Origin of the sequence: Sphingopyxis sp. UBA6723, assembly GCF_002454115.1 — a bacterium.
In the GTDB taxonomy this organism is placed as follows: Bacteria; Pseudomonadota; Alphaproteobacteria; order Sphingomonadales; family Sphingomonadaceae; genus Sphingopyxis.
In genome coordinates this window covers 382820-440490 of record NZ_DKIH01000009.1, presented here as the reverse complement: position 1 = coordinate 440490, position 57671 = coordinate 382820, and the positions used below count along the sequence as shown (strand labels likewise).

Below are 57671 nucleotides of genomic sequence, written 5' to 3'. Positions count from 1 at the left end.
CTCCGGCTGAAATATGGGCGACGAACCGGCCACGCGCGATTGATGGCGCGGCTGATGGCGCGGCAATTGGCGGCGCTTGGCAGCGCCGACGATATTCTGCTGGTGCCGGTGCCGCTGCACCGCTGGCGGCTGTGGTCGCGCGGTTTCAACCAGGCCGCGCTGGTTGCCGACGAATTGTCGCGGATTGGCGGCGCGACGCGCGACCATCATCTGCTGCTGCGCATCAAATCGACCGCCTCGCTCCGCGGCAAAGGGCGGCGCGAGCGTGAAAAGATTGTCGCCGGGGCGTTCGCGCTGGCGGATGATGCGAAAATCCGCGCGGCGGGGCGCCATATCGTGCTGATCGACGATGTTCACGCGAGCGGCGCGACGTTGCGCGCAGCGGCGAAAGTGCTGCGGCGCAGCGGCGCGGCGCGAGTCTCTGCCCTCTCTTGGGCGCGGGTCGTGCCCGACGCCCTGATGACGAGCAACATATTTGACTTTGCTTCGTTGGATTCCGATATGACGGATCAGATGATGACAGGATAGGCTATGGCCAAGATCGAAGTTTTTACAAAATTCCTTTGTCCCTATTGCTCGCGCGCAAAGGCGTTGCTCGATCGCAAGGGTGCGGAATATCAGGAAATCGATGTCACGATGGACCGTGCCGGATTCGACGCGATGGTCGCGCGCGCGGGCGGCGCGCGCACCGTCCCGCAGATTTTCATCGACGGGCAGCATATCGGGGGCAGCGACGACATGGCAGCGCTCGACGCGCGCGGCGGGCTCGACCCGCTGCTGGGGATCGCCTGACCTTGATCGTTTTCGACCTTTGCTGTGCCGCCGGGGATCACCGGTTTGAAGCCTGGTTCGCGAGCAGTGACAGTTTTGCCGATCAACAGGCGCGCGGCCTGATCAATTGCCCGGTGTGCGGCGACAGCGATGTCAAAAAGGCGGTGATGGCGCCGCGCATCGGCGCAAAGTCGAACCAGATGACGATCGTGAGCCATGCCAAGCCGGATAATGTTGCCGACCATGGCGCGATATCGCCCGAACTGGTCCGCAAGGTGATCGCTGAAATTGCGACAAAGCAGGCCGAAATGCTGCCCCAGTCGCGCTGGGTCGGACGTGACTTTGCCGACGCGGCGCGCGCGATGCACGAAGGCCGTGCGCCCGAAGATTTGATCCACGGCCAAGCCTCGCCACAGGAGGCGCAGGCGCTACGCGACGACGGGATTGCCGCGATGCCGCTGTTGGTGCCGATTGCGCCGCCCGACGCCGTAAATTGACCCCGACCAATTGACGCTGCGCGCCGCGCCCCGCTACAGGAAAGGCGGCGCATCCGTAGCTCAGCAGGATAGAGCATCAGATTCCTAATCTGGGGGCCGTGGGTTCGAATCCCGCCGGGTGCACCATTTCCGTTCAGCTTTGGGCACCAAGTGCGGCGGAGTGCCGATTGCAGCTCGCGACAGAGCGGCTTTCGATCCGGAGATACGGATTTCCCTATGTCCGACTTCGACGCGATCAACGAGCAGACGGATATAATCCCTTCGCGCTGCTGAGGCCTGGCCGCGCAGCTTATTCCGCATCAAGGAACCGAATTTTTCCACAATCTCCGGCGTGATTCGACGCTCGCCATCAGCAATCTGCCGTTCCAACGCGTCAATATCGCCTGCGATCGCGCGCTTCTGGGCCGCGATGTTGGCAATTTCCGCGGCGATTTGCGGATCGTCGGGGGCGTAAAGGCCGGAGCGAACCAGCTTGATCACGTTGGCGCTTTCGCCATCTAGCAGTGTCAGGCGAGTACGAAGCTGCTTCAGGCCTTCACGGCGACCGACCTGAACCTCTTCGCTGCGATCGATCCAAGCGGATAACAGCGCTTTGAGCCGCTCGGGGCCGAGAATATGTTCAGAAACGGCGTTGACCACCAGATCGTCGAGCGCATCCATTCGAATGCGCCGACCGGGACATTGAGTTGCGCCCCTCGCTGCTCGGCGATGACAAGCATAGTAGCGGTATCGTCCACTCTTGCCAGTCGACGTCGTCATGCCGCCCCCGCAGCCGTCTCCCCCGCACCCGCAGACGACAGAGCCTGTTAGGAGGTTGCCGTTGGTCTTGACCGCAGCGACGCCCATCTTTGGATCGCGCGCGGCCATTTGCGCCTTGGCAGCATAGAACAGCTCTTCGCTGATGAGCGGAGGAACGGGGATTGGCACCCATTCGTTCTCGGGGCGCGCTTCTCCCGTGCGGGAGTCGCGCTGATTATAGAATGCGACACCAATATAAGCGGTGTTAGTCAGAATGGCGTGGACGTTGGACACGCTAAACGGCTTGCCCCGGAGACGTTCACCCCATTCATTCAAGAGCTGGGCGAGATTCGTGATACCAATCGGTCGGCCCCTATATCCATGCACGTAGGTTTCAAAGGCGAGGGGAGGGATATGTTGGGTCTCGGGATCAATCACGAGCTTTCTGCGGTCTTTTCCCTTGGCTTGAGGGACAGCAACAGTTTTGTAGCCGATTGGCGGCGTCTGCCCATTCCAAAAGCCCTTCGCAGCGTTGGCCAGCATCGTGCGCTTCACGTGCTTAGCGTTTTCTGCGCTATGATATTCATCGACTAGGGAAATCATGCCGAAGGAAAAATCCGCAGCGGGATCATCGCCGAAGGCCTGGGTGATGGAAATGATCCGCACTTTGTGTCGCCGAAGCTTCTCTTTGTATTGCATGAAGTGAAGCGCGTTACGGAACAGCCGCGATAAGGAGTGAACAAGGATGATATCGACGGGTCTGTCGTCGCCCATCGCGAGGGCTATCATCGCCTGAAACTCGGTTCGCCCATCCTTGGTGGCGCTTGCGCCCGCGTCGATGAAGGTTGCGGCTTTGCAGGCATCATGTTCGGCGATCCAGCGTTCGGCCCAATCGATCTGATCTGAGATCGACAGCTCATTGTCCGCCTGCTTGCGCGTGGAAACACGGGCATAGATGGCCACCCGCTTTCCTTGATGATCTTTACTCATGCGGGCTTACTCCAAACAGCTCTGCGATCGCGATGCCGAACCATCGATCAATGAGTTCGGCCTCGGCCGGAATCGACGACCATGAATCATCGAAGTGGTAACTGACAAGAGGAATGACCGCGTCGTTCGTCTTGAGGGATTGTCGCGTTGTGGGACGCGTTCGAGATGGGTTTTTCTTCATCTCGAGTTTTTGGCATCGCTAAAAAAGCGGCAAGCGGAGGGTCACTTTCGAAACGCGCCCAACTCGCAAGGGCATCGGGGTCAGCGACCTCCCGCAGGCCAGATATTGGGATTGAAGTGCGCAGCGATTTCGGGAGTGTCCTCTGTCTGTGAGCTCGGCGGAACAACTTATTTGCAGAGCAATTTGCTGCTTTAACTGACGACAATATCGAGCCCGGGGCTCGCTATTCCGAAGAGATGTATCTCGCCGTGAGCGCAAGCGAGGTAGCAAGACGGTGGATCGGTCCTGCAACCGATTTTGCGCATCGCTTCGCAGCGACGAAACACCTTACTGTTGGGCCGTTTTTGCGATAAAGTGGCCAAAATGATGGTGACGCATCGGAGTTAAGACGATGGAGCCGAATTTAGAGGATGTTTGGGAACAGGCGCTCGCGGCGGAACGGCTTTACGGCGATGATGCGATCGAGATGATCACCATCCGTATGATCGCGAGCTTAAAGCTCAGGGATTATATTGCAGCAGGATTTTGGTCTGCGGTTGCAAATCGCTTAAGCGATGTTCACGCGATCAAAACGAAAATTTCGCCAATACCCTTCTCTCAGACAAATAGCGCGACCGAGGGCGCCGATGGCGGCGATCTGCGCGTGACAGATACTGAAGTTGGCCTTTGGGCTAACCGACAGAGAAATCCGGGGCATCTTTAATAGCAGGTCTTGCAGACAGTAAATGCCTACCCGTCGCCTGGATATCATAGCGAGAGCGATACAGAATTTTCTCTGCGACGCCGGAGTGCCGGCGGAAGACAACGACACGTTGTCGAGAGCTGCTGCATTGACTCTCGAGCCCAAAACCATATCGTTTTGCCCGTAAGCCCAGTCTGCTACCCGGTTGATTGGCGAGTCTTCTCTTGCGTAGCCATACCAAGAGGGCGGAAAGGCCTCGCTGGAAAGCGAGGCCTTTCTTGCGGGCACCAGCGCATCGTTCAGCACCGTACTTTTTTGCCAAACGGACAGTGTGAACAGTCGCCAGACTAACTTTTCACTGCGGATGTACGGGTGCTTTGCACCGCGCCGTGATCAGAAGCGTCATCGCGATCGATGGACGCGATAGGCCGTGACAGGAACTCATGCATCGGATCGGTAGGGTGGGCGGTGATCATCATGGCGTGGTCGCGGCTACAATAGGCTGCTTCAATGTCCAGTGTCATGGAGCATCCTTGTTGCTGACGACCGGGGCTGAACTTCGGGCGCCCGGAGAAATGGGGCGCCCATGGGCCGCGCCCGATTACGCTAGCCGAAGATCCGAGAGGAAATCCCCTGCTCCCGCTTTGGAGCCCCAGATTCTCGGCAACCGCCTGCAGCTGAAGTTTGCGATAATGACCGAGGTCATCACCGTCGTCCCTAAACCATAAATGGGGATGCCCCTGGGCCGAGAAACCGCCCCGCCCGGACCTTAGCCTCTTGTTGGCCTTTTCCTGTCCAATTTTGCAAGCGCGCCTCCCGAACTCCTTTAGCCTGCATATATCGTCCAGCGTTTCGAAATCCTCGCAGGACGCCTTGCCGCTCCGTTTCCGAAAACCCGTTTTTAGCTCTCCGGTGCTTGGATCGGCTGCTGCAGGCCGTGCGTCAACGAGCCAGATCAAAGTCACAGTTTTGATAAGGTTGGCGAGATCCTTTTTCGACGTTCTGTAGGAGGAAGTATTTCGGTCGCCGGACGGCGGAAGAGACGCAGCGTCACAGAAACGGCTTATTTCGATGAGATTGACAGCCACATTCTGTCGTCGGTCGAGTGACCAGAGCGTCACGGCAGGTCGGTTCTGTGACCATGCGGCCTGGCCGCCATGCTTTTCGAACCACGCCGCTGGATGGGCTCGCAGATTATCTTGTGTCAGTCGGGCTTCGAATTCACTCGTCCCCCGAAGTATATCGGGCAGCTCATCGCCACATTCGAGGAGGATTTGAGGCAGGTGCGACGCCGCGGCGAGCGACCAGGCCCCGCCCATGAGGGAATCTCGCTCTGCGAAGACGCAAGTCGGCGGAAGCAGGATCGTTGTCTGTAGAGGCATCATTTCCAGCAATCGGTCAATCTGAAGCTGGTTTGTGGTGACGGCCTCGGAACTTGGTCCCGCCGTGATGCTGTCGATGCCCTGACGCATGGTCATGAAAATGCCGTCGTCGCGATAGGCCATCGCGCACATCCCCCTGTCATTCATCGCGAGTCGGGCGAATTCCGCATGCGCGCATAAGGCGTCGGCTGGTGCGAGAATACGGCGGATGTCGCGGTTCCGCCAAAAGCGGGTGACTTCGTCGGGCCACCCTTCTCGGGTGCGCAATTCTGGCGCTAAGGCGAAGGCAGCGCGAAAATCCTTGGCGAGCAGGAATTTGCCAACGCGTCGGTGATCGCGATTATAAACGTGGAGGAGCCTCGCCAGATCTCGCGGCGTGTGACCGATGAGAGCCTGGAAGATCCATTCCCTGTCAGGCTCATAATGAGGACAGTTCGCGACGGCATAGTCAGTCGATGATGGAATTGACCCCGCCTTAGGCTCGTCCGGCATGATCCTGCATTGGCGATATAGACCGGACTCGATTTCCGAGATGCTCATGTCCATGTGGAGCAGCGGCGATCGGGGATACGCTTCGCGAGACAGTCCGGCGAGGATGCCGAGGTGCGGGGCGCGAAACATGCCCCACTCGTCGAATGCGCCGGCCACTTCGGATGAATAATCCCATCCCTCGCGAAGCAGAGCAACTATGCGCCGCTCGCTCACGGACTCACCGGCACAGATAGTCTTGTAAATTTGGCGGTGGCGGGCTACCCACTCAATAGACGATAACATTGGCATTCTAAAAGACTCCTTTGACAAAAGTCTCCTATTCTAGGATTTGCACCTATAGGTCGGCAAGCATTCGGGATATTTTTTCCAAATCTTCCGTTAGTCTGTGATCGTCGGTATCGATCCATAACTGCATTCCCTCGATAACCCGGCCGAGATATTCCGCCGTCTTTTCGAGTTGCTGCCATAAAGTTATGTTGCGTGGATCGTGCTGTAACTGGGACTCGCGCGTTCGCATTTCGCCAGTCAGCTGCGCCGCATAATCCTCAAGTTCGCGATAAGAGCCGAACACGCGCTCGTCCGAGCCGAGCGTCAGCTTGACACTGCGTTGACCGCTCATAATCCTTCGACCCCGTCTGGACGAAGCCGGAGATTGGCATCGTGCACATTCAGCCAATCGTGTGCTGCGCCGCGCGTAATCTTTCCGGTCGGTTCCGCGACATTCAGAAACTCGGCAGTGCGCGCGATCAGGAAATATTGTCCGCGGGTCATCGGTTTGGCGCGCCAGCTTTGCGTCGGTTGCGAGGCCTCGCGATCGGCCCATCGTGCACATTCCTCGGCATAACCGCGGCGTTCACGATCAAGAATGATCGCTTCGCCTTTGCGGTGCCATTGATCGAAGTTCGCGCGAACCGCGGCAACCTCGACCGAGAGATTGTCGGCGTCACTTGATCCCGTGGCATATTGCGCGAGAATTGCTGCGTATCTGTCCACCGGAAGACTGCGCAGATATAGGCGGGCCGACGCCATCTCGCCTGTATAACCAGCGCGGCGGTCCGCTGCGGCGAGAGTTCTGGCGTGCCAATTTTCATGGCGCGTTATTTGGTCAATGCCGCTTCGGGCGGAACGCTTTGCCTTTTGAATGGCCGCGAGTTCCTCGCGGAGTTTCGCTTCCCTGGCTTTGGCGTCCGCGAGTTTGCGGCGCCGGCTCACTTCGTCTTTGTCGAACATTGTCTGCCTCCTTCAGCGGGGCAGCCCAATTAGCGTGGCAGCGCGCGTACCGTGCGGAGGGTCACTTCGACAGGCGAGTGGCAGATCGGTGACCCTCCGCGTTTGAGGGTGAGCGAAGTTGTAAGCTTCGATCCGAAGCAAAATCCCAAACTGATAGGTAGAAGGGGAAGAGGGGGGTGGGAGTGCGAAAGAAACGTTGACCGGGGTCAACAGGCCCATGGCTTTCGTCCCACCCCCCTCTTTCAAGTGAGCAAAATGGCGCAAAGCATGCAGTTGATCGGCGAAGATGGCGTAATGGCGCAGGCCGATGCGCGGGCCTTCGCAATTCTCATGGCGACAGACCGCACCGCGCGCCGATTGAGGGCAGCGGACCGGACGATCGCAGGCGCGATCAATCGCGTTGCCACGATGCGCCGCAGGCGCGAGGCCGGGGCCGAAAGAGCTTACGCCATCGCTGACCGAGCGTTGCAGCGCGAGCTTGCCGAAAGCATTGCACCGGGATGGGGGCGCACGTTTCGGGTAAAGATGCAAAGCCCGCCATTCAGACCGGCATCCGACCGTAAAATCAGCAGATCGAAAATGGCGCCTTCCGCTGCTCGCCCGCTACGTCGATATCGGACCCCGCTGATCGATGCTCGCGGCCGTGTCGCGCTTTATATGAACGTCACCTACAAGGGTTTCAACTCGAAGGGTTGGCGTTCCGGCCTTGCCGCAGCCCACGTTGAGTATATTTTTCGCGATGGTTCGCTCGAAGAGGGCGATGTTCAACTGGTCCATCCGATCAGCAATATGGGCGAGAGCGTCGAAGAAATCGAAGCGGCCTGGCGCATGCTGGAGGCCGTCGAGGAAGGCTATCGGGCCAACGCCAAGGTCCAGTATCGTGTGGTGCTGAACTTGCCGCATGAACTGAGTGCCGGGCAGCGCCGTTCGTTCGTATACGAGTTCTGCGAACGGACTTTTGGTCGGCTCGGTTTGCCCTACGCTGCCGCTCTCCATGTGCCGGACGAATTGAGCGATCAGCGCAATGTTCACGCCCATATCGTGTTTTCGACCCGGCCCTGCGAACGCACCGCATCCTATCAGTGGGACGTCGCGGAGGAGAAGGTCAACGGTCTCACCAACAAGGCGGGCCTGTTCCGGCTGCGCGCGCTCTGCGCGGCGCATATGAATCAAGCCTGTCGCCACGCGGGCCTAGCAACACGCTTCACGCATCTTAGCTATCAGGCGCGCGGTTTGAATGCCCAGCGCCAGGAGCGGGTGGGGCCGGAACGCATGGCGGCATTTGACCGCGGCGAAACAGTCGCGGTGATCGAAAACAACGCCCACATCGTGACGCTCAATGAATTGAGTGTCGCGACCGACAGCACCGCCAAAAAACTTGTCCTAGCCGAGCGTGAAACCGCGCTGCTGGCACGTAGTGTGGAGATCGCGGCGAGACGCCGCAATCTTGATGCGCAGCGCGATACGCTCGCCAAACTTACGAGACGTATTCGCGCGGTCACTATTCCCTCGCGTCGCCGCCCCCTACCGGACGTCGCAATCGTCCGCGAAATTGCGTCGCGCGCTGCCAGTGTCCGGAAAGCGATCCAGGCACGGGTCGCCCGTAACGTGCCCATGGGTCGTAGCGCCAACGTGCGGAGCATCGCGGCCACCGTCCGACGGATGATAGCCCAGCGAATACTGTTGGAAGCGCGCCGCACAGGTGTAGATCAGGCGGTGACGCAGCTCGGGGCTATACGCCAGCGGCTGGATCAGAATCGGCTGGCCACTACCACTGCCACTACCACTGCCACCGCCACCGCCGCTGCCGCCAATGAAGTGGGTCGCTCGGTTTTGCTCGGGGCGAAAGTTGCGCCCTACCAGACGGGCAAGCTCGGACTTGAGTTGGATATATCGCGGCTCGATGGCGCTGAGGCCGCGCGTGTGCAGGCTATGGACGAGCATGCGCGCCGCGCCGCTCTCTCTGAGCGTCATCGCAATGATCGCCGAACTGCTGCGGATCTGAAAGCGGCGGCTGAGGAAGGCAAGAGACAGCACCAGGTGGCATGGCAGAATTTGCTCGAGGAACTCCGCACGAAGCGGCGCCACATTGCGACCAAGGACGGAAAGCCAGTGTGGGATCCATCGATGCTTGGTCACCACGGCCTCAAACCCGCTGCAAACCCGCCGACAGAACTCGCGCACGATGTTCAGGAAATTCTACAGCGGCAGCACGCCGAAATCTCGCAGATTGCGGAGTTTTCCAAAACAGCTCCGGGAAGCATCCGAAATGTCGACGGGAAGTGGTCGGCACCGGAGCATGCGCCTGCTGATATTAAGCGTCTTGTCCAAGCGTGGAGTGATGAGCCGCGTATGCAATCGGTCTGGGGGCGCGAGGCTCAGTCCGTCGGCGCGCGCGCATATGTTGCCGGCACCTCCAGATTGGCTGACCCGTCTCCTTCGATTCCAGATGGCAGGCAGACCGCGCCGGTAACGACCGCAAGGGACGCTGAGGTTCCGGCCGCGGGAGATTTGCCGGCGAGCGCAGCGGGACGAAGGCCCGCGGCATCCGAGATGCCGGGCACCCGGTATGAAGAAATGCTCGTTGCGGCAGCCGAAGCGCGCCAACGCCGCGACGCGCGATGGCGCAAGACGCGACGGATCGATACCCATGTCGAGATGTCCGTCACGCCAGAATCAATCAGGAAAGTTCTGGAAGAGAGACCGCCGCACGTGGGCAACCGCCCGTTTCCGAAAGGACCGGGCCTTGGACATTAGGGTCAGCATGCATCGTTCGTTCCAGAAGATGACTGGAGCGAGGGGCACGGCGGACCATCGGTCATGCGGACCGATGCTCGCCCAAATCGAGGAATTCTGATTTTCGCAGTTTGGGCGCACTCGCAGACGAGACGGGCTTTATGCGGCAGCGCTTTCCGCGACTGAATAGGAGTTTCTGCCCTCCCGCTTACAATTGTAGAGCTGTTCATCTGCGCGCCGCAGGATGCAATCTATCTTTTCCGCTCGGCTGCCGATGGCAACGCCGAGGCTAACCGTCATCGGAATTAGATGACTGTCATAGACACAGGGCAATTTTTCGATTGTGCGGCAAATTGAAGCCGCCAGGCTGCGGGCGTCTGCCAAGCTTGTCCAGTCGGTCAGTATCGCAAACTCGTCTCCACCCAGCCGAGCTACCGTTGCTCCTTGAGGGCTAAGCTGCACCAGTATGTTCGCAATATGCCTGATCGCCTCATCGCCCGCATCATGGCCTAAATTATCGTTGATGCTCTTGAAGTGGTCAATGTCGGCCAACAAAAGAAGGACCGGCTGAGCGATGCGGTTGTTACTGGGTTGGTCCCTCATTTTCGCAGCGGCGGTGAGGAGTGCACGTCGATTCAATAAACCGGTCATTTCATCGTGGTCGGCAAGCCATTCTACCTTTCCGTGCAACCTGAAATATCGGTAGTTCAGCAAACCTACCCAGAGTGAAATCGGGGGCGAAATCAACATGGGAATCAACAGCGCGGCCACGATCGAGCGGTGATAGAGATCAGGTGGGAGGTCGCTGCTTATCCAGGAAACGATCGCCACCGAAGCCGTCATCGCAATTATCATGATGATCAGACCTCGGCCTGCGAGATTGAAGATCAATGTTTTGCTGTGAACGGGCATCGCTCTCGGTCTCCCATCTGGCGGGAACCAACGTTACACTGTGTTGCTAGCGAACGGCTTAACAAAATCCGGAAATGTTGCAATCATCATGTGACCGACTGCGCTCTTACCGGGTCACGCCGCCGGTGATGACTTTGTATGTCCTGAGATTCGAAGTCGGGCAATTTCCTGCTCACGGGCATCGCATAATTTAATCGCTGCACTTTTCAGGCTCCAGACGACCTGATGAAGGGCAGAGCAGAAGCACTCCAAATCCTCGCCCGCAACATACCACATGGCGATGGGGCAACTGGTGCACGCGGCATCCGGCTCGTCGACCGAATAGCGAGGTTTTGCGCTGTTCTGGTCGGCCTCGAGAGTTTTTAATGTGGGACTTTCGTAAGCGCCGGAATGCGGCGCAATCGGTGTTTGTTCAAATGCCATGACTATCATCCAACAGGTTGATTCCTGCGGACCTTTATCGGCGGCCTACCTTAAAAGTCGGTTTCTCCATCTGACGGCCTACGCATGTGACCGGGATGGAAAAGCTGCCGCGACCGCGTCTCCTGCAGCCGGGTGAAGAGGGGAGGAAAAGCCTCGCCTCCGCTCGGCGGTAAGCAAACAGGAGCAAATCATGACCATCCATAACGACGCCGCCTCGTTCGAGGCGGCGCTACGTCTCTGCGCGTCGCGCGAGGATGTCCGCATCCTCCGCTGCGTGCGGCCGATTTCCGAACTTGTGAACGACGGACCGCCAATCGGGCCGACACGGCGCATTGCCATCGTCGATACGGAAACAACGTCGGTCGATGTCCAGACCGCCGAGGTCATCGAAATCGCCGCCGCGGTCGTGCTGGTCGACGACGCCGGAGAAATCCGTGCTGTCGAAGAAACTCGTCGCGGCTTGCGCGATCCCGGCATTCCAATCCCGGTCGAGGTGCAGCGACTGACCGGAATATCGGACGACGACGTGGCGGGGAGGGGCCTGAACGTGCCGCGCTGGGAAGCGCTGCTCGGCGGCTCTGACCTGATTGTCGCGCACAATTCTGCCTACGACGCTCCAATTGTTGAACGCCTTTTGCCCGGGATCAAGGGGCATGCCTGGGCCTGTTCGATGCGCGAAATCGAATGGTCGGCGCATGGGTTCGATGGCGCCAAACTCGGTCACCTCCTGATGCAGATTGGCTACTTCACCACCGGGCATCGGGCGGACGCCGATGTGATCAGTCTCGCCCATTTGCTGACCCATCGTCCGGACGGCGTGCGGTCGCTGATGGCGGGGCTGGTTACGCTGGCCGCGCAGCCGTCGTTGCGGATCGAGGCAACGGGCGCGCCGTTCGACAAACGCCATCTCCTCAAGGCGCGCGGCTATCGCTGGGATGCGCGCGAGAAGGTCTGGTGGCGCGAGATCGCCGAATCGGCGCACGAGGCCGAGGCCTTATGGCTCGCGCGCGATGCCGAGCTCCGCGCAACACCGCGCGTGAACCAGCTCAGCTGGAACACACGTTATCGATAGAGCGAGAGGGCCTCGCTGCTCTGGTCGCGCGAGCAGCGAGGCCAGCGAGCGTCGTTATGCCGCGACGCTTCGCGTGAAGGTGAGGTCGCAATCTCTGCCTTCAGAGATCGGCTTAGCCTCCAATTTTCAAGATCCGGTAAATCGACGGCCTCCGGCCATTGAATGGCGCCGGCAGGCGCAAGCCACCGCCGATGCGGCGGAATTGAGCACCGTGAGAGAGCGGAAAAAGGCTCCGGCCAAAGCGGCCGTCACCCAAGAGTAAGGAAGATAGCATGAACGACACGACGATGCAGGCGCTGCAGCACCAGAAACACGCCTGGGCTCTGCGCCACGAAATGGGCTTTCCGGCAGACCACAAGCTTACCCCGTCAATCGAATTCGCCACCGGTGGCGCGATCGACGGCGGCATCGTGCGCGAACTGGTTCTCCGCGCGATGGAGCGGGACCAGGACATCATTTATGAAGGTCAGGCCCACACCGGCATGTCCGGGTCGCGTGAGTATCTGGCAGTTATGCGCAACCAGCATTTGATCCACATCTTTCGATGCCGACCCTGGTCGGGTGACAGCAATGCGCCGGTCATCCTCGTGTCGGAATGCGGGAAAGTTACGATCCGGCTGGGCAGCGAGGGCGCATTCGACTGTCTGGCGGGAGCGCCCTCCGACCTCGCGGGCGGACATTGTCGAGCCCTGGCCCGCATCGAACGCGTCGCCGCCGAGACGCGCACGCGTATCAAGACGCACATGTCTCAGCCGCGCTCCAGCGACAAATAATCGGGGCCGGTGCCGGCACCCATCATTCTCAAAACCACTGAACACCGCGGCAGGCCGAGCCTGCCGCCCATTCCAAAGGAAATATCTATGAAATACGAACCCCGTATCGGCGTTGAACGCCGACCGCGCTCCTATATCGTGCTCGACGTCGAGTCCGCCGTCATCGATGAAAGCGGCCATCGCCGTTACCAGGCCACGGAGCGGTATAGCCCCGGTAACGACAACAACCAGCCCGCGCGCCGCGGTTATACGCGCAGCGAAGATCCGCTGACCTGTCCGCGCTGGGTGTTTCAGACCATTGTCACCGCGTCTATCATGGTGCTGACCGAGCATGCCGACGGTAATCTGGACATCGCGCAGTTCGTGACGTTGAGCCAGCCGGACCATGACGAGCGGGCGATCGTGGCCGGCCTGTTCCAGCTGCTGCAGACCTGGCCAGACGCCGAGCTCGTGACGTGGGCGGGGATGGTGCACGACATTCCATTGATCATGATGGCGGCCTACAAGCACGGCCTGACCCTTCCCCGTGGCTGGCGCTGGCTATCTTTCGGCGGCAACGATCCGGCTCGCCACCTCGACTTCGCTCGCATCGTGACCGGCGGGTTCAAGATGAAGCCGATTCATCTGGCCGAGGTGTTGGCTGCGCTCGATATCCCGGCGAAGATGACCGCACCGGCGTTCGCAGTCACGGGGCTCATCTACGCGGGCGCGTGGGATGCAGTGCAGGAAGCCTGCGAAAGCGATACGATCGGCGTCGCCTGGCTGCTTGCACGCTGGCGGCGGTGCCACGACGGGCGTGCCGATATCGACGTCGCGACGGATCGACTGCTTCGGCGGATAATCGAACTACGCGAGGGGCGGGGCTACATCAATGAACTGCAGGCGCGACGAGAACGGTTTCTGTTGGAAGCGGTCCACCGGGTTTTGGCGGCCTAGGTCAAAGCACCTTCGAGAGGGTCTCGCTCAGGTCTCATGAACCTAAAGGCTTCTCCTGCGGTTGAGGTATTCGGGCTTTGGGGGGTGGCTTTTCGGAGCGTTCAGCATCGCGCCATCGAACGCCGCAAGTTGCTCCCCAAGCACTGAATCGTCGCCGATCTTTTCCCAATTAACTCGCACCACAGAATCATCCTGAATGATCAAATATGAATATTCAAATGCACGATCAGCGAAAACAGAAAAACAAATTCCATTCGAAGGGTCGAGGCGAATTTTATCATCGACACTCCAAGGCACTATATGCGAAGCAATGAGGAACTCTTTTGACGTTATTCCAGTCAGCGCACACTTCCAATGATAATTTTCTTTAACTGCATTTGCAAAAGCTCTCTGTGCGCTTCCCCTTGTCTTTACTGTGGCAGTTGAGTCTGGAACTTCATAGTTTCCATTATTAAGGAGGATCTCAAAAATCGCTACTTCTGTATCGGATTTCTTCAAAGATTCGGCTGTTACATCACTATCGACGATGGAGTTTTGGAGGTAGGAGTCGCCATCTGGAAGTTCGGGTTCGCCTTCAATATGTTTTAGGGCTGTTATCGGCTTATCGTGCCAAGGAGAAATCTTGCTGCTTGTATTGAAATATAAAGCTTGTTCACCGTTTTCAGTGAAAAGCTTCCATGCCAGCGCATTTTGCTCGGAGGTGTCGGCGGCCAATTCTTGAATTGTGACCGGCGCATCCTCCAGGGCTGCCCAAGCGAAGGCAGGTTCCGGGTTTTCGATCAACACACGGAGGTGAAGCACATCACCGTCGCCGCGAACCTTGGTCGCAATAAGAAAGGGTTGGCCGAAACCAGAAGAAAGTAAGCTGTGGAACTCCGCGTCGGCATCGGCTTCATTATTGTGCGACGGATTCCCTCTGATCGTTGCCGCCGAAGATTCACTGGGATTGGGTATCATTCGCCACGGAGCAGGTGCCCGATTAGTTTCCCAAGCCAAGTGGGGCCGATCTGCCGACCTCTCGAGCAGCTTTCCGTCGGCTGAGCCTGACGGCCAGCGGTATGTGAGGTTGAGGGAGCCATTATCGGCAAGAGAAGGAAATGCGGCACTCAGGTCGCCGAAAAAGCTCTGCGTCCTGTAAAGCTGAATATAGTCCTTCGTGTATTTATTGCTACTGCTAAGTCGGCCATAAGTTGCCCTATGTGCAGATTTTCCATAGCGTATGACGAGTATCCATTCAACAGCTTGTGCATTCGTCATTGTTCGCCCCCAACGATTATCGCCTCAGGTGACTTATGTGCCTCAACCTCTCGGCGACTTTGTGCTGCAAGTGCTCTATGAGTAGTAAACCTAATGATTTTGTATCGTGCAAATAATTTACGCACAATAGGAGTGTCGCGGTTCGACATAACCCAATTGACACCTCTATGACTCATTGCTGTGCAGAGTTCTGCTAGTTCAACGAGGTCCGGAAGTTCAAATGTCTTTGCGGTATATTTATTGAACTTTGCTGTTGGTTCTTTCTCGAGCCCCGGCCAGGAAAATATAGGAAGATATGGTGGGTCGAGATAAACGAAATCGCCAGCTTGCGCAGACGTCAGGACGTCGCGAAAATCGCTGTTCGTTATCGTGACACCCTTCAGGATCGCGGATATTTCGGAGAGATCAGAAGCGCTGAACCCTTTGAATTTTCGGTCACCCCAAGGGACATTCATTGCGCCAGTCTTAGAATTTTCCCGCCATAAGTGGTTCCAAGAGACTCCGTTCAAATAGAGAAAACGAGCAGCCTTCTCCACCGCATCCTTCGGATTCTCGGCTCGGACCTTGTAGTAAAAGTCCTTGCTGTCATTTTCGAAAAATCGGTCCAGCAGGGGCCTAAGCTTGTTCGGCTGATCGCGAATAGCGAGCCACGCCGATATCAGGTGGTCATTCAGGTCGGCTAGGTTGGCTTGCCCGCTTATTCTGTGCCGACAGGCGAGAAAGACGGCTCCCCCGCCCAGGAATGGCTCATAGTAATTTTGGATTTCGGCTGGGACGTGCGGAAAAATTTTCGGCAGAAGCCTGGATTTTCCTCCCGCCCACCGGATGAAGGGCTTCTTCACGGCATTGGAAACCTCTTCCGTCGCGGCATCGGTTGTCAGGAAATCGCTAGAGTTTATGCTCATGGGGCTTTAGGCTCATATTCGGTTGATGGCGCGGTCTGTCACTGCGGCGGATGCGCCAAATGTTCAAGCGTGCGCTGTGAGGGCAAGGTTCAAATGTCTGATATTAGGTTGCATTGGGATAACAAGGATCTCACGCTAAGGGCGGCTGGGGCGCTTGCATACACGTGGGTTGGCCCAAACGATGGTGAGCTGAAAAGTGCGGGACTAATGGGGCTTTCTCAGCAGTTGCCTAGCCGCCGCTCAAACACCCTTGTTGTCGGCGACGGAATTGATGCCCTTTTAGCCTTGGACGGAACTTCCGATACGCTCGCCGACAAGGTTCGGCTCGTTTATATTGACCCACCTTTCAATACGAGCGCGGATGTCCATTGCTATAACGATGCCATGGACCGTTCCATGTGGTTGAGTATGCTACGAGACCGCCTAGTTGCGTTGCGGCCTCATCTGTCGGCAGATGCTAGCGTTTGGGTGCATTTGGATGACAGCGAAGTTCATCGTGCCCGCTTGGTTATGGACGAGGTTTTTGGAGAACAAGCGTTTGTTTCCTCTGTCATTTGGCAGAAGAAGGATACTCGCGATTCCAGGGCCGCATTTTCAAATAATCACGATACGATCCTTGTTTATGCGCCCAGCGGCCCACGGAAGTGGAAGGTTTCCCGCAACCTATTGGCGCAAGGCACCGCTCATTTAGACAACAAGGACAATGATCCACGAGGTCCTTGGTCCGACGCCCCGTTTACTGCGCCTGGCTTTAGAGCCGCGCAACAATACCCGATAACAACCCCCTCGGGCAAAGTTTTGAAGCCGCCGAGAGGGCGGTCTTGGTATGCGACTGAAGCGACCTATCTCAATTTGCTTGCGGACGATCGAATCTGGTTTCCGAAGAACGGTAGCGGCTCACCGAGAATAAAATTGTTCAGCGAACAGCTCCGAGGTCTAGTCCCTTTCACAGTTTGGGGCACATCTGAAACAGGTACAAATGACAATGCAAAGCGCCATCTGATGACGCTTTTCCCTGATAAGCAGGTGTTCGACACGCCAAAACCGGAGGAGCTGCTCGAACGTATCATTCACATCGCTAGCAAGCCGGGTGAGTTAATTGTCGACTTGTTCGGAGGGAGCGGAACGACTGCCGCAGTAGCGCACAAGATGCGAAGGCGCTGGTTGCTGGTCGAACGAAATGTCCAAACCGTCTATGATTTTACGCTGCCGAGGCTGCACGCCGTCATAAATGGAGCGGATACAGCCGGCGTCTCGGGCGTGACAAACTGGAAGGGAGGCGGAAGCTTCGAAATTGCATATGCGCCCCCTTCTTTTGGAGAGCCGCTTTCGAAGAAGGAGCTTTCCCGCGTGAAGGCGCTGCACGAACAATTCAATGATTGCGAAGCGCTGCTGGTAGCTAGTTAGGAAGCGTGCGCAAATTCTCCGGTGCTTTCGCGCCGATCTGTCATTGCCATTGCAGCATTCGAGGAGCGTTCGGCGCTGACGTTGGTTATGCGCAGCTTGTGAAGCTCTATGGCGACCAATGCGGCACCCGTTTATCCCCTTGACCCACGTTAGGGCCAAATCGCAATAGTTGCGAATTTGACTTGAGGTCAAGAATCGGGGGGTGTAGGATGGTGACGGCCCGCCGCGAGGTGGTCTCTAGTTATCCATCCCGGGTTCAGCGGGTCGGATAAGACCGGCAGTGAGAGCAAATATGCTCCCACCGACCGAACCGAAAGCGCCAGTAGTCAATGACTGACACGGCTTTCGGCCACACGCACGACTTTCTCATCGCACTTCTCCTGTGGGTCCGGGGTTTAAGCCCCGGGCTCCGGGACACCCCATGCGCCCCGCGCCACAGGCGCCAAGGGGTATTTCAGGAAAAGAACGGCGGACCGTCGCAGGCATACTCGCCGCGCCCGATGAAAAAGTCAACGCGAATTGTGACGCATACGCTCGCAATCATCTTTCACCTTTCATTCACTTGCCATGAAAGGTGAAAGAGCGTAGGGTGCAAATCATGGATCAACTCGCCAGTCTGCGATTCGCGCTCGAAAAGGTGGAAGCCAAGGTTCAGCGCCTGTTCGCACAAGCCGACGCCGCCAAGCGCGAGCGTGACGAAATCGAAACTGCGATCCGCGTGATCGAGCGTTTTTCAAATCAAGCAGGGAAGCCAGTCAGCGGCGGCGGCGCTAGCGACAATGGCCAGCTGATTTACGGCTTCGTAGGCGTAGGCCCTGAAAGGGCCTTGCCGCCCAAGGATATTATAGAGAAATTGCGCGCCGGTGGCCACGATTTGGGCGACGACTTGGTGCGGACGCAACTTTGGCGAATGGCGAAGCGCGGCGAGCTTGAAAACAATGAAGGGCGCTATTGGCGTCCTGTCACTGAAAACGCTGACGTCGATGATATTGATAGTCTGGATAAGGGAGAGGCCCCCAACGCTGATCGCGCGGGAGCCTCTTCTAGAGTTGGGCGGGTAGCTGAACTGGAAGGTCCTGGAAAAACCGAACAGCACCCTTTTCGTAATGGGGAGAATGTGGGTTCGAGTTCCACCCCGCCCGCTTCTGTCGTTGAAGAAGTCCCGTCTCGCGGTTGGGACGACTTCGATGACGATGTTCCCTTCTAGGCGTGAAAGGAGGTTCGTCGTGTGGCACTCGACCAGCTTAATATAGGCTAGAAGCGTGGACCGGCGGTTAATGCCGTCGGTCCATTGCTTCCTAGCAAAATCGACGATTCTCGTCTATAGGGAAGTTCATGGAACGTATTTCCCCAGCGAGCGCGCTTGCGTCCGGCGACTTAGAACCTTTCATTCAGCAAGCTGAAAAGGATGGCATATTCTGAAAAGCAATCCGACATTAACGTCGCCCTGTCTGTCATCTGCGACGGAGAGGACGACGTTTACGACGGCGCATTCTTGCTTTCAGCGGATTCCGATCAAGTGGCGACAGCAAAATTCTTCAAAGCTCGCCTGAAAGAAAAGGGCAAAAGGCTTTTTGCAGCGATCCCACCAGGTCAGACCTATCCGCCTGACTACAAAGGGCTTGGCTTCCCGCGTCGAAACATCTCGCTTCCAATGATCGAAAGATGTGTAATGGGCGCTCAGGTCGACTCCCGAGGATGAACTGCAACCCGACTGGGCGTATCTTATAACTCATGATTTCATGGCCGAGCATAAGATTTCGACAGCGGAGCGTATTTGCCGTCAGCAGGACGACCAGTGTCGAACTACCTTGCGAACTTCGAACCGCTGCTGCGTGAGACGCTGGCGTATTTTGGAATCGGCGACGTGCCCGCGGAGGCTGCCGCGCCGGCCTAGTCGCGCTTGTGCGCATGGCGCTCGGTTGAGTCGGCGCAACATTGGTGAACCTGCTTGTCTTGCTGCCGCTGCTAGGATCAGGACTCATTGATCGGAGCCAGAATATGACGGTAGCGGCGAGGGCCTGTCAGCAGCGAGTGGCGTCGCGCTGACAACGAGTAAGCCGGGCCCGCAAGGTCTTGTCCACAGACGCAGCAGACCGGCGGCGATAGGCCTCGGGAAGAACGAAATACTCCTCCAAGGCGACGGCTGCTTCGGCGAACTGCCGCGCCCGCACCATCGCGCCGGTCAACTTGTCCATATAATAACCCAGCTGCCATTCCCCGGCAGCGTTCAAGGGCACGCCTTGGTCGATCGCCTGACGGATCAGGGGCGCAAGTTTGACGATCTTCTTTTCCGCAGGCTCGATATCAACCGCCTTGAACATGCGTTCGGAGAGTTTCTGCATGTGGTCGTAATAGTAGCTGACGCCGTCCTGCTGTGCTTCCCACTCTGGGTCTGACCAGACTTTGCCCGCGCAGAGCTTCTCGAGTTCATTCAACGGTAGCATCGCCGCTCTATAATAGTCCGGTGACGGTATCACATGGGTGAGTGGGGACCATTCGCTGCTGAGGCCCCGAGGTTGAGCATTATCAAGGACCGGCTCAATTCCCTCTGGTAAGGAATCACGAAAGTCCTCACGGGCGAGCCGACCGAGGATTTCCAGCCTATTCTCGCGTTCCGCCGCGGCCTCGGTCGCCAAAGTCGTGAGAAAGTCGTGCAGATCGGCGGCATGGTCGCCCGCTTGCCCCTCGCGGCCCGCGCGCGCCGCCTTTGCCAACAATTCGACTTCATGTACTGCGGCTCCGATCCGCTCGGTATCCCAGCGCTCGGGATTAGCGACGAGTGAGCTGAGCAGAATCCACAGTCGCTGCCGAACAAACTTTAGCTTTCCCTCGACCTTATCGGATCGGTAATAGGCCTCGCCATACGCGCGACAGGCCTGTGTGGAATTCAGCTTCCAGTTTCCAAAAGCAGAACCGGCGATGATTTCCGGCACGAAGCGAACGGACACGGCTTTTTCCGCTTCGATGGGATCATGTTCGAGCGCCATGAAACCGGGGCCGGTCGAAAGGTCCGTTACGGCCGCACCCGCAACCGCCAAGGCGTCCTGTTTGCCTTCGAGCCGCTCCATTGTCGTCTTGTAGCGGGCTGTGGTGACCAGCCCGCGTCGGAATGCATTTTCCGCTTGAAGGAAGTGGTTTAGTTGAAAACGGTTATCCGCTCGGCTGCCGGGATGGTCGAGCCGTTCGGAGAGCGCGCGCAGCTGCTTTTCTCTCCACTCATCGACGAACGGATATCGACCTGCGGCGATCGCCTTCTCCTCGCGCTCCTGCACTTTTTTCTGCGAAGCGCTCTCGCGGGCTGATATGCGACCGTGCTTGATCCAGCCGCCGATTGCTGCCTGCAACCACATTTCGCCGACCTCGCGAAGACCCGGGAGGCCATAAGTTAGGTCCGCCACTCGCGTGGCTTCGATCGCGATCCGAACAATGTCGGCAAGCCGTTCGCACGCTCCCGCTTTGTCGAAAGCCTCCCAGCTCGGATCGCCTTCGACTACCCAAGCCGGATTGAACCGTAGTCCTAGTGCGAGCTCTGCGTGGCGGTCCTCATCGAATATGTCGATTGCTGCCAGCAATGCCTCGCTTCGTAGTAAGATCTCGAACTCTTGCGCCGAGCGGGGATATTGAAGGATCGACCCGGGCCAGAAGCCCGGGCTAACAAATCCGCAGGCGAAACTTGAGCCACCGCGCGTGCCATCGTTCCAAGTGCGGTCGGTGCTGACGTTAGGTTGCAGCGCGGCTTCAGCTTCGCGGAGCATCAAAATGTCGAGGAGTTGAGCGAACGCCGCGTTGAGGGCAATCATGTCCGCCGCGTTACCACCCGTGTCCGGATGCAAGATTCGAGCGGCACGACGATACGCGCTTTTCGCCGTGACCAAATCCGTCATGGCGGTAGCATCGAAAAACTCTGAGAATCGGCTCCACTCGCTCTGAAGAGCAGCGAGCGGCGAGCCGGCGCTGGAAGGCTTCGCGCGAGGCCGGACGTGCAGCTCAAAAATCGCCTCTAGCGCACCGGACGAGACCAGCAAAAAGTGCTCTACTGAGCCAATGAACGAAGCCGCGAAATCGCGGCGACGCGACGGATTATTGAACTGCCGGTAATAGAAGAATTGCTCTTTGGCGTCGAAAAATGCCTGCAATGCCTCGGTCGAAACCGCGTTGAGAACCGCGCTCGCGTCCCGTGTTTTCCTCGCAACAGCCGTCATCAATACCCCACCTTCTAGATTCTGATGTAAGTGCCCGGATAGACGCTGTCACCGCTTGAAATGACCACCTGATCTAAGAGTAGCGGGGTCAGCCCGGAGCCTGCTTACGGAGCGTCCCGCCAAAATCATGTCTCGACAGCAAATGTATTGGTGACGTAAATGTCGGCCCGAGCAGGCGTGCAGCGATGTCTGCTTCCAAGCAGTCGGGGGGGACTGCTTCAATGACCAATGCTGGCGCGAGAAGCAGCCATCACGCCGCTCTCGCAACGAGGATTTCCCAACGATCTGAGTGCCCATCGCTTTCATGTCGGGTGCACCATCTTTTCCAAGATTTCGCTGGCTTGTCTGGTTGTTTACCCGTTCGCGGCGCGTCATGAAATTCCGCGGATTTCCCCCGGCCTTCCCGATCTCCGTGGCTTTGCTGCAATAAAACCGGCACAAAATGCAGGGCGCTTTGTGGCCATGCTACGCTGCGAAGGTCTGTGCCCGGCGTTTCGCGTGACACGTCAACGCCGACCGACACCGTAATCGATCCGGATCCGGACCCAACTGCCCACCATCAGCCGCCCGCCCAGCCGGGGAGGCCGCACCCGGAACTGCCATGCCGCGGCCAGGACCGCGCGATTGATCTGCGATCCATTCGGATATTCGTCGAGCGCTACGCAATCCTCGACCCGGTAATCGGGCGCCGTGCGGCACGCAATCAGGCCCCAGCCCGGGCCGCTCGCGGTGGACAAATAGCCGCGCAATTCATCGTCTCGCGGCTCGCGATACCAGGCCGCCGCATAAAGCGGCTCGCCATTGGGCGCCGTTCCCACCCGTTCGGTGTCGCGCGATGTGGACGAACTCGCCGTGTTGGGTGGTCCATAAACCGCGCCGCCAGGCGGCCGCATAGCATTGCGGGGTGTCGGCGGCTGTTCGCTTGGCATTGGCAAGGGGGGCGCAACCTTGGGCGCGGCGGCTGGCGGGGGCAGCGGCTGGGCCGGTACGGGTGGCGGGGCTTCAACGGGCGCGGGCTGCGGCGACGTCGGCTGCGCCGCTGTCTGTTCGCGCTCGGAGCGGCTCGGTTCGGGCGCTTCCTCCGCAATTTCCGAGGCATTGAGGCGCACCACGCTGACCGGTTCCGCCCGGCTGTCAGGCTGCCCAGCCAAGCCAAAGGAGAGCAGCAAGAGAAGCAGGACGGCGGTGATCAGTAGCGCCAGGACAATCGCAAGCGTGCGACGCCCGGCCCCGATGCTGAGTTGTTCGACGTAGGGCGTGGCGGGAACAGGGCTCAGCTGAAGCAATCTTTGGTGGCGGCGTCCGCTGGTCGAGAGGCCCGGGGCTTGATCCGCGCGGAATAGGGACGCGCGGCGCCTTTGACAAGGGCGCGCCAGCCATTGACCGATTTTGCCACAGGGAAAAGCCCTGTTGGCGGCCGTTCGCGCGCGCCAGGGACTGCGCGCGCGAACGGCCGCTCTTGGGGGCTTGGCGCGTCAGGGTTGCTGACCGGGAAACAGCAGCAACCAGTCGGCCTCGGCCTGAACCCGGGCAAAATAGCTCCAGCTGTCGACGTTGATCGACCGCTGGAGCCAAGGTTTCGCCTTTTCGGCCTCGCCCATCAGGATGTAATAATTGGCGAGGCTGTAGGCGGTCGATGCGGCGACGCCGTCGGCGGTCGCAAAGGCGCGGCCGGTGTCTTCGGCGCTGAAGAAGGATTTGGGCGAGCGATGCCCCTTGAACAGCTGGAGGCCGTCGAAATAGGTGTCGGGGCTGCCGTCGGGCTGCACTTCGAACAGCGTCAGGTCATAATCGTCGAGCACCTTCTGCGCCGCGCGCATATTTCCGCCGCGCGCGAGCGACAGATATTCCCAATAGCTGTTCGCGGTGCGTGCTTCGACGTCATGGTTGAACGCGGCGGATTCGGCCGACTTGGCAAACCATTTGGCGGCATTGTCATAGTCGTGCTTGGCGAAATAGGCCTGGCCGAGGTGGTAATAGAGATAATATTGCACGACATCCGGGGTGCCGGGGAAATAGTCGGGGCCGGGCTTTTCGCGTTCGAGCGGCTGGCCCTCATAAATCTTCGCCGCCTTCAGGCCGACCTCGACCGATTTGTCGAACTGGCGGAGCGAGAAGTGACGGTGCGCGAGGTGGCGCATCAGCTTGCCCGAATTGGGAAAGCGTTTGAGCGCGGTTTCATAGACCGCCGCCGATTCCCTGACATAGCCCTGATAGAACAGGATGCGGCCGTACCAGGTCGCAGTGTCGACGGTCATGTTGCTTTCGAACGCCGCCTTGGCATCCTTGGCGGCGCGTTCGAGCGTCGCGACGGCGGCGACGCCGACGTTGCGGTCGGGGTTGGTCACCATTCGCTGGCCGAGCAACGAGGTGCCCTGGAAGCTGCCTTCCTGGGCGATGGCGAGCGACGGCGTTGCCAGCATCAGCAGGCTTGCCGACGCCAAGAGTTTCAGGGTGCGGGGGATCATATTCACTCTCCTTGGATTTTGTTTCTTGTGCGTAGTTTCACGGATCGATGTCGAGGTCGAACTTCACGCCCTGCGCCAGCGGCAGCGACGCCGAATAATTCACCGTCGCGGTGGCGCGGCGCATGTAATTTTTCCAGCTGTCGGAGCCCGACACGCGCCCGCCGCCGGTAACCTTTTCGCCCCCGAAAGCGCCGCCGATTTCGGCGCCGCTGGTCCCGATGTTGACGTTTACGATGCCGCAGTCGCTGCCCTGCGCCGACTGGAAGCGCTCGGCCTCGCGCACATCGTTGGTGAAGATGCTCGACGACAGGCCTTGCGACACGCCGTTTTGCAGCGTGATCGCTTCGTCGAGGCTGTCATAGCCCATGACATAGAGGATCGGCGCGAAGGTTTCTTCGCGCACGATCGCGCTTTGCTGCGGCATTTCGACGATCGCCGGACGGACATAATAGCCGTCGTTAGCGCCCGCGAGATCGAGGCGCTCGCCGCCATGAACGGTGCCGCCCTCGCGCCGCGCCTGTTCGAGCGCGCGCTGCATGCCGTCGAAGGCGGCCTGATCGATTAGCGGCCCAACGTGCGTGGCGTCTTCGAGTGGCGAACCGATGCGCAGGCTGGCAAAGGTCGCGATCAGGCGCTGAACAAAGGCGTCGCGGATGCTGTTGTGGACGATGAGGCGGCGCAAGGTGGTGCAGCGCTGACCGCAGGTGCCGGTCGCGGCGAACACGGCGCCGCGCAGCGCGAGGTCGAGGTCGGCGCTCGGCGCGATGATCGCGGCGTTGTTGCCGCCGAGTTCGAGGACCGGACGGGCGAAGCGCTTGGCGAGGCGCACGGCGACATCCTGTCCCATCCGCACGCTGCCCGTCGCGCTGATGATCGCGACATCAGGGTGATCGGCGAGCGCGGTGCCGCAGCGCGCATCGCCGATCGCAACCTGCACTAGATGTTCGGGCGCCAGATCATAATCGTCCGCCGCTTTCGCCAGCAGCCCGGCAAAGGCGAGCGCGGTGAGCGGCGTTTTTTCCGACGGTTTCCAGATCGCGCTGTCGCCGCACACCAGCGCCACCGTTGTCCCCCACGCCCACACCGCGGCAGGGAAATTGAACGCCGAGATCAGCCCGAGCACGCCCATCGGATGCCAATATTCGGTCAGGCGATGCTCGGGCCGTTCGGACGCGATGGTCAGCCCGAACAGCTGGCGCGACAGACCGACGGCATATTCGCAGATGTCGATGACTTCCTGCACTTCGCCGCGCGCTTCGGTCAGGATCTTGCCATTCTCGATCGACAGCAGCAGCGACAGCGACTCCTTATGCTCGCGTACCAGTGCGCCATAGCGACGGACCAGCTCGCCGCGATGCGGGGCAGGAACCTGGCTCCACGCGGCAAAGGCGGCGCGGGCGTTCGCGACCATCGCGTCGACGTCGCCGGGGGTATCCATGCGCAGCGCGGCGAGCTGCGATCCGTCGATCGGGGAAAAGACCGTCAGGTCGGATCCAAGGCGATCGCCAAGCGACAGGCCGAGCAGACCAAAGGTTGACGCGGCCTGCTGGGCGAGCGGGGAGGCGGGCCAAGCGGTCGACGGGATTTTCGCAATAGTTTCGGGAGCGTTCATAAGGTTCTTTTCTGCCAGGGATTTGGTGGTTTGTGGGTTTTGTATTGGTCAGTCGGTATTCCGCGCGACAATCTGGCCGCCCTTGATGACGACGGCGACCTTCTCCAGCACGGTGATGTCGCGATAGGGATCTCCCGCGACCGCAATCATGTCGGCAAATTTGCCCGGTGCGATCGTGCCGATATTCTCGGACTGTCCGAGCAATGCCGCGGCATCCACGGTGGCCGAGCGCAGCGCCGCCATCGGGGTCATCGGCCCCTGTTCGACCATCTTGCGAAACTGCCGCGCGTTTTCGCCATGCGGTGAAACTCCCGCGTCGGTGCCGAAAGCGATATTGACCTTATAGCGTACTGCGAGGCGGATGTTGTCGCCTGACACCTTGCGCGCTTCGGCCATTTTCGCCTGCACCGCGGGGGTGATGCGCGCGGTGTCGGCACTGTCGTGCGAATCGAGCAGGCCGAGCGTCGGCACCAGCCAAGTACCGCGCGCCGCCATCATCTTCGCCGTGTCGGCGTCGAGATAGGTGCCATGCTCGATCGAATCGACCCCGGCGAGCACCGACGCGGTGACGCCCTGCGCGCCGTGGGCGTGGGCGGCGACCTTCAGCCCCAGACTGTGCGCAGTGGTGACGATCGAGCTTAGTTCGTCGTCGCTGAGATGCTGACCCAGCCCGCGCGCCTGCTGCGACATGATGCCGCCGGTCGAGGTGATCTTGATCAGGTCGGCGCCATATTTCGCGGCTTCGCGGACGCGCAGCGCGCATTCGACCGCGCCGGTGCAGGCGCCGGTATAGTCGTAGGGAAACAGCGCCTCGGTCGTCTTGCGGTTGAGCCCCGACATGTCGCCATGGCCGCCGACGATCGACAGCGAGGTGCCCGACAGAAAGATCCGTGGGCCGGTGACCGTCCCGTCGTTGATCGCATCGCGCAGCGCGTGGATCGCGTAGCCGTCGGACCCGACATCGCGAATCGTCGTGAAACCCGCTTCCAACGTCTTTTTCGCATTGGAAAAGGAAAATAGCGCAACGTCTTCGGGTGTGTCGATCGCCGCCGACCAGTTGCGCGTCGCGGGCGAAAAGCTGAAATGGACGTGGGTGTCGATCAGGCCGGGGAGAACCGTCCGGTCCTTCAGGTCGAGCACCGGCGCATCGCCGACATTGACATAGCCCGGCACAAGCTGGGCAATTTTGTCCTTGCGAACAACGATCGTCGTTGGGCCGAGCGCGCGCTCGCCAGGAACCGCGATCACGGCGCCTGCATGGATCACAAGGTCTTGTCCGGCAGCGGCTGGCTGCGCTGCGGCGGCTGCGGCAGACAGCAGGGCGATCGCCGATGCCGACACGGCGCCAAGGCGGCGCGTCGGCCGGTCGCGTGCGGACGGGTTGGCGATGTCGATCACGTAAAGGGCTCCCCGGCGATCGGGCCAGTGCGATCAGCGGCAGCCCTTGAGCCACCACATAGGAACATTTTGCTGGCGGAGCAATAAATTTTATGATAGGAAAAATTACAAGAATAAGACGAGGCCCGGAAATTTGCGGTTTTCAGGGTCGATAATGGGTTACCAAGGAGGGAAATAATGTCGAAGTTCGTTTCACGTCTGCTGTTGTCGTCGGCGCTTGCATTCGCGATGGCACCGGTTGCCCAGGCGCAGACGCCGCCGCCCGAAGCCGAAGGCGCGGACACCGATGAGGGCGGCAGCGATATCGTCGTCATCGGGACGCGCCGCAAGGATCGCTCGATTACCGACAGCTCAGTCGCCATCGACGTTATTTCACCCGAAAGCATCACCACCACCGGCTACACCGACGTGAACGACGCGCTGCGCACGCTGGTGCCCGCGTTCAACGCCCAGCGTCTGCAGGGCAATGACGGTTCGTCGTTCGTCCGCCCGGTCACGCTGCGCGGTTCGCCGGCCGACCACGTCCTGCTGCTGATGAACGGCAAGCGCCGTCACCGCGCCTCGATCGTCCAAATCGGCACCGGCCACGCGTCGACCTCGGGCTCGCAGGGGCAGGATTTCAACGTGATTCCGCCGATCGCGCTGTCGAGCGTCGAAGTGCTGCGCGACGGCGCATCGGCCCAATATGGTTCGGACGCGATCGCCGGCGTGATCAACATGGAGCTGAAGAAGCAGAAAAGCGGCGGCTCGATCATCGGGCAGGTTGGTGAGTATTTCAGCAGCGGCGGCCGCACCTATGACATTCAAGGCCACATCGCGGTGCCGGTTGGCGACAATGCCTATTTTAACCTGGCGGCCCAATATACCGACCAGGCCAAGGCCTATGCGCGCAAAGCCAGCCATGCGGGCGCGGTTGCGCTGCGGGCCGCGGGCGTACCAGGGGTTCCGGAACATCCCGAAGGCAATCTCGATCCGCGCTACATGGCGTTTAAGTCGGTGTGGAATGCGGGCATCGAGCTCAGCGACGCGCTGGAGCTTTACACCTTCGGCAATTATATGACCGGCAAAAGCTCGGTGACCTTTGGCCTGCGTCAGCCGTTCGCCGCGGGCGGGCTGAGCGGCCATGGCACCTATGCCAATTCGGCCTTCGACCTCAGCCCGGCACACCCGCAGCTGTTTGATCTGACCCGCGTCTATCCCGGTGGCTTTACCCCCGAATTCCGAGGCCATCTGGAAGATTTCAGCGCCCTGGTCGGCCTGCGCGATCAGGACGGCCCGCTGACCTGGGATTTGTCGGCACGCTATGGCACCAACACCGTCGACTATACGATCACCGGCACGATCAACGCGTCGATGGGGGTCAATTCGCCGACGTCGTTCAAGCCGGGGTCGCTGACCCAGCGCGAAATCCAGTTCGACGGTGAAATTTCCTATGAGCTCAATGACAATATCTTGCTGTTCGCGGGCGCCAGCCATCGCAAGGAAACCTATGTCATCGGGGAAGGCGATCTCGCCAGCTATCTGACCGGGCCGCTGCGCGACCTGCCCGCCGGTTCGAACGGCTTCCAGGGCTTCTCGCCCGAATTTGCCGGTAGCTTCGATTCGAACAGCTATGCAGTGTTCGCCGAAGTCGACGCCGACATCACCCCCTGGTGGAACCTGTCTGTCGCCGGTCGGTACGAAGATTATGACCAGTTCGGCACCAACTTCAGCTATAAGGCGGCCACCCGTTTCGAGCTGAGCGATGCTTTTGCGTTGCGCGGTTCGGTCAGCACCGGTTTCCGTGCCCCGGCGGCTGGACAGGTGTTTGGCACCAGCCTGACCTCGCAGCTCGACGGCATCGGCGGTTTCATCCTCGACGCCGTGCTGGTTCCGGGTTCGCCCGCGGCGCAGGTCTTTGGTTCGGACGCGTTGACGCCGGAAACGTCGTTCAACATGTCGGCGGGTGTCGTGTTCACCGGTCTGGACGGCTTTCTGACCACGCTCGATTTCTATCAGATCGACGTCGATGACCGGCTGCTGCTGACCCCGTCGCGGAACACGACCGCCGCCGAGCGTGCGGCATTGGCCGCGATCAACTTCCCCAATGGCGCGGACATTCAGCAGGTGCGTTATTTCCAGAACGAAATGAACACCCGCGTGCGCGGTTTCGATCTGGTCAGCACCTATCGCCAAGAATGGTCGGACAATGCGTCGACCGACTTCAGCCTGGCGCTGAACTATAACGAACAGCATCTGCGCGGCGCGCCGCCTCCGGGGTTCAGCCCGGCGATCGTCACCGAATTCGAACGTGGCACGCCGCGCTGGCGCGGGAACTTCTCGGCAACGACCAAGGTTGGCGACTTCGCGCTGATGGGCCGTGCGATCCATTATGGCGCCTGGCGCCGCCTGGACGGAGCGACCTTCCTGCCGCGCAAAGCGGTGACGCTGTTCGACGCCGAAGTCTCCTATACCGGAATTCAGGATGTCGAGCTGAGCGTTGGCGCACGCAACATCTTCAACATCTTCCCGCCGGGCCGCGGCCCCGCCCGCGCCCGCGCAGGCCTGATCTACGACAACCACAGCGTGTTCGGGGTTGCCGGCGGCTTCTATTATCTGAACGCCAAATATAAGTTCTGATCCCCGCAATCCGCGAGGCACAGACTGTTCCGGTGGGCACATGCGGCGCTGACATGGGCGAAATGTCAGCGCCGTAGCCTATCGGAAATTTGTGCATTATAGGATTGTGATACGGGCAGGGGGGCTGGCCCTCCAAAGCCAATCCCGAGCCCGTCGATCTTGCACTGTTTGGCCAAGGTAAGGACCGCCGATATATGCCCCCCAGAACAGCAGATGAGCCGGAAATTCTGGGCGCCGTTCGTCAGTCGAAACGGCCCCGAACCGAAGGGTTTCATCTGGGGCGGCGACTCCACCAGCTGCGCCGCGAGCGCGGGATGACGCTGGAGGATGCAGGGCGCCTGACCTCGCTGGCCGCATCGACGCTGTCGAAGATCGAAAATGACCAGATGTCCCCGACTTTTGACGTGGTGCAGAAACTGGCGCTGGGGTTCGATATCGACATTACCGAACTGTTCGCCAGCAATACCGGACAGGACGCCGCCGGACGGCGCAGCATCACGCTGGCGGGGGCGGGGCGACCGATGGAGACGCCGGTCTATAACCACCGCCTGATCGCGGTCGAGCTGAAGCACAAGAAGATCCTGCCGTTCGTCACCACGATCAAGGCGCGCAGCCTTGAGGATTTCAAGACCTGGTCGCAGCACAGCGGCGAAGAGTTTCTGTACGTGCTCGAGGGCGAGATCTGTTTCCAGACCGAGCATTATGAGCCCGCGATCCTGGGCGTCGGCGACAGCGTCTATATCGACAGCAGCATGCAGCACGCCGCCTATTCGACGAGCGAACAGGACGCCGTCGTGCTGTGGGTCAACACCGGCTGATCGCGCCGGATGTCGTGAGCCGGGATCCGGCTTTCGCATCACTTGCAATAATTTTCGTATCGGCTATAAATTTCCAATAGAACATATTGGGAGTCGAGGCGGTGGATAGACGGCAATTTGTGCTTTCGGGGGCGGCACTGTCAGCCGCCGTGGCAATGGCACCCGCTTTGGCGGCGAAGCAGACCGCGCGCCCGCTGACCTTTGACGCGATGGGCGAAGTCAGGTTCGAATATGATGCGGCGCTGGTCGGCCAGATGCGCGACAGCGGACTCGACGCGATCACGGTGACCTTGTGCGACCCCAAGACTTACGAAGCGCACGCCTATGAGGACGCGATCCAGGCGGTGCTCGACCATGACGCGCATATCGCCGCCAATCCGGCGCTGTTCCTGAAGGCGACGCGCACCAGCGACATCGACGTCGCGCGCCGGAATGGCCAGATCGCGATCTATTATCTGTTCCAGAACACGACCCAGTTCGGGCGCGACCTCGACAATATCGACCTGTTCTACAAGCTGGGCGTCCGCTCGTCGCAGATCACCTACAACGACCAGAATTGGGCGGGCGCCGGGTGCAAGGAATTGGGCGCCAATGGCTTGACCCATTTCGGCCGCGAGGTCGTGGCACGGATGAACAAGGTCGGGATGCTGATCGACCTGTCGCATGCGAATATGCAGACGATGACCGACACGATCAACGCGTCGGCGGATCCGGTGATCATCTCGCACACCGCGTGCATGGCGATGCACAAGAATGTCCGCAACACCACCGACGACAATCTGCGGCTGCTCGCGCAGAAGGGCGGGGTGGTCGGGATTTGCCAGATGCGGCCGTTCCTGACGACGAAGCGCCAAGGCGCGCTCGCCGATTATTTCCGCCATATCGACCATGCGGTGAAGGTCGCGGGCGCCGATCATGTCGCGATCGGCAGCGACCGCGATCACCGCGTCGTCGAAATGACCGACGCGTATATCGCCGAGCTGAAGCGCGAAGAGGGCGCCAATTTCAACGCCGACGACTGGCCGCTGTTCATCGACGAACTCAACGGCCCGCGCCGGATGGAAGTGGTGTGGGACGGGGTGCGCAAACTCGGTTATGCCTCCAGCGACGTCGAAAAAATCATGGGGACCAACGTCCGCCGCATCTATCAGGATGTCGTTGGATGAGCGTGCGGCTGATGGGCAGCGCGGCGACTGCGCTGGCACTCCTGATGTCGGTGACTCCGGCATCGGTGGCGGCGCAGCCCGCCACCGATGCCGGGCAATGCACAACCAGCCTGATCGGCACGCCGCTGACGTTGCCGAAATTCTCGGAGGCGACGCAAAAGCGGCTCGATCAGGATATCGAAATCGCGCGCGCCGCGCTGCGGATCGCGCCCGACCGCGAGGATTCGTACATCTGGCTGGGGCGCCGTCTCGATTATGCCGGGCGGATTTGCGATTCGGTCGATGCGTTCACCGAGGGGCTGAAGGCGTTTCCGAACAGCTACAAGCTCTACCGCTTTCGCGCCCGCGACCTGACCCGCGCGCGGCAGTTCGACGCGGCGCTGGCGGACTATAGCAAGGCGCTGGCGCTGATGGGCGACACCCCCGACAGCTTCGAACCCGACGGGCTGCCCAATCCGATCGGGCTGACGATCAGCACCTATCGCGGCAATATCGTTTATTATCACGCGCAGACCAGCTTCGCGACCGGTGACTATCAGACCGTCGTCGATGGCATGGCGAAATCGCTCGCGCTGGCGGCCGATTTTGCGCGCGACGATATGCGCGTGCCGACCGCCTATTGGACCTATATCGCCTATCGCAAGATGGGCGAACATGCCAAGGCGCGCGCCGCGATCGACGCGATCGAGCCGGGGCTGAAACTGATCGAGAACGACATCTATTACCAAGCGGTCCAGATCATGCAGGGACGACTGAAGCCCGCCGATGTCGGAGCGACCAAGGACAGCACGATCAAGTTCGCGATCGCGATGGAGCGCCGCTTTGCAGGCGACGAAGCGGGCGCCAAGGCGCTGCTGGGCGAGATCATTGCGGAAAATGCGCAGGGTCACTGGCCGTCCGAAGCCGAGCTGGCAGCGCCGGATCGGGCGCCGCGGCGATAGGGCGCCGTGCGATCCCGGTAGCTAGCCCTGCACGTCGGCACGCATCGTTGTCCGGCCCGTTGCGTCGCGAGCCCACAAGCGAGCGCCGCTGCCATCGCGCGAGAGGCAGAGGTCGAAGGGCGCGCCGTCGATCAGCGGCGCTTCAGCGCGGAAGCTGAAGCGTGCGGGCGCCAGGCCGGGCATCTCGCGCCGGGCATGATCGATCAGCAGCGTGGCGATCAGCGGGCCATGGACCACAAGCCCGGCATAGCCTTCGACATCGCGCGCATAGTCGCGGTCGTAATGGATGCGGTGGGCGTTGAAGGTCAGCGCTGAATAGCGGAACAGCAGGACGGGGTCGGCGGTGACGCGGTGGACCGCGTCGGCGGGTTCGGGTTCCACCGGCTTGACGGGATTCGCAGTGGTTGAACCAGCCGCGGGTGCACGATACACCAGATCCTGCTCCTCACGGATCGCCGGGATGCCGTCGGCGGCAATGTCGTGCTGCAAGGTTATGAACACCAAGTCGCCGCTGGCGCCACGCTTGGCGCGGATCGCCGCGATCGTTGTGACGCGGGTCAGCACGGCGCCGACCGCGATCGGGGCGAGGAATTCGACGCGACCACCGGCCCACATCCGGCGGGGCAGGGGAACGGGGGGCAGCAGGCCTGTTTCGTCGCGGCGCGGGTGGCCGTCCGCGCCGATCGCCGACTGGCGCGCATCGGGCAGGAAATAGAGCCAGTGGCCGAGCGGCGGCACGGTCGCGGGCGGCGCCGCGTCATGGTCGAGCAGCGCGGCGAGGCCGACGAGCGGCGCTGCGGTCGCAACGTCGTGCCGCGTTTCGCTCCGCCCGATCCAGTCCGAATAATCCTCCATTGCGGCTCAGAAGCTTTTGGGCAAGCCAAGCGCGTGGGTCGCGACATGGCTCAGGATCAAATTGGTGCTGATCGGCGCGACTTGATACAGCCGCGTCTCGCGGAACTTGCGCTCGATGTCATATTCCTCGGCAAAGCCGAACCCGCCATGCGTTTGCACGCACATGTCGGCGGCGTACCAGCTCGCCTCCGACGCCAGCATCTTGGCCATATTCGCCTCGGTCCCGCCGTCCTGTCCCGCGTCGAACAGCCGCGCCGCCTTGTCGACCATCTCCGCCGCGGCGGCGAGCTGGACATAGGCGCGCGCGATCGGGAACTGTACCCCCTGATTTTCGCCGATCGCCCGCCCGAACACCTCGCGCTCCTTGGCATAGGCGGTGGCGCGGTCGATGAAGAAGCGGCCGTCGCCGATACATTCGGCGGCGATCAGGATGCGTTCGGCGTTCATGCCTGACAGGATATAGCGAAAACCCTGACCCTCCTCGCCGACCAGATTGGCGGCAGGGACTTTGAGGTCGTCGAAGAACAGCTCGGTCGTCGCATGGTTTAGCATCGTGCGCACGGGGCGGATCGTCAGCCCGTTTCCGACCGCCTCGCGCATGTCGACCAGCAGCACGCTCATTCCGTCGGATGCTTTGGCGCATTCTTCGCGTGGGGTGGTGCGGCACAGCAGGATCATCAGGTCCGAATGTTCGGCGCGGCTGATCCAGATTTTCTGCCCGTTGACGACATAATCATCGCCAACCCGCTTGGCGAAGGTGCGGATGCGGGTGGTGTCAGTGCCCGCGGTCGGCTCGGTTACCCCGAACGCTTGCAAGCGCAGGTCTCCGCGCGCGATGTCGGGAAGATAGGCCGCCTTCTGCGCCGCCGAGCCGTGCTTCAGCAGTGTCCCCATCGTATACATCTGCGCATGGCAAGCGCCGCCGTTGCAGCCCGAACGGTGGATTTCCTCCAGCACTGCGGTCGCCGCGCCAAGACCCAACTCCGACCCGCCAAATTCTTCGGGGATCAGCACCGACAGGAAACCCGCTTCGGTCAGGGTGCGGACAAATTCGGTGGGATAGATGCGGTCGCGGTCCAGCCTTTGCCAATACTCGCCCGGAAATCCGGCGCATAGCCGGCGCACCGCCTCTCGGATTTCGGGATAGCTTTGTGGCGGGGTATCGGACATTGGCTCGGGGTCTCCCTTATCGTCCGATGAGCCTTAGGACGGCACGCGGCGGTGCGCCAAGATGAATCGGTAGTGCGTCGCGACTTCCAACCGGGCAGGCGATAGGGTTATGGCAACCCCGCCGGTGCAAGAGCCCGAACAAAGGTGATATGCTTCCATGACGCTTGATGCTGCCTCGATAGCGATTCCCGCAACACCCGACCGCGCCTGGTGCGAGGCGATGGACCGTGCCGATGCGTTGGCGCCGATGCGCGACCAGTTCGTGTTGCCCAAGGGGATGATCTATCTCGATGGCAATTCGCTCGGAGCGATGCCCAAGGCGGCAGCCGCGCGGGCGCAGGCGGTTGTGGCCCAAGAATGGGGCACCGACCTGATCAAGAGCTGGAACAGCGCCGGCTGGTTCGATTTGCCCGAACGGCTGGGCGACAAGCTGGCGCCGCTGATTGGCGCTAACGCGGGCGAGGTCATCGTCTGCGATTCGACCAGTCAGAATCTGTTCAAGATTTTGTCGGCGGCGGTCGCGATGCGGCCCGATCGTGGTGTGCTGATCCTCGAAGGCAGCAATTTCCCGACCAACAATTATATCGCCGAGGGCGTCGCCGCGGCGACCGGCGGGCGGGTGACCGTGTGCCTGTTCGAGAAAGACGAGATTGCAGCCGCGATCGATGAAAACACCGTCGCCGTCGCGATTACGCATGTCCATTACAAGAGTGGGCATGTCCACGACATGGCGGCGATCACCGCGCGCGCCCACGCGGCGGGCGCGCTGGCGATCTGGGATTTGTGTCACAGCGCCGGGGCGATGCCGGTTGATTTGAATGGTGCGGGCGCCGATTTTGCGGTCGGTTGCACCTATAAATATCTGAACGGCGGTCCAGGCTCGCCCGCCTTTCTGTTCGCCGCAACGCGGCATCAAGGCAGGGCGTTGCAGCCGGTCACGGGGTGGTGGGGCCATGCCGCACCTTTTGCCTTTGAACCAAATTATCGGCCGCAACCGGGGCTGCGCCAGTTTCTGGTTGGCACGCAGCCGATCCTGTCCATGGCGCTCGTCGAAACCGGGCTCGATATTCATTTGCAGGCCGACATGGCGGCGATCCGGGCCAAGTCGATGGCGCTGACCGACCTGTTTATCCAGCTGGTCGAACAGCGTTGCGCCGCTCATGGCTTTACGCTCGTGTCGCCGCGCGCGGCGGCGGCACGCGGCAGTCAGGTGTCATTCGCGCATGACGAGGGCTATCCGATCATGCGCGCCCTGATCGCCGCCGGCGTAATCGGCGATTTCCGCGCGCCCGACACGGTTCGCTTCGGCTTTACGCCGCTGTATGTCGGCTATGCCGATGTCTGGGATGCGGTCGATCGATTGGTCACGATCATGGACGGCGGTTTGTGGAAATTGCCCGAACATCAGGTGCGCGACGCGGTCACCTGACGAAAAAAGGGAGAGCCGCTTTGGCCCTCCCTTTTCCCCCACCCGCTTTGAATTACTTCAGTTTGAACCGCACGCCCACGCGGAAGGCACGGCCAAGCAGGTCCGAATAGGTGCTGTTGGCCGCCAGACCGGTTTCGGGCAGCAGGATCGGGTCAGCGTTGAGCAGGTTCGTCACGTTGATGAAGAACTCGCCGCGCGCATCGCCGCCAGCGGAGAATTTTTGCGTCACGTTGAGATCGACGTAAAACGCACCCTTGATGCTGTTGCTTTCATAGGTCGGCGCGTTGACGTTGGACGTGGGGCAGCCCGTTGTGCATTCGATGCCGTTGGCGACATATTTGCCCGCGCTCACGCCGCGACCGGTCACCGTTAAGCCGAAATCATCGGCATCATAAGACGCGCTGACGCGGTAGATCCATTTCGGCGTACTCGACTGACCGCCGTTGACCCCGGTCGAGTCCACTACGACCGTACCCGGTACACCGCTGTCGAACCGGTTCTCCAGATAGCGGGTGGCGAGCCCGCGAAGCGTGAATGCGCCAGCATTGCCAACCGGCAGGCGATAGGACGCATCGATGTCGATACCCCGAACTTTCTGGCTCGCGGCGTTGAACGGCCGTGTCTCGATGATCAGGTACGGCCGCGCCGGTTCCTGTGTACGCGCCGGGTCGGTGGTGATGGCGTCGCAGAACGCCTGCTCGCCCAGGAAGCACAAATTGACGATCTGCTGCGCACTAAAAGCGCTGATCCCGCTATTCACCTTGATGTTGAAATAATCGACCGCAAGGTTGAAGCCGGGAAGGAAGGTCGGCGTGAACACACCGCCGATGTTCCATTGGTTGGACTTTTCCGGGCCGAGATCCGTGTTTCCGGTGGCAAACCCCGAATAGGCGTAGCCCGACTGCGCTGGTAGACCCGGCGGTACGAAGGACGGACTGGTGCCGTTAACAAAGCCGGGGTTGCTCACCGAATCGCTGTTGGCGGTGCCGGCTTGGAACAGATCGTTGAGGTTGGGCGCGCGGATGTCGCGCGAGCGTGTGACGCGCAGGCGGATATCGTCGATCGGCTGCCAGGTCGCGCCGACTTTCCAGGTCGTGACATAACCCGCGGTCGAATAGTCGGTCGCACGCACCGCGCCATTGAACTCCAGACCGAAGCCAAGCGGAACAACGGTTTCGAGATAGGCCTCCTTGACGTCATACGACCCGAAGCTGGGCAGGTAGTTGCCGACCGACCAGCGATTAGTCGCGCCGGTAACGTTGCCGTTCGCATCGCGGATCGGGACCGGCTGGAACTCGTCGGGGACGAATCCCTTGACCTCTTCTTTGCGATATTCGGCGCCGATCGCGATGCTGACATCGCCTGCCCAGGTTGCGAACGGGGTGGCCGAGAAGTTGGCACCGACCACGGTCTGTTCGATCACCTGGTCGCGATACGGATCGCCCAGCACATAATCGATCGCCGCCGGGTCGGCGACGCCAAGGCCGAGACGGTTGAGCGGAACACACGCGGCGTCATTGTTATTCGGGTTGGCATCGACGTTGATCAAGCACTGGATCGATCCGGCCGGAAAGCCGCTGCCCGCGGGGGCAAAGGCGGCGTCGCGCGCGGCGTTGATACGCGCGATATTCTGAATATCGCGCAGCTGCTCGCGCAATTCAGCGCGGCTATACTGACCAAATATATCCCAGCGCGCGGCATTGCCGAACGCCTCGAATTCGCCCTGCGCACCGACTAGGTAACGCTGTACCTTCCGCTTGTTATCGATACCGCGGCCCGGCAGATCGGCCGATGTCGTGGCGATGGTTACGCTAGTGATCCCCTGCAGCCGGTCCGCGCCCAGCGCGTTGAGCAGGAACGCATTGCAGGTGATCGGCACCGGCGTCTGGGTACAGCCCGTTGCGTTAAGCAGGATGCCGGTTTGCAGGTTCGGGCCGGCATTGAACCTTACCTTCTGCTGGTTATACGCGGCTTCGGCGAACAGCTCGATGCCGTCGGTGACTTCAAAGCTGACGCGGCCAAAAACACCATAGCGGTCATCTTCCGGGTCGAGGCCGATGCGGCGACCCGAATCATTAACCTGCCATGATCCGCCTTGGGTCAGCGTCGGCGGGGAGGAGCCCGTCGGCGACGGGAAAGTCAGCGGCCCATAGATGAACTGGTTGATTGCGCCGCCATTGGTGAAATAAAGCCCGCGCAAACTGTTTGCAGTGGTGCCGGCCGAACCGGTGATGAGGCTGCCGGGCGCCGAGTTCGCCGCCCCGACCTGACGACGGATCAGGAACTGCGGTTGCCCGTTCGACGCGGTATAGTTCGGGTTCGTGATGCGGACAAAGCCGGTGGCGTTCCAATCCCTGTTGACGTCAAAGATACCGTCGCGATGGGCGATCTCGCCGCTGAGCAGCACATGGCCGCGCCCGCCGGCAAAGGCCATCCCGGCGGCAACGCTGGCCGAATAGTTGAAGCCGTCGCCATATTGGGTAATGCCGCTGTCGGCTTCGACCTTCAGCCCTTCATATTTGTTGTTGAGGACAAAGTTCACGACGCCCGCAACCGCGTCCGAACCATAAGCTGCCGAGGCGCCGCCGGTAACCACCTCGACGCTGGAAATCAGGGCCTGAGGGATCGTGTTGATATCGACCAGCCCGGTGATCGTCGAACCCACCGAACGTTTTCCGTTGACCAAGATGAGCGTGCGTTCCGCGCCCAGGTTGCGAAGGTTGAGCGCGTTGATGCCGGCTTGACCGCTGGAAATGTTGAGACGCGAGTTGGACGGACGGGTCGAACCCGCCAGCGACGGCAGCGTGTTGACGAAATCGGCGATGTTGTTCGACGGTGAACTGCTTTCGATCTCAGTTTCGGTCAGTACCGTCAGCGGGGTCGGCGCCTGAAATCCGTCGCGGGCAACGCGTGAACCGGTGACGATAATCTGATCGCCGGGGTCCGCTTCGGTCGCCTGAGCGACGGTGGATTCCTCTTGGGCCAGCGCCGGGGCGCTGTGAACGAGCGCCAAGGCCGTCATTGCCACACCGAAGCTGCTGTTGCGGCCCAGCGACCGGCGATTTCGTTCAAGATAGCGCATGTTAAACGTCCCCTTTATTGTCCAAGTGCGCGCCGCACATCGTTCGATGTGGTTCCCGGTGCCGATGCACCGGGCTGGCTCGCCCCCACTCTGTCCGCCCTGACCGTTTGGCGACCTCATTGGGTCGCCCTTTTATGATTTATGGCTTTCGACCTTTACGGCTCCGACCATCGCTGCGCCTGCGGCGCGCGGACAGCCGGTTCCGTGACGGGAAGGTTACAGGGTGGTCATCCGCGGTCAACCGCTTCGCGTTGATCCTGACGATATGGACCTATAGCCGCAGGGCATGGCATCGCCGCGCCCGTCGCGGGTGCGGATAGCTTGCAGTTATAGGAGGCAGCCCGCTTGCTATGGGCTGGTGCCGCCAGGCTGCGATACTCCTATTGTTCTTGGCTGTTTAAGGTATCGGGGAATTTCTGTTGATCCAGCGCCGCGCGTTCCTGCTGGCTTCTGCCGCGCTTGTCGCGATGCCGGGCAGCCTTCTTGCAAAACCCCGGGTCAAGGGCGGTACGCGCACGACAAAATTGTCCGGTGCGCGCGCGCCGATTGAGGTGATCGAGGACGCGCTGGGGGTGCCGCATGTGCGCGCCGCGTCGCGCCACGATGCTTTCTTTGGGCAGGGCTATCTGGTCGCGCGCGACCGTCTGTTCCAAATGGACATCGACTATCGCCGCGACATGGGCCGCATGGCGGAGGCTTTTGGCCCCCGCTTTGTGGCGGCGGACAAAGCGGCGCGGCTTTTTCATTATCGCGGCGACATCGACGCCGAGCTGGCGGCGCTGCCGCCCGATGTGCTGGAATGCGCGCGCGGGTATGTCGCCGGGGTCAACGCCCGGATCGACGAACTGGCGGCCGATCCGGCGCAGCTGCCGCTGGAATATGGCATATTGGGGATCAGCCCGCTGCGCTGGGATATCCTCGATCTGGTGCGCCGCCGCGGTATCGGTATGGGCGACGCCGATGATGAGGTACGCCGCGCGCAGTTGCAGTCGCGCGGGCTGCTCGACGCCGAACAGCTGCTGGCACCGCTGCGTCCGGCATGGTCGTTCACGATCCCCCAAGGACTCGACGTTGCGGCGGTAAGCGAGGCGGATCTGGGCGTGTTGGACCCCGCGAACCGGCCCGTCCCGTTCGACGCGATACAAGGGGTGCCGCTCGACCCCGAGCCGGAGGGCGACCGCTTCGCGCTGGGCAGCAATGCGTGGACCATCTCGCCATCGCGCAGCGCCACCGGACGGCCGATCCTCGCCAATGATCCGCATCTGGGCATCGGCGGCGCCAACCCGCGCCACATGATCCATCTGACGGCGCCGGGGCTTGATGTCATTGGCGCGGGCGCCCCGGGGCTGCCTGGCATCATGCAGGGCCACACCGATCGTTTCGCCTTTGGCCGCACCAATTTTCATATCGACCAGACTGACCTGTTCATCCTGCGCACCAGGGATGGTGACCCGGGCCGATATTGGCATAAGGGCGAGTGGAAAGCTTTCGAGACGTTCGAGGACGAGATCGCCGTCAAGGGCGCACCACCCGAGCGCGTGACGCTGCGTTATGCTGGGGGCCGTCCGATCGTGTCGCAGGATGCGGCGCGCCAGCGTGCGGTCGCCTTTGCTACCGTCAGCATGTTGCCGGGAGCGAATTCGCGCTTTGCGATGATCGCGATTAACCTCTCCAAGGACTGGGCATCGCTGCGACAGGCGTTCAAGCTGCATGTGTCGCCGACCAATTTTCACTATGCCGACATCGACGGCAATACCGGCTGGCAGACGATCGGTTTTACCCCGCGCCGACCCAGACATGATGGGCTGTTTCCCGCGCCGGGCGATGGCGATTATGACTGGACCGGCCTGTTGCCGGTCGAGGATATGCCGCACGTCTATAACCCGCCCGAAGGCTGGTTTGCTTCGGCGAACCAGATGAACCTGCCGACGGATTATCCCTATCGCGAGCGGGTCATCAGCTTCAACTGGAGTGATCCCTATCGCTATGATCGCTGCGCGGAGGTGCTGCGGAGCCAGCCGAAACACCGGATCGCGGACAGCATCGCGTTGCAGCACGACGTCCAGTCGCTGCCCGCGCGGGCGCTGCTGAAGCTGCTTCCGACGACGCTGTCGGCTGAGGCAGCGCCCGCGGCGGCCATGTTGCGGCGTTGGGATTGCGGGATCGATGCGGATAGCGCGGCGGCGCTGCTGTTCGAAATGGTGATGGTGGCACTGTCGGCAAATTTTCGCGACCGGGTGGTCCCCGCAGCGGCCAAGGATTTGATCCCGACGGTCAACCTGTCGGAAATGCTGCGCATCTTGGGCGCGCCCGACAAACGGCTGGGCGATGACCCTGCGGCGGAGCGCGATGCGCTAATCGACGGCGCGTTGGTGGCGGGGTGGACCAAGGCCGTCGAGCTGGGCGGCGCCGATCCGGCAAAATGGCAATGGGGCAATCTGCACAAGGTAACGATTGCGCATCCTCTGGCGTCATCGAACGCCGCGATTGCGGCAGCTTTCCCGAAGATCGAGGGCGGCCGGTCTGGCGGCGATGGCACCACGCCGATGGCGCGTGGTTTCAATTCGCGGCGCGGATTCAACGTGTCGCATGGCGCGAGCTATTTGTTCGTCGCCGACGTCGGGGCATGGGACAACAGCCGCTTTCTGCTCCTGCCCGGCCAGTCCGCCGATCCGCGCTCGCCGCGCTACCGTGACTTTTACCCCAAATGGCTGGCGGGCGACATGCAGCCGTTGTGGTTCAGCAAGGCGGCGATCGATCGCCATGCGGTGGAACGGCTGGTGTTGGCGCCTGCCAAGGGTTGATGGCGTCGCGGGCGGAGCGCATCGTTTCAACCCACACCCTCTCCCGTTCGCATCGAGCGAAGTCGAGATGCCCCTCGAAACCAGCGCCGTTCCGATAGGTGTCTCGACTCCGCTCGACACGAACGGATCAAGCTAAGCCCTTGCGGTTATAGTGCCTCAGCAATCGCCACCAGCGCGCGATCGACCGCCGCCGTCGCCTGACTGTCGGTTCCCTCGGGCATGTCATTGGCCAGCACCGAGAAGATCAGCGTCTTGCCACTCTTTGTCGTGAGATACCCCGAAAGCGCGCGCGAGGCGTTGAGCGACCCGGTCTTGGCGAACAATTTGCCTTCGAGGATCGTGCCCTTGAAGCGGCTCTGCAACGTGCCATCGCGTCCCGCGATCGGCAGCGTATCGCGCCAAGCCATGCCCCACGGCTGGCGCGCGATCCAGCTGAGCAGGCCGACCGCGGCGCGCGGGCTCATCCGGTTGTAGCTCGACATGCCCGACCCGTCCGAAAAGTCGTAGCTGGTTTCGGGCACTCCGGCCTGCGTCATCAGCTGTCGCACCGCCTCCCGACCGTCGGCGATCGAACCGCTGCCCACCTGCCGCGCGACGCGGCGCAGCATCAATTCGCTATGGAGATTCTGGCTCTCCTTGTTGATCCGCACCATATTTTCGGCGAGCGGCGGCGCGAGCAGCTCGGCGAGCATCGCGGGTTCGGTGGGCAGGGTTGCGGGGGCGCCCTTGCGGTTCTCCGGGTCATCCGCGGCGGTCAGCGCGCGGTGGCGGACCTCGATCGCGCCATCGACGCGAACGCCGCGCGCCTTCAGCAATTCGCCGAGCCGCCACGCGGCATAATGCGCCGGATCGTCGATGCCATAGCGCAAGGTCAGCGGCGCGACTTCGGCGCCGACGGTGCCGGTCAGGCGCAGAACGCGGCTATTCGGCACGCGATCGGCCTCGATCTTGTCCTCCTTGCCCGCTACGGTGACGACCTGATTGTCGACGCTGTAATAGCCGGAGGATTGGATCGTCGGCGCGGCGCCTACCGCGCCGGGCGCCAGCTTCACCACCAGCTCGTTATCGTCGAGGGTCAGCGCCGAATTGCCGGTGCCATAGCGCGAGACGATATTGTTCCAGCTCATCCCCGGGCTCCAGCGCTCGTCGGGCAACCAGCTATCGTCGCCGACGATGTTGCGGACCACGCGGGTCTTTGCCGCCACCGCGTCGGCGAGCGTTTGCAGGCAGTCAGTCTTGCAGTCGTCGGCGCTCGACAGCAAAGGATCGCCGCGGCCGTGGAGCACCACGTCGGTGGTGCCGCCCGTACCGGTTTCGAGCCGGACGCCGGTGCCTTTGGCGGTCTGCTGAAGCAAAGGCAGCTGCGCATAGCCGATCGCGGTCGTGAACATCTTGGTGTTCGACGCCGGGATGAAGCGCTGGTCGGGGTCGATCGACAACAGCACTTCGCCCTCGAGCGTCGTCACCAGTAGGCCGAACCGCGACCCGGCCGGGGCGGCCGCCAGCGTCTGTTCTACCGTGGTGAGCAGCGGCGGGGGCGCCGCAACGGCGGGCGTGCGGGCGTGGACTGGGGCGATCAGCAGCGCCAGGGCCAGCACCGGAGCTAGGGGTTTGAGCGCGATTTTCATTTTTTCTCCTGAGCATCCCATGCGGCAATAAGCTGTTCGCCAACGGCGGGGCGTAGCGCGGCGATGCCGCTGTCGAAATGGCGGGTCGGATGGACCCGGTTAGTTAAAAGCGCCCAGCCAAGGCCGCGCTCGAAATCGATCCAGAGGCCGGTGCCGGTGAAGCCGGTATGGCCGATGGTGTCGGGCGAGCAGGCGTCGCCGCCGTGCCACCCCGCAAAGGCGCGTTCCCAGCCGCAGCTGCGATGGCTCTTGTCCGCGGTGCGCACCTCGGCGAGCATCGTGGGCGACAGCAGCGAGCCGTCGAGCATAGCGCGGGCAAAGCCCAGCACCCCATCTACGGTGCCGAACAGTCCGGCATGGCCCGGCGCGCCGCCGAGCGCATAGGCGTTTTCGTCATGCACCTCGCCCTTCAGGACCCTCCCGCGCCATTGGCAATGTTCGGTGGCCACCGCAGGGCCGGGGGGCGGGCCGAAACTGAGCCCGTCGCCGAGCGGCCAATCAGAAAGCGGCGCGCCGGTCAGCCGCTCGATCGCGATGCCCAGCAGGATGAAATTGATGTCCGAATAAACGGGCGGCCCGTGACGCCATTCGCGTTGTAGCACAAACGCGCGCAGCCGCCCCGGATCGTCGCCATAGGTATAGAGCGGCTCGACCGCCGGCAGGAAGCTGCGGTGCATCAGGCAGTCGCGAAAGGTCAGGCGGCGCTCGGCTGCGTCGGCGACGTCATATTGGCGCAGATCCGGGATCGCATCGGTCAGCGGCCGGTCGAGATCAAGACGCCCCTGTTCCGCAAGCTTGAGAATCATCGTCGTGGTCGCGATGACCTTGCTGAGCGAGGCGAGGTCGAACCAGTGATCGCGGGTCAGCGTTTCGCGCTCAGGAACGAGCGCAGCCGCCCCGGCATAACGCACCGCGCTTTGCCCATTGGTGCTGACCATCCCGAGCGCCGCGCCGGGAATCCGCCCGCCCTCGACCGCTGCCGCGACCGGCGCAAAGGCGGCGTCGATCATGGCCGGTCGTCCGCGCGGGGCTGCGCCCGCGTGATCAGCGGCAGGAACAGGATTGCCGCCAGACTGATCACGCCGGAAGCCAGAAAGAAAAGGTCGAAGCCATTATATCCCGCGTTATCGAGTTGCCCAACCACGGTGCCACCCGCCCCCGCCAGCAGTCGCGGCAAAAGGAAAGCAAAGCCCGACAGAAACGCATATTGTGCGCCGGGATAGCGCGGGTTCACCAGCATCGACAGGTAAACGACAAAAATGGCGCCCGCCATGCCGTTCCCGAACTGATCAGCGGCGGTCGCGATATAGAGCAGGGTCTGATCGTGCGGCTGGTACGCGAGCCAGACGAAACCGAAATTGCCGAACGCGGCGAACAATGCCCCGATCGTCAGGGTGATGCCAAACCGCCAGCGGGTTGTCATCCATCCGCCCAGCCCGACGCCGACAATGCTAGCCGCCAGTGCCACGACCCCGTCGGCCCAGCCGATCTCGGTCTTGGTGTAGCCGAGCCCGAGGATCATCGGCTTCGACAGGTTGAGCGCCAGCACGTCGCCCATGCGATAGACCGAGACAAAGGCCATCAACGCGATGGCGTAGCCGCCGTAGCGCCAGAAGAAATCGACATAGGGGCCGATCGCCGCCGACGCGCGCAGCGACGAATCGGGCGCGGCGCCCCGGATGCGCGGCAGCATCGCGGCCATCGCCAGAAACGGCAGCATGGCGATGCCAAGCACCCAGGGTGTTACATTCGTCTTGGCGCTGATGCCAAGGCCCGCGGCGGCACCGAGCAAGAGCCAGCCGACCGCCGCGACCAGGGCCGCCAGCGCGAGCAGGATCACCGCGCTCGTCGCCAGTCCGCCGGCCAACGCAGCAGAGCGACCACCCGCGCCGGGTCGTTCGGGCGGCAGCGCCGCGAGGATCGGCAGTGGCACGAACGCGCCGACTGCGATCAACAGATAGGCGGCGGTCCAACCGGGTGCGATGCCCAGCGATTGCAGGGTCGGCGCAATGCTGCCGCCAACGTCCGCGAACAGTAAGGCGCCACTGCCTGCCGCGACCATCGCGGTGCGATAACCCCACAGATTTGCCGCGGCGAGGGGTCCCTGCAACTCGGGCGTCGGGCCAAGCTCGACCCGCCACGCGTCAGCCGCGACCTCCAACGTCGTCGTCCAAAAAGCGAGCAGCACGGCAAACAGGGCGGTGAGCGCCAGACTGTCGTCGGCCGACGTGAACGCCATCGCGAGCATCGCGGTGACGATGCCAAGCTGCGACAGCATGATCCAGCTGCGCCTTTTCCCCCAGAAGCGCGCAAACCCTGGTACCGCATAGCGGTCGAGCAAGGGCGCCCACAGGAATTTGAACGTCGGCAACAACTGGACCCAGGCGAAAAAGCCGATGATCGCCAGCGCAACGCCATGATCGGTCAGGCGCACCGCCAGCACGGTCGAAAACATGTAAAAGGGCAGTCCGGCGGAAAAGCCGAGCATCAGATAGAGGATGCGGGCGCGTCGCTGCGCCGACCTGGCCTCATGATCGCGCGCGAACGCCACGGCCGAGACGTCGCCATTCGAGACCGCTGCGGTCACTTGCCAGCCTCGGGCGCGCTCGCCTGTTCCCAGCGCCCGACGACGCTGGTTACCGTGAGGTTCGCGCTGGCGCTCGCCACCGTGCGGGTCATGTCGAGCAGGCGGTCGAAGGGCAGGACAAAGCCGACTACCAGCGCTGTCTGTTCGGGAGTCACCCCGACCGCCGACAGCACGGCGGCGAGCATGAACAGCGACGCCGACGGGATCGGCGCGGTGCCAAAGGCGGCGAGCGCGCCAGTGAGCAGGACGATCGCGAGCATCGACAGGTCGGGTTCGATCCCTACGGCCTGGAGCGCGAAGATGCTGAGCAGCCCGACATACATCGCGGTGCCATCCTTGCCGATGCTGGCGCCGATCGGCAGCACGGTCTTGGCAACCCCGGGGGCGATGTGCAGATCATCGAGCGCGATGCGCAGCGCGACGGGCAGCGTCGCCGCCGACGACGCGGTCGAAAAGGCGACAGCCAGCGCGTCGACGATCGTGCGATAGAAGCGCAGCACCGACCGACGCACGACAAAGGCAAGCAGCGGCACATGAACCAGCAGAATTTGGAGGACCACCCCCATCGCGACCGCAATCGCCAGCCAACCGATGTTGGCAAACACCGCGACGCCATTGTCGGCGACCGCCTTGGCAATCAGCGCAAGGACGCCAAACGGGGTTATTTCCATCACGATGCGAACCAGGTGGAACAGCACCTGTCCCGCCGATTGCAGCAGGTCGGCCATCGGGCGGCCCTGTTCGCCCGCCAGGATGACGCCGAAGCCGAGCAGGATCGAAAAAAAGATGATCGCCAGCATGTCGCCATCGACAAGCGCCTGGACGATGTTAATCGGTACGATGCCGACCAGCTGGTCGTGGAGCGACTTGGGCTCGCCGAGCGCGTGCGGCGCGGCGCTGCCCAGCGCGGCGCCCTGGCCTGGTTCGATCAATAGGCCGACAAGGATGCCGATGGATACGGCGCAGAAGGTCGTGAAGGCGAAGAGGCCGACGGTACGCGCCCCGACAGATCCCAGCTTGCGTGGATCGGCGAGCGCGGTGACCCCCGACGCGATGCTGATAAACACGATCGGCACCACCAGCATCCGGATCAGGCGGACGAACAATTCGCCAATAATCGCCAGCGCTGACGCTGCGGCGGGCCAGAGCAGCCCCAGCGCAACGCCGATGACCATCGCCCCCAACACCCGCTGCCACAGCGGTACCGCAAACCAGCCGCGAAGAAACCCTGTCATCGGCCTTGTTGTCCCGTTCGTATCAAATCCCGCCCCAGAAGCCGGGCTGCGGCGGCGACAGCAGGCCGTTGGCGCCGCGGACCCCCCCGGCGCGATCCTCGGCAAGCCAGAGCGGTCCGTCAAGGTCCGCAAAGCTGCTGTTCGCGGCAATCGCCCAGGCCGGGGCGATCGAAAGTGAGGAACAGATCATGCAACCGGTCATAACGTCCAGCCCGCGCGCGCGCGCCGCGGTCGCCAGATCGAGACCCGCGGTCAGGCCGCCCGACTTGTCGAGCTTGATATTCACAACGCCGTAGCCGTCGGGCAGCGTATCGAGATCGGCGGCGACATGCACCGCTTCATCAGCGGCGATCGGGATCGCGGAGCGGAACCCGGCGAGATCGCTGTCGGCGTCGGCGGGCAGCGGCTGTTCGAGCAGGTCGACCCGCAAATCGGTCATCAGCCCTTGCAGGTCGCGCACCTCGGCGATTGTCCAGCTTTCGTTGGGATCGACGATCATTTTAGGGCTCGGCGCCGCAGCCCGGACGGCAGCCAGCAGCGCGGCGGGATCGTTGCGATCGACCTTCACCTTCAGCAAAGGTGCGTCGGCGAGCGCCGCGGCGGCGGCGGCCATATTGCTCGGCGTATCGAGGCTGATCGTCATCGCGGTCACGATCGGGCGCAGCGGGCGATCGAGATCAAGCGCCGCCGCCAGATCGCTGCCCGCCAGCCGCAGCTCGAGATCCCACAGCGCGCAGTCGATCGCGTTTCGCGCGGCGCTGGCGGGCATCAGCTGGAGCAGCGCCTGCCGGTCCAGCCCTTGCTCGATCGCACCGCGCAGGCTTTCGATCGCCGCGACCGCGCTTTCGACGCTCTCCCCATAACGCGGATAAGGGACACCTTCGCCGCGTCCGGTCAGGCCGTCCTGGCCGATCGTTACGGTGACGACCTCGGCCGCGGTCTTGACCCCGCGCGAGATGCGAAAAGGCGCATGCAGTTTAAACGTCTCGGCAAAGACGGTCAGGGTGCGGGGCATGGCGGTCGGGTCAGGCAGTTGCGGCAACGGCAGGCGAAGGGGCGGTCACGCCCAGCAGCCGGTCGAGGATCGCCTCGACCCCGAAGCGATAGGGGTCGCTGGTCGGCAGGCCGAACTCGGCTGCGGTGGCGGCGCAGAGCGCGCGCGCATCATCCGCGGCCATCGCCGAGGTGTTGAGCGCGATCCCGACCACCTGCACATCGGCGTTGGTCAGCTGCGCGACACGGACGTTCGCCTCCAGCGTTTCGGCGATGCCGGGCAGCGGATAATGCGGCAGGCCGCGCATATGCGGGCGCACCGGATCGTGGCAGAGGACGAGCGCGTCGGGCTGCGCGCCGTGCAGCAGCCCCGTCGACACCCCGGCGAACGATGGGTGGTAAAGCGAGCCCTGTCCTTCGATCAGATCCCAGCCATCGTCGCTGCGCGCCGGCGAAATCTGTTCGATCGCGCCCGAGATGAAGTCGGCGACCACGGCGTCGAGCGGGACGCCGTCGCCCGCGATCAGAATGCCGGTCTGTCCGGTGGCGCGGAAATTTGCGGCAACACCGCGCTGTTCTAGCGCGCTGGTGAGGCAGAGGGTCGTGTACATTTTGCCCACCGAACAATCGGTGCCGACGGTCAGCAGCCGATTGCCCGCGCGCTTTTTGCCGTTGCCGATCGGGATGTCCGGCCGCGGGTCGCGCACATCGTGCAGTTTTCGGCCTAGACGCGCCGCGGCCTCGACCAGTCGCGGTTCGGCATTCAACCGGTGGTGCAGCCCCGATGCAATATCGAGCCCCGCCTCCATTGCGGCCAGCGCGTCGACAACCAGATCCTCGCCCAGCTTGCCGCCCGCATTGGCAATACCCAGCACCAGAGTGCGGGCTCCCGCTGTGCGCGCTGCGGCGAAATCCATGCGCGGCAGGTCTAGCGTCAGCGGACAACCATCGTGGCGATATTCGCCGACGCAGATGTCGGGGCGAAACACTGCAAGCCCGCGCGAAGTCTTGATGTCGGCGGGATCGCTGGAATGGCCGAGGTAGAGAAGATAGGGCGTGTCGATCATGGCTCAAAGCAACCTGCGGGACGATGAAGGGGCCAATACTAGCTCCACCCGTCCTGATGCCCCAATATCCTGCGCCTCATATCCTATAGCCTGATGCTATAATCCTTCGATCACCGTAGCAAGCTCGTCCAGAAACGCCGACGCCGTTTTCGACGGCGGGCGATTCTGCAAATAGACCGCGTTAATGTCGAAGGTGATCGCGGGTTGCAGGGGGCGGCTTGCCAGTCCGGGCGACAATTCGGCATGGGCGGTAAAATTGTCGACGATCGCCATGCCGACCCCGGCGTTGACCAGCGCGGCGGCGACATAATAGGTGCGCGCCGACACCACTTCGTCCAGCTCGACCTCCAGACGGCTGAGTTCGCTCGACAGCATCCGGCCGATCGGGCCGCCCTGCACCGGGCTGATGAACTTCTGCCCGCGCAGCTGGTCGAGGTGCAAGCGCGGCGGCGCGGCGGGCATGTCCTCTTCGCGGTAAATCACCACCAGCTCGCCCTCGCCGATCACCTGATGCGCGACGGGGGCCGACAGCGGCACTTCAAAACTGATCGCGATGTCGGTCTCGCGCTCATAAAGTTTGCGCACCATCTCGTCATGGTGGAGCGTCTGCAGATCGAACATGATATCCTCATGATCGCCCATAAAGCGCGCCACCGCCGCGGGGATGGCGCCCAGGCCGAGCGATGGCAACGCCGAAATACGCAGCAAGCCGCCGCGCCCATGGCGCAAATTCTGACACGCCTGGCGCAACGAGCGCACCCGATCCTGAATGTCGGACACTTCGGCGAACAGCGTGTGCGCGTCCTGCGTCGGGATCAGCCGCCCCTTCGCTCGTTCGAACAGGGTCAGCCCGATCGAACGTTCGGCGTGGCGCAGCACCTTGGTCACCGACGGTTGCGATACATTGAGCGAGCGCGCTGCGGCGCTGACTGTGCCATGCAGGAAAACCGCGTGGAAAATCTCGATCTGGCGCAGGTTCATTCGATCTTTGCCCCAAGTGCTGGTGATAAGGCGGCAAAAAGCCACATTTGCCGTCTTATGCCATTGGGTTATAGGCGCTGCAACACCCCTCTCTGGACGCGAACTGCCGGTTGGACCCATGCTGATCGTCGGTAAACGCCAGATGGCGCCGTGTCGCCAAAGCGGCTCTCCCTCGTTCTCCTGAAAGGACTACGCTGATGCCCCATACTTCGTTTTTCATGCGCCGGACGATCGGTGCGATTGCGGGCGGAGCGATGGTGGGGGCCGCCGCGCTGCTCGGCGCTGCTGGCGCCGCGGCGCAGGCAAGCGAGGTGGTCGATGTGATCATTCGCGGCGGGACGATCTATGACGGCGGCGAGGGCAAGCCGTTCGCCGGCGACGTGGCGATCCGCGGCGACCGCATTGTTCATGTTGGTCGCTCCGGCAGCTATTCAGCAAGCCGGATCATCGACGCAAAGGGGATGATTGTCGCCCCCGGTTTCATCGATCCGCACACCCATGCCGACAGCTTCCTCCGTTCGCCCGACCCGGCGGTGCGCATCAACGCGGCGTGGTTGTACCAAGGGGTCAGCACGGTGATGATCGGGGTCGATGGCAATGGCACCCCCGATGTTGCGGCGGACAGCGGCAAGCTCGCGGCGTCGGGGATCGGGACCAATATCGTTCCCTTTGTCGGGTTCGGACCGGTGCGCCAGCGGGTTCTGGGTCCGGATGCCCGCGCGCCGACGGTCGCCGAACTGGATGCGATGAAAGCGTTGGTGGCCAAGGGCATGTGCGAAGGCGCGGTCGGGCTGTCCGCCGGACTTTTCTATGCGCCGCAAAGTTTCGCGACCACCGGCGAAGTCGTGGCCGTCGCGCGCGAGGCGGCGATCCGCGGCGGCCTATACGACACCCACCAGCGCGATGAATCAAGCTACAGCATCGGCTTGCTCGGGTCGGTGAAAGAAGCGATCGATATCGGCAAGCACGCGGGAATGCCCGTTCATTTCGCCCATCTGAAGGCTCTCGGTGTCGATGTCCATGGCCAAGCGGGCGCGGTGATCGCCGCGATCGAAGCGGCACGGGCCGCGGGGGTCGAAGTCACTGCCGATCAATATCCGTGGCTGGCGTCGGGTTCGAACCTCGACGCATCGCTGCTGCCGCGCTGGGCTGTCGATGGCGGCGGCGCGGCGTTGCTGAAGCGGCTGGATGATCCCACAACGCTGGCGCGGATCCGCGCTGAAATGCAGGACAATCTGCGACGCCGCGGCGGCGCGAGCGCGCTGCTGCTGATCGGGCAGGGGTTTCCGTGGACCGGCCAGACGCTGGAGCAGGTCGCAGCCGAGTGGAAACTGGACAGCCGCGACGCGGCGCTGCGGATCATTCGCCAGAGCGTCGAGGCGAAGATCCGCGGGGAGAAAGGGGGCGGCACCGCGGTCGCCTCGTTCAACATGGCGCAGGCGGACGTCGACCTGCTGATGCAGCAGCCGTGGATGGTCACCTCGTCCGACGGATCGGATGGCCACCCGCGTATGTTCGCCAGCTTCCCCGAAAAATATGTCCGCTACGTTCGCGAACGCAAGGTCATCAGCCTGACGACCTTCATCCGCCAATCGACCGGCCGCACCGCCGACATCTACAAGCTCGACCGGCGCGGCTATTTGCGTTCGGGGTATTTCGCGGATGTGGTCGTCTTCAACCCCGCCGCCTTTGCGCCGCGCGCCGATTATGTGCGCCCGCGCGAACTCAGCGCCGGCGTCCAGAGCCTGTTCGTCAACGGTGCGCTGGCGCTGGATAACGGGCGCGCAACGGGAGTTTCGGCAGGTCGCGCGCTGCTGCGGCCCCGACCGCCGGGCTGCCCATAGCGGTGCCACGCGGTTCGCCGAGCATCGGGCTACGGCAGCGCTGCCAACTGATTGCGGAATATGGAGATGTCGGTCACGTGACATTCCCTTGAGGCGGAACGGTATGATCGAATCGTCGAATCAATCAGTTTACTTCCGGCCGCCAGCGATCAAGGCGGCTAAAAAGCGAGTTCGCTCGCTTGTATCCTACGCCAAGTCGGACCCGGTCTCAATGGAGCGCTTATCCACGACCACTGCGGCGAACCTGCGCCGACCCTAAAGCGCTTTGCTCTACAGTTGCCAAAGTAGGTTCTTCTGCCCGAACCGCTCTACGGGCAATTCCTTGGCAGAGCAGATAGCGTCGAAGCGCTGTGCCAATGCCTACTGCCGTTATTATGATCATTGTGGCAACTATCGACCGCAAATGGCGATAGCCATCCGTCCTGAACGAAGGTCAAACTTCTCTGAAAAATTTCTGAAAGAAAAAACTGCACTTTTGAAAGTGCTGGCTCCCCGGGTAGGATTCGAACCTACGACCGATCGATTAACAGTCGATTGCTCTACCGCTGAGCTACCGAGGAACACGCCGCCGTCGCGGACAAGGCGGCCCCTTTGCCGTCGCTTGCGGCATTTTGCAAGGCCTCAAACGATAAATTGTTCCATTGCGATGCGTTCGTCGAGCCCTTGGTCGGGATCGAACAGCAAAGTCAGCGGGCGGCTGCGGTCGGTGGTGACCAGCACGGTCTTTACATCGCGGATTTCGCGTTGGTCGGCGACCGCGCTGACCGGGCGTTTTGCCGCCTCGCGGACGTTGAAGCGGATGCTCGTCGATTCGGGGACGAGCGCGCCGCGCCACCGGCGGGGGCGAAAGGGGCTGATTGGCGTCAGCGCCAGCATTTCGGATTCGAGCGGCAGGATCGGGCCGTTGGCGCTGAGGTTATAGGCCGTCGATCCCGCCGGGGTCGCCACCAGCACCCCGTCGCAAGACAGTTCCTCCAGCATCGTCTTTTCGTTGATGATCACTTCGAGCTTCGCCGCCTGGCGGGTTTCGCGGAGCAGCGAAATCTCGTTGATCGCGGGCAGAATATGGCGCTCGCCGCTGATCGTTGTGATGTCGCCGCTCAAGGGATGGATCAGGAATGGCCGCGCGGCGGCGAGCCGGTCGATCAGTCCCTCGATGCGAAACTCGTTCATCAGAAAGCCGATGGTGCCGCGGTTCATCCCGAACACCGGCATACTGCGCCGCTGGTCGAGCAGCTGGTGCAGCATGTGGAGCAGGAAGCCGTCGCCGCCGAGCGCGATCAGCAGATCGGCTTCGTTCAGATCGACAAAGTCATAAAGCGGACGCAGCTCGGCTTCGGCCTCCATGGCGGCGGGCGCGTTCGATGCGACAAGCGCGATCTTGCGATGCATATTGGTCCGGTTCCCCTCGCGGCCGCTTTCAGCCACCCGTTGCACTCATATGACGCGCGACCGCCGGTGTGGACTTTCGTTCGATATGAAAGTCATGCGCGCGGGGTTTGCCAGCCAATGCCAGATCAATCAACCCATCTACGTCGCCCGCGCCGCGCAGGGCGGCGCGCAGGTCGACATGGTCGTCCTGCCCCAGGCACATATAGACGCGCCCCTCGACGGTCAGCCGGATGCGGTTGCACGTCGCGCAGAAATTGTCCGACAGCGGCGTGATCAGCCCCAGCGTCACCGGGCTGTCCTCGATAGCGAAGTAATGGGCCGGGCCGCCGGTGCGCTTATCGACCGGATAAAGCGCGTGCGCCTCGCGCAGCGGCGCGATGAAATGATGGAGCGGGATATAATGGTCGCTGCGGTCGGATTCGACCTCGCCGAGCGGCATCGTTTCGATGAGCGTCAGGTCGCAGCCGCTCGCCGCGCAATAATTGAGCATGGGGAGCAGCTGGTCCTCGTTGAGGCCTGCGAGCGCCACCATATTGATCTTGACCGCGATCCCGGCCGCGCGCGCCGCGGCAATCCCGCCGAGCGCGACATCGATATCGCCGACGCGGGTGATGTGGCGAAAGGCGGCGGGGTCGAGCGTGTCGAGACTGACATTGATGCGGCGGACGCCAGCCGTTGCCAGCATCGGGGCATATTCGGCCAGCCGCATGCCGTTGGTGGTCAGGGTAAGTTCGTCGAGGCCATGCCCGATCATCGCGCCCAGGCGCATCGCCAGCATATCGATGCCGCGCCGCACCAGCGGCTCCCCCCCNNCTCGCCGCCGGTCAGGCGGATGCGACGAATGCCGCGCGCCACGAAGCGTTCGGCAAGGTCACCCATTTCCTCGATGTTCAGCACCGCCGATTTCGGCAGGAAAACCATATCCTCGGCCATGCAATAGCGGCAGCGCAGGTCACAGCGGTCGGTGACCGACAGGCGCAAGTAGCTGATTTGCCGACCATGACCGTCGATCAAGGGCGCCGTCGATGCGGCAGGTTGGGAAAATGTGGCAGCCACAGGCGCCTTGTGATGCAAAAGGCAGGAACTTGGCAAGCAAAGCCTGCTACGGAGATGCCATGAATCGCTTGTCCGAAACCCTGTCTGCGTGCGTCCGAAAACTCGAAGCCCTGCACGCACGCCACGATGCCGACGCCGGCGTCATCCTGATCCAGATCGACCAGATGGCGCGGATCAACAGCAGCGCCGGGACCGCGACGGGCGACGCGGTGCTCGACGAAATCGGGCGGCGGCTGGAAAATTTCGCCAGCGACGAATTCGGGCAGGGGTCGTGCGTCGATCGCCTGGATGGGCCGCGCTTCCTCATCGTGCCGTCGGCGCCGATGTCGCTGGGGGCATTGCGCGCGCAGGAACGCGCGCTGCATGTTGCACTGGCCGAACCGATCGTCGGCGATCCGAACGGGCGGCTGTCCATCCGCATCGCCGCGGCGTTGATCACGCGCGACGAATCGGTGGCCGAGCAACTGCGCAGCGCGGGCGACCAGCTGTCGCGTCCTGCGTCGGCGCGCGATGGCGTGATGGTGAATGCGGCACTGTCGGGCGACGAGGTGCTGATCCATTACCAGCCGCAATATGATGTCGGCACCGGTGAAATGGTCGGGGTCGAGGCGCTGCTGCGTTGGCAGCATCCCGAACTGGGCCTGCTCGGTGCCGGGCCGCTAGTCACCGCGGCGCGCGCGGCGCGGCTCGAATGCGAGCTCACCGAACATGCGCACCGCGTGGCGCTCGCCGAAATGGCCGGTTGGCCACGGGCGCTGTCGAAGCTGCGCGTGTCGCTCAACATCACCGCGGCCGATCTGGGCGATCCCGAATTTGCGGGGCGGTTCGCAGCGATGGCAAAGGCGGCCAAGGTCGATCCCGACCGGTTGACGCTGGAGCTGACCGAACAGGCGATGCTCAGCGATCCGGCGAGCGCGGCGGAGCAACTGGCGCAGATCCGCGCGCTCGGCTGCGCGATTGCGATCGACGATTTCGGCACCGGCTATTCCAGCCTGTCGCTGCTGGCGCGGCTGCCGATCGATTATCTCAAGATCGACAGCGGCTTTACCCGCACCATCGACGGTAGCGACCGCGACCGCATTGTGGTGCGCGCGATTGTTGATCTGGCGCGCGCGCTCGGGCTGCTGGTCGTTGCCGAGGGGATCGAGAATGAGCGCCAGCTGGCGCGCCTGTCGGAGCTGGGGGTCGCGTCCTGGCAGGGGTTTTTGAAGTCGGGGCCGGTGCCGGGGGATCAGTTGCTCGATCTATTGAATATCTAACGCCGTTCGCCCTGAGCTTGTCGAAGGGCCGTCCTTTCTTTGCAGCGTCGAAAGGAAGGACAGTGCTTCGACAAGCTCAGCACGAACGGACGAAAGGTGGTTGGAAAGGGGCTTAGGGCACCTGCCGTGCCAGTTTCCCCAGCCCCTTCGACAATTGCAGCGCGCCATTGAGCCGCGCCCCGGTGCTGGCCCAATCGCCGCTGACCGACAGCTTGTTGTCGGGACGCAGGCGTGCGCGGCCTTTCAGCCGCTCGACATAGGCGATCAGCCCGGGGACGTTGGCGAACTGGTCGTTGTGGAAGCTGACCAGCGCGCCCTTGGCGCCGACGTCGAGTTTTGCGATACCCGCGGCGCGGGCGTTCGCCTTGATCTCCATCAGCAGCACCAGGTTTGCGGTCTCGGGCGGCAGCGGGCCAAAGCGGTCGATCATCTCGGCGGCAAAGGCGTCGAGCGCCGGCCGATCGGCGGCGTCGTTGAGGCGGCGGTAGAGCGCCATGCGCAGCGGCAGGTCGGGGACATAATCCTCGGGGATCAGGATCGGCGCATCGACGGTGATCGTCGGTGACAAGGCTTCACGCGGTGGCAGCTTGCCCGCGCCTTCGGCCTTGGCCATCAGGATCGCTTCTTCGAGCATCGACTGATACAGTTCGAAGCCAACCTCGCGGATATGCCCCGATTGCTCGTCGCCGACGAGATTGCCCGCGCCGCGAATGTCGAGGTCGTGGCTCGCGAGCTGGAACCCCGCACCCAGCGTATCGAGATCGCCAAGCAGCTTGAGCCGCTTTTCGGCGGTGTCGGTGATCGCGCCATGTTCGGGGGTGGTGAGATAGGCATAGGCGCGAGTTTTGGCCCGCCCGACGCGGCCGCGCAGCTGGTACAGCTGGGCGAGGCCAAAGCGGTCGGCGCGGTGGATGATCAGCGTGTTGGCGCTCGGAATGTCGAGCCCAGACTCGACGATCGTCGTCGACAGCAGCACATCATATTTGCGGTCGTAAAAGGCGCTCATCCGGTCCTCGACCTCGGTCGGGGTCATCTGGCCGTGCGCGACGACATATTTGATTTCGGGGACACGGTTGCGCAGGAATTCCTCAATGTCGGGCAGATCCTTGATCCGCGGTACCACGAAGAAGCTCTGCCCGCCGCGGTCATGCTCGCGCAGCAAGGCTTCGCGCAGGACGACTGCGTCCCATGGCGCGACATAGGTGCGCACCGCAAGACGGTCGACCGGCGGCGTCTGGATGACGCTGAGTTCGCGCAAGCCGGACATCGCCATCTGCAGCGTGCGCGGGATCGGTGTCGCGGTCAGCGTCAGGACATGGACGTCGGCCTTGAGCTGCTTCAGCCGCTCCTTGTGGACGACGCCGAAGCGCTGTTCCTCGTCGACGATGACGAGGCCGAGCTGTTTGAACTCGACCGATTTGGCGATCACCGCATGGGTGCCGACGACGATGTCGATGTGGCCGCTCGCCAGCCCGTCGCGCGTTTTCTGCGCTTCGCCCGCAGGGACAAGGCGCGACAGCCGGCCGATGTTGACCGGGAAACCTTTGAAACGCTCGACAAAATTGGTGAAGTGCTGGCGCGCGAGCAGGGTGGTCGGACAGACAAGCGCGACCTGCACCCCCGCCATCGCCGCGACGAACGCGGCGCGCAGCGCGACCTCGGTCTTGCCGAAGCCGAC

General features: G+C 62.0%; 44 protein-coding genes, 3 tRNA genes and 1 pseudogene (1 of these 48 cut by a window edge). 20 read left to right on the top strand and 28 right to left on the bottom strand.

Annotated features, from left to right (window positions below; translation table 11 throughout):
- From B4F07_RS08150 to B4F07_RS08135, 4 genes are all read left to right on the top strand, one after another.
- Window positions 1–528, top strand: the 3' portion of a protein-coding gene (locus B4F07_RS08150) for a ComF family protein (protein ID WP_293704708.1). It extends 354 nt beyond the left edge of the window; only the last 528 of its 882 coding nucleotides appear in the window; its start codon lies beyond the left edge, outside the window; its stop codon occupies window positions 526–528.
- A 3-nt stretch (window positions 529–531) separates the two neighbouring features.
- The gene (gene grxC, locus B4F07_RS08145) at window positions 532–792 is read left to right on the top strand and encodes a glutaredoxin 3 (RefSeq protein ID WP_293698553.1); all 261 of its coding nucleotides are present in this window, start codon (window positions 532–534) and stop codon (window positions 790–792) included.
- A 2-nt stretch (window positions 793–794) separates the two neighbouring features.
- Entirely contained in the window at window positions 795–1268 is a 474-nt protein-coding gene (locus B4F07_RS08140; RefSeq protein WP_293698551.1) for a DUF1178 family protein, read from the top strand.
- 49 nt (window positions 1269–1317) lie between these two features.
- Window positions 1318–1394, top strand: a tRNA-Arg gene (locus B4F07_RS08135).
- On the opposite strand, the gene B4F07_RS17450 is transcribed toward B4F07_RS08135, so the two are convergent.
- Entirely contained in the window at window positions 1353–2996 is a 1644-nt protein-coding gene (locus B4F07_RS17450; RefSeq protein WP_414711684.1) for a recombinase family protein, read from the bottom strand. The two genes, B4F07_RS08135 and B4F07_RS17450, sit on opposite strands and share 42 nt — an antisense overlap.
- A 572-nt stretch (window positions 2997–3568) precedes the next feature.
- Between B4F07_RS17450 and B4F07_RS08125 the strand changes: the two genes are divergently transcribed.
- Window positions 3569–3880, top strand: a complete 312-nt coding sequence (locus tag B4F07_RS08125) for a hypothetical protein (protein ID WP_293698548.1) — start codon at window positions 3569–3571, stop codon at window positions 3878–3880.
- A 326-nt stretch (window positions 3881–4206) separates the two neighbouring features.
- On the opposite strand, the gene B4F07_RS08120 is transcribed toward B4F07_RS08125, so the two are convergent.
- Genes B4F07_RS08120 through B4F07_RS08110 form a run of 3 tightly spaced genes read right to left on the bottom strand, consistent with a single transcriptional unit; the run spans window position 4207 to window position 6963 of the window.
- On the bottom strand, window positions 4207–6021 hold the full coding sequence (locus B4F07_RS08120) for a hypothetical protein (RefSeq protein WP_293704704.1): 1815 nt from the start codon (window positions 6019–6021) through the stop codon (window positions 4207–4209).
- A 46-nt stretch (window positions 6022–6067) separates the two neighbouring features.
- Entirely contained in the window at window positions 6068–6352 is a 285-nt protein-coding gene (locus B4F07_RS08115; RefSeq protein ID WP_293698542.1) for a hypothetical protein, read from the bottom strand.
- Window positions 6349–6963 carry a hypothetical protein gene (locus B4F07_RS08110; RefSeq protein WP_293698539.1) on the bottom strand — a complete coding sequence of 205 codons (615 nt, stop codon included), beginning with the start codon at window positions 6961–6963 and terminating at the stop codon, window positions 6349–6351. The genes B4F07_RS08115 and B4F07_RS08110 overlap by 4 nt, the downstream gene beginning before the upstream one ends.
- 267 nt (window positions 6964–7230) lie before the next feature.
- Here B4F07_RS08110 and B4F07_RS08105 point away from each other — a divergent pair, with 267 nt between their 5' ends.
- A complete protein-coding gene (locus B4F07_RS08105; RefSeq protein WP_293698536.1) occupies window positions 7231–9720 on the top strand; it encodes a MobA/MobL family protein in 2490 nt (829 codons plus the stop codon).
- A gap of 138 nt (window positions 9721–9858) precedes the next feature.
- On the opposite strand, the gene B4F07_RS08100 is transcribed toward B4F07_RS08105, so the two are convergent.
- Window positions 9859–10611 carry a GGDEF domain-containing protein gene (locus B4F07_RS08100; RefSeq protein WP_293698534.1) on the bottom strand — a complete coding sequence of 251 codons (753 nt, stop codon included), beginning with the start codon at window positions 10609–10611 and terminating at the stop codon, window positions 9859–9861.
- 114 nt (window positions 10612–10725) lie between these two features.
- A complete protein-coding gene (locus B4F07_RS08095) occupies window positions 10726–11034 on the bottom strand; it encodes a hypothetical protein (protein WP_293698531.1) in 309 nt (102 codons plus the stop codon).
- Between the two features lie 190 nt (window positions 11035–11224).
- On the opposite strand from B4F07_RS08095, the gene B4F07_RS08090 reads away from it, so the two are divergent.
- The 3 genes from B4F07_RS08090 to B4F07_RS08080 all read left to right on the top strand — a co-directional run bounded on the left by B4F07_RS08090 (window position 11225) and on the right by B4F07_RS08080 (window position 13815).
- Entirely contained in the window at window positions 11225–12106 is an 882-nt protein-coding gene (locus B4F07_RS08090; protein WP_293698528.1) for a 3'-5' exonuclease, read from the top strand.
- Between the two features lie 272 nt (window positions 12107–12378).
- Complete coding sequence (locus tag B4F07_RS08085; protein ID WP_293698525.1) at window positions 12379–12879, top strand: hypothetical protein; 501 nt, start codon at window positions 12379–12381, stop codon at window positions 12877–12879.
- Window positions 12880–12966: 87 nt separating this feature from the next.
- A complete protein-coding gene (locus tag B4F07_RS08080) occupies window positions 12967–13815 on the top strand; it encodes a hypothetical protein (RefSeq protein ID WP_293698522.1) in 849 nt (282 codons plus the stop codon).
- Window positions 13816–13857: 42 nt separating this feature from the next.
- Here the strand turns inward: B4F07_RS08080 and B4F07_RS08075 are convergent, their stop codons facing one another.
- Complete coding sequence (locus B4F07_RS08075; protein ID WP_293698519.1) at window positions 13858–15072, bottom strand: HNH endonuclease; 1215 nt, start codon at window positions 15070–15072, stop codon at window positions 13858–13860.
- Window positions 15069–15977, bottom strand: coding sequence for a DNA adenine methylase (locus B4F07_RS08070; RefSeq protein WP_293698517.1), 909 nt, complete (start codon window positions 15975–15977; stop codon window positions 15069–15071). Before B4F07_RS08070 ends, B4F07_RS08075 begins: the two co-directional genes overlap by 4 nt.
- Before the next feature lie 93 nt (window positions 15978–16070).
- Here B4F07_RS08070 and B4F07_RS08065 point away from each other — a divergent pair, with 93 nt between their 5' ends.
- On the top strand, window positions 16071–17384 hold the full coding sequence (locus B4F07_RS08065; RefSeq protein WP_293698514.1) for a site-specific DNA-methyltransferase: 1314 nt from the start codon (window positions 16071–16073) through the stop codon (window positions 17382–17384).
- A 733-nt stretch (window positions 17385–18117) separates the two neighbouring features.
- On the opposite strand, the gene B4F07_RS08060 is transcribed toward B4F07_RS08065, so the two are convergent.
- Entirely contained in the window at window positions 18118–18480 is a 363-nt protein-coding gene (locus tag B4F07_RS08060; RefSeq protein WP_293704702.1) for a hypothetical protein, read from the bottom strand.
- On the opposite strand from B4F07_RS08060, the gene B4F07_RS08055 reads away from it, so the two are divergent.
- Window positions 18436–18526: transfer RNA gene (locus B4F07_RS08055), tRNA-Thr, on the top strand. The two genes, B4F07_RS08060 and B4F07_RS08055, sit on opposite strands and share 45 nt — an antisense overlap.
- A 266-nt stretch (window positions 18527–18792) precedes the next feature.
- Complete coding sequence (locus tag B4F07_RS08050) at window positions 18793–19086, top strand: hypothetical protein (protein ID WP_293698511.1); 294 nt, start codon at window positions 18793–18795, stop codon at window positions 19084–19086.
- 322 nt (window positions 19087–19408) lie between these two features.
- Here B4F07_RS08050 and B4F07_RS08045 read toward each other — a convergent pair whose 3' ends face one another.
- The 5 genes from B4F07_RS08045 to B4F07_RS08025 all read right to left on the bottom strand — a co-directional run bounded on the left by B4F07_RS08045 (window position 19409) and on the right by B4F07_RS08025 (window position 27067).
- Window positions 19409–21589 (bottom strand): hypothetical protein, encoded by a 2181-nt coding sequence (locus B4F07_RS08045; RefSeq protein ID WP_293698509.1) that lies wholly within the window; start codon window positions 21587–21589, stop codon window positions 19409–19411.
- Window positions 21590–22095: 506 nt separating this feature from the next.
- Window positions 22096–22875, bottom strand: a complete 780-nt coding sequence (locus B4F07_RS08040; RefSeq protein WP_293698507.1) for a hypothetical protein — start codon at window positions 22873–22875, stop codon at window positions 22096–22098.
- A 189-nt stretch (window positions 22876–23064) separates the two neighbouring features.
- A complete protein-coding gene (locus B4F07_RS08035; protein WP_293698504.1) occupies window positions 23065–24057 on the bottom strand; it encodes a tetratricopeptide repeat protein in 993 nt (330 codons plus the stop codon).
- Window positions 24058–24094: 37 nt separating this feature from the next.
- Window positions 24095–25669, bottom strand: coding sequence for an aldehyde dehydrogenase family protein (locus tag B4F07_RS08030; RefSeq protein ID WP_293698502.1), 1575 nt, complete (start codon window positions 25667–25669; stop codon window positions 24095–24097).
- 48 nt (window positions 25670–25717) lie between these two features.
- Window positions 25718–27067 carry a metal-dependent hydrolase family protein gene (locus B4F07_RS08025; RefSeq protein ID WP_293698500.1) on the bottom strand — a complete coding sequence of 450 codons (1350 nt, stop codon included), beginning with the start codon at window positions 27065–27067 and terminating at the stop codon, window positions 25718–25720.
- A gap of 177 nt (window positions 27068–27244) precedes the next feature.
- Here B4F07_RS08025 and B4F07_RS08020 point away from each other — a divergent pair, with 177 nt between their 5' ends.
- The 4 genes from B4F07_RS08020 to B4F07_RS08005 all read left to right on the top strand — a co-directional run bounded on the left by B4F07_RS08020 (window position 27245) and on the right by B4F07_RS08005 (window position 32611).
- Window positions 27245–29686: a TonB-dependent receptor plug domain-containing protein gene (locus B4F07_RS08020; protein ID WP_293698498.1), complete on the top strand. Its 2442-nt coding sequence runs from the start codon at window positions 27245–27247 to the stop codon at window positions 29684–29686.
- Window positions 29687–29880: 194 nt separating this feature from the next.
- Window positions 29881–30504, top strand: a complete 624-nt coding sequence (locus B4F07_RS08015) for a helix-turn-helix domain-containing protein (RefSeq protein ID WP_088442311.1) — start codon at window positions 29881–29883, stop codon at window positions 30502–30504.
- A 155-nt stretch (window positions 30505–30659) separates the two neighbouring features.
- A complete protein-coding gene (locus B4F07_RS08010; protein WP_293698753.1) occupies window positions 30660–31670 on the top strand; it encodes a dipeptidase in 1011 nt (336 codons plus the stop codon).
- Window positions 31667–32611 carry a tetratricopeptide repeat protein gene (locus tag B4F07_RS08005; protein WP_293698492.1) on the top strand — a complete coding sequence of 315 codons (945 nt, stop codon included), beginning with the start codon at window positions 31667–31669 and terminating at the stop codon, window positions 32609–32611. Before B4F07_RS08010 ends, B4F07_RS08005 begins: the two co-directional genes overlap by 4 nt.
- 21 nt (window positions 32612–32632) lie before the next feature.
- Here B4F07_RS08005 and B4F07_RS08000 read toward each other — a convergent pair whose 3' ends face one another.
- Together B4F07_RS08000 and B4F07_RS07995 are read right to left on the bottom strand one after the other, a co-directional pair.
- The gene (locus tag B4F07_RS08000; protein WP_293698489.1) at window positions 32633–33466 is read right to left on the bottom strand and encodes an FAS1-like dehydratase domain-containing protein; all 834 of its coding nucleotides are present in this window, start codon (window positions 33464–33466) and stop codon (window positions 32633–32635) included.
- A 6-nt stretch (window positions 33467–33472) separates the two neighbouring features.
- The gene (locus B4F07_RS07995) at window positions 33473–34636 is read right to left on the bottom strand and encodes an acyl-CoA dehydrogenase family protein (protein ID WP_293698487.1); all 1164 of its coding nucleotides are present in this window, start codon (window positions 34634–34636) and stop codon (window positions 33473–33475) included.
- A gap of 157 nt (window positions 34637–34793) precedes the next feature.
- Between B4F07_RS07995 and kynU the strand changes: the two genes are divergently transcribed.
- Entirely contained in the window at window positions 34794–36065 is a 1272-nt protein-coding gene (gene kynU, locus B4F07_RS07990) for a kynureninase (protein WP_293698484.1), read from the top strand.
- A 52-nt stretch (window positions 36066–36117) separates the two neighbouring features.
- On the opposite strand, the gene B4F07_RS07985 is transcribed toward kynU, so the two are convergent.
- Complete coding sequence (locus B4F07_RS07985) at window positions 36118–39147, bottom strand: TonB-dependent receptor plug domain-containing protein (RefSeq protein ID WP_293698481.1); 3030 nt, start codon at window positions 39145–39147, stop codon at window positions 36118–36120.
- Between the two features lie 419 nt (window positions 39148–39566).
- On the opposite strand from B4F07_RS07985, the gene B4F07_RS07980 reads away from it, so the two are divergent.
- Window positions 39567–41951 carry a penicillin acylase family protein gene (locus B4F07_RS07980; RefSeq protein ID WP_293698478.1) on the top strand — a complete coding sequence of 795 codons (2385 nt, stop codon included), beginning with the start codon at window positions 39567–39569 and terminating at the stop codon, window positions 41949–41951.
- Window positions 41952–42097: 146 nt separating this feature from the next.
- Here B4F07_RS07980 and dacB read toward each other — a convergent pair whose 3' ends face one another.
- The 7 genes from dacB to B4F07_RS07945 form a co-directional block, all read right to left on the bottom strand.
- Entirely contained in the window at window positions 42098–43579 is a 1482-nt protein-coding gene (dacB, locus tag B4F07_RS07975) for a D-alanyl-D-alanine carboxypeptidase/D-alanyl-D-alanine endopeptidase (RefSeq protein ID WP_293698475.1), read from the bottom strand.
- Window positions 43576–44589, bottom strand: coding sequence for a serine hydrolase domain-containing protein (locus B4F07_RS07970; RefSeq protein WP_293698473.1), 1014 nt, complete (start codon window positions 44587–44589; stop codon window positions 43576–43578). The genes dacB and B4F07_RS07970 overlap by 4 nt, the downstream gene beginning before the upstream one ends.
- Window positions 44586–46166: a permease gene (locus B4F07_RS07965; protein ID WP_293698470.1), complete on the bottom strand. Its 1581-nt coding sequence runs from the start codon at window positions 46164–46166 to the stop codon at window positions 44586–44588. The genes B4F07_RS07970 and B4F07_RS07965 overlap by 4 nt, the downstream gene beginning before the upstream one ends.
- Window positions 46163–47401: a dicarboxylate/amino acid:cation symporter gene (locus tag B4F07_RS07960; protein WP_293698467.1), complete on the bottom strand. Its 1239-nt coding sequence runs from the start codon at window positions 47399–47401 to the stop codon at window positions 46163–46165. The genes B4F07_RS07965 and B4F07_RS07960 overlap by 4 nt, the downstream gene beginning before the upstream one ends.
- A gap of 22 nt (window positions 47402–47423) precedes the next feature.
- Window positions 47424–48416 (bottom strand): N-acetyl-D-Glu racemase DgcA, encoded by a 993-nt coding sequence (gene dgcA / locus B4F07_RS07955; RefSeq protein WP_293698465.1) that lies wholly within the window; start codon window positions 48414–48416, stop codon window positions 47424–47426.
- Between the two features lie 10 nt (window positions 48417–48426).
- Window positions 48427–49461 (bottom strand): N-acetyltransferase DgcN, encoded by a 1035-nt coding sequence (gene dgcN / locus B4F07_RS07950; protein ID WP_293698462.1) that lies wholly within the window; start codon window positions 49459–49461, stop codon window positions 48427–48429.
- 96 nt (window positions 49462–49557) lie between these two features.
- Window positions 49558–50442 (bottom strand): LysR family transcriptional regulator, encoded by an 885-nt coding sequence (locus tag B4F07_RS07945; RefSeq protein WP_293698459.1) that lies wholly within the window; start codon window positions 50440–50442, stop codon window positions 49558–49560.
- Between the two features lie 218 nt (window positions 50443–50660).
- Here B4F07_RS07945 and B4F07_RS07940 point away from each other — a divergent pair, with 218 nt between their 5' ends.
- Complete coding sequence (locus B4F07_RS07940; RefSeq protein WP_414711683.1) at window positions 50661–52286, top strand: N-acyl-D-amino-acid deacylase family protein; 1626 nt, start codon at window positions 50661–50663, stop codon at window positions 52284–52286.
- 485 nt (window positions 52287–52771) lie between these two features.
- On the opposite strand, the gene B4F07_RS07935 is transcribed toward B4F07_RS07940, so the two are convergent.
- From B4F07_RS07935 to moaA, 3 genes and pseudogenes are all read right to left on the bottom strand, one after another.
- Window positions 52772–52846: transfer RNA gene (locus B4F07_RS07935), tRNA-Asn, on the bottom strand.
- Window positions 52847–52907: 61 nt separating this feature from the next.
- Window positions 52908–53678, bottom strand: coding sequence for an NAD kinase (locus tag B4F07_RS07930; RefSeq protein ID WP_293698456.1), 771 nt, complete (start codon window positions 53676–53678; stop codon window positions 52908–52910).
- A 28-nt stretch (window positions 53679–53706) separates the two neighbouring features.
- Window positions 53707–54734, bottom strand: a pseudogene (gene moaA, locus B4F07_RS07925) (GTP 3',8-cyclase MoaA).
- Window positions 54735–54793: 59 nt separating this feature from the next.
- Here moaA and B4F07_RS07920 point away from each other — a divergent pair.
- The gene (locus B4F07_RS07920) at window positions 54794–55993 is read left to right on the top strand and encodes a GGDEF domain-containing phosphodiesterase (protein WP_293698450.1); all 1200 of its coding nucleotides are present in this window, start codon (window positions 54794–54796) and stop codon (window positions 55991–55993) included.
- 112 nt (window positions 55994–56105) lie between these two features.
- On the opposite strand, the gene B4F07_RS07915 is transcribed toward B4F07_RS07920, so the two are convergent.
- The coding region (locus tag B4F07_RS07915; protein ID WP_293698448.1) for a TRCF domain-containing protein at window positions 56106–57671 on the bottom strand (1566 nt) is incomplete at its 5' end.

Coding starts and splice junctions, on each gene's coding strand:
- B4F07_RS08030 (WP_293698502.1), bottom strand. CDS start 25,669: ATGAACGCTCCCGAAACTATTGCGAAAATCCCGTCGACCGCTTGGCCC.
- B4F07_RS07995 (WP_293698487.1), bottom strand. CDS start 34,636: ATGTCCGATACCCCGCCACAAAGCTATCCCGAAATCCGAGAGGCGGTG.
- B4F07_RS08075 (WP_293698519.1), bottom strand. CDS start 15,072: ATGACGAATGCACAAGCTGTTGAATGGATACTCGTCATACGCTATGGA.
- B4F07_RS07940 (WP_414711683.1), top strand. CDS start 50,661: ATGCGCCGGACGATCGGTGCGATTGCGGGCGGAGCGATGGTGGGGGCC.
- dgcN (WP_293698462.1), bottom strand. CDS start 49,461: ATGATCGACACGCCCTATCTTCTCTACCTCGGCCATTCCAGCGATCCC.
- B4F07_RS08050 (WP_293698511.1), top strand. CDS start 18,793: ATGGCATATTCTGAAAAGCAATCCGACATTAACGTCGCCCTGTCTGTC.
- kynU (WP_293698484.1), top strand. CDS start 34,794: ATGACGCTTGATGCTGCCTCGATAGCGATTCCCGCAACACCCGACCGC.
- B4F07_RS08105 (WP_293698536.1), top strand. CDS start 7,231: ATGCAGTTGATCGGCGAAGATGGCGTAATGGCGCAGGCCGATGCGCGG.
- B4F07_RS08100 (WP_293698534.1), bottom strand. CDS start 10,611: ATGCCCGTTCACAGCAAAACATTGATCTTCAATCTCGCAGGCCGAGGT.
- B4F07_RS08095 (WP_293698531.1), bottom strand. CDS start 11,034: ATGGCATTTGAACAAACACCGATTGCGCCGCATTCCGGCGCTTACGAA.
- B4F07_RS17450 (WP_414711684.1), bottom strand. CDS start 2,996: ATGAGTAAAGATCATCAAGGAAAGCGGGTGGCCATCTATGCCCGTGTT.
- B4F07_RS07970 (WP_293698473.1), bottom strand. CDS start 44,589: ATGATCGACGCCGCCTTTGCGCCGGTCGCGGCAGCGGTCGAGGGCGGG.
- B4F07_RS08070 (WP_293698517.1), bottom strand. CDS start 15,977: ATGAGCATAAACTCTAGCGATTTCCTGACAACCGATGCCGCGACGGAA.
- B4F07_RS08020 (WP_293698498.1), top strand. CDS start 27,245: ATGTCGAAGTTCGTTTCACGTCTGCTGTTGTCGTCGGCGCTTGCATTC.
- B4F07_RS08035 (WP_293698504.1), bottom strand. CDS start 24,057: ATGATCCCCCGCACCCTGAAACTCTTGGCGTCGGCAAGCCTGCTGATG.
- dacB (WP_293698475.1), bottom strand. CDS start 43,579: ATGAAAATCGCGCTCAAACCCCTAGCTCCGGTGCTGGCCCTGGCGCTG.
- B4F07_RS08000 (WP_293698489.1), bottom strand. CDS start 33,466: ATGGAGGATTATTCGGACTGGATCGGGCGGAGCGAAACGCGGCACGAC.
- B4F07_RS08080 (WP_293698522.1), top strand. CDS start 12,967: ATGAAATACGAACCCCGTATCGGCGTTGAACGCCGACCGCGCTCCTAT.
- B4F07_RS08045 (WP_293698509.1), bottom strand. CDS start 21,589: ATGACGGCTGTTGCGAGGAAAACACGGGACGCGAGCGCGGTTCTCAAC.
- B4F07_RS08125 (WP_293698548.1), top strand. CDS start 3,569: ATGGAGCCGAATTTAGAGGATGTTTGGGAACAGGCGCTCGCGGCGGAA.
- B4F07_RS08015 (WP_088442311.1), top strand. CDS start 29,881: ATGCCCCCCAGAACAGCAGATGAGCCGGAAATTCTGGGCGCCGTTCGT.
- B4F07_RS08085 (WP_293698525.1), top strand. CDS start 12,379: ATGAACGACACGACGATGCAGGCGCTGCAGCACCAGAAACACGCCTGG.
- grxC (WP_293698553.1), top strand. CDS start 532: ATGGCCAAGATCGAAGTTTTTACAAAATTCCTTTGTCCCTATTGCTCG.
- B4F07_RS07960 (WP_293698467.1), bottom strand. CDS start 47,401: ATGACAGGGTTTCTTCGCGGCTGGTTTGCGGTACCGCTGTGGCAGCGG.
- B4F07_RS08090 (WP_293698528.1), top strand. CDS start 11,225: ATGACCATCCATAACGACGCCGCCTCGTTCGAGGCGGCGCTACGTCTC.
- B4F07_RS08010 (WP_293698753.1), top strand. CDS start 30,660: ATGGCACCCGCTTTGGCGGCGAAGCAGACCGCGCGCCCGCTGACCTTT.
- B4F07_RS07920 (WP_293698450.1), top strand. CDS start 54,794: ATGAATCGCTTGTCCGAAACCCTGTCTGCGTGCGTCCGAAAACTCGAA.
- B4F07_RS08110 (WP_293698539.1), bottom strand. CDS start 6,963: ATGTTCGACAAAGACGAAGTGAGCCGGCGCCGCAAACTCGCGGACGCC.
- B4F07_RS08065 (WP_293698514.1), top strand. CDS start 16,071: ATGTCTGATATTAGGTTGCATTGGGATAACAAGGATCTCACGCTAAGG.
- B4F07_RS08120 (WP_293704704.1), bottom strand. CDS start 6,021: ATGCCAATGTTATCGTCTATTGAGTGGGTAGCCCGCCACCGCCAAATT.
- B4F07_RS07945 (WP_293698459.1), bottom strand. CDS start 50,442: ATGAACCTGCGCCAGATCGAGATTTTCCACGCGGTTTTCCTGCATGGC.
- B4F07_RS07930 (WP_293698456.1), bottom strand. CDS start 53,678: ATGCATCGCAAGATCGCGCTTGTCGCATCGAACGCGCCCGCCGCCATG.
- B4F07_RS08005 (WP_293698492.1), top strand. CDS start 31,667: ATGAGCGTGCGGCTGATGGGCAGCGCGGCGACTGCGCTGGCACTCCTG.
- dgcA (WP_293698465.1), bottom strand. CDS start 48,416: ATGCCCCGCACCCTGACCGTCTTTGCCGAGACGTTTAAACTGCATGCG.
- B4F07_RS08115 (WP_293698542.1), bottom strand. CDS start 6,352: ATGAGCGGTCAACGCAGTGTCAAGCTGACGCTCGGCTCGGACGAGCGC.
- B4F07_RS07985 (WP_293698481.1), bottom strand. CDS start 39,147: ATGCGCTATCTTGAACGAAATCGCCGGTCGCTGGGCCGCAACAGCAGC.